This window comes from Paraburkholderia solisilvae (genome assembly GCF_902859875.1).
In the GTDB taxonomy this organism is placed as follows: domain Bacteria; phylum Pseudomonadota; class Gammaproteobacteria; order Burkholderiales; family Burkholderiaceae; genus Paraburkholderia; species Paraburkholderia solisilvae.
Genome location: NZ_CADIKF010000047.1, coordinates 1 through 55,080, shown reverse-complemented (window position 1 = coordinate 55,080; position 55,080 = coordinate 1). Strand labels below are relative to the sequence as shown.

Below are 55,080 nucleotides of genomic sequence, written 5' to 3'. Positions count from 1 at the left end.
GCCGTGCGCGAAGTTGATGATGCCCAGAATGCCGTACACCATCGTGTAGCCCAGTGCGATGATCGCGTAGACGCTACCAAGCACCAGTCCGTTGATGATCTGCTGGATGAATGTGTCCAATGTCTCCTGCTCCTTATGTCTTTCCGCGTGCGTCCCGGCTCCGGACGAGGCGTGCGCGAACGCATGCGGCGCGCCGCGGTCGATAACAATCTCGCCGCGGCAGTGACGCCATAAAAAAACGGCACAGGAGCACGCTCCTGTGCCGCTGCAACTACCGGAAATTGCTAAAAACCACGGAGAACGATTACCGGAAAACTACCGCAAAACGACGGCGCCGAAACCCGGTATGCATCGGGTTACGGGCCGCTGGTTGCCGTCACGCGGTCACTTCGAGACCACGCCAAGCAACGCCTGCTTGCCGTCGACGTACTTGTACAGCGAAATCACGCCGTGCTTCAGATCGCCCTTCGAATCGAACTGCGTTTCGCCGAGCACGCCGTGATAGTCGGTGGCGGGCATCGCGGCCAGAATCTTCGCCGGCTCGGTCGACTGCGCGCGCTTCATCGCATCGACGATGATGCCCACCGCGTCATACGCGAACGGCGAATTGAGCACCGGCGCGTACCCGAAACGCTTCTTGTAGCGATCGACGAACGACGGCCCCTCCGGCATTTTCAGCAACGGCGCGCCGGCTATCGAACAGATCACGTTATCGGCCGCATCGCCGGCGAGCTTCGCGAGATCCTCCGCGCACAAACCGTCGCCGGCCAGCGTCTTCACGGGAATGCCCAGTTGCCTCGCCTGCTTCACGAACGGGCCGCCGGTGCCGTCCAGGCCGCCGTACATGATCACGTCCGGCCTTTCGCCCTTGATCTTCGTCAGAATCGCGCGAAAGTCGACGGTCTTGTCGGTGCTGGCATCATGCGACAGCACCGTGATGCCGTCCGCCTTCGCCTGCTTCTCGAACTCGACGGCCAACCCCTGGCCATACGCGGTCGAGTCGTCGACGATCGCGACCGACTTCACCTTGAGCGTGTTCGCCGCAAAGTCGGCGAGTGTCGGGCCCTGCTGCGCGTCGGTCGCCACGACGCGATAGGCCGTCTTGAATCCCTGCTGCGTATACGCCGGATTGGTCGCGGAAGGCGACACCTGCACGATGCCCGCATCGCTGTAGATCTTCGATGCGGGAATGGTCGAGCCCGACTGCATATGACCGACGACCGCGGAGACCTTGTCGTCGACGAGCTTCTGCGCCACCTGGGTTGCCTGACGCGGGTCGCCGGCGTCATCCTGCGCGTCGAACATCAACGTGACCTTTTGGCCGCCGATCGTGAGCCCCGTCTGGTTGATCTCCTCGATCGCGAGCCGCGCGCCGTTTTCAGTGTCCTTGCCGAGGTATGAAGCCGGCCCCGTGACGGGCGCGACTTCGCCGATCTTGACGATCTGCTCGGCGCGTGCGGCGCCCGCCGCGGTCAACGCCAGTACGCCCACCATGCCGGCGGTCGTCATACCGCGCCCCAACGCTGTGTTTTTTCTCATACTGAACCCGAAGATAGATATGGTTGGCCGGAAAGACGGACTGCGCCGCCTGTCGAGGGAACACGCGCGCTTCTCTTGATGAAAGCGGCACGCATCCCTGCTTTCGCCGGGACCGTTCACACCTTGCGATACGGTGTCGTTCACCGGCGATAGGAATGTATGTAACCAGAATATGAAGGCATTGAACCGATCCGCCAGAAAAGTAGAAGAAATGCGGCAAGATTCGATCGGCCGGCGCGCCGCGCGAGCCGTATGGCTCATGCGATACGGTGCAGCGCCCGGTTGCGCGTGGACGCGTACCCGGCACACTCCCGCGCTGTCGCGATTCTTCTATTTCTGGGCTGATCGATGCAATGACGCCGCGCGTGCGCGTCTTACAGTTCTGCCGCGGGCTGATGACGTTCGACGCGGCGCACGCCCGAATAAAACACAACGAAGAGCGAGTGCAGCCGTATGCGGATCGTGATTGTCGGCGCAGGCGTCATCGGCCTGTCGAGCGCGTATTTCCTGAACAGATCCGGTCATGACGTGACCGTCGTGGACCGTCATCCGAATGTCGCGGCCGAGACCAGCGCCGGCAATGGCGGTCAGCTTTCGTACAGCTATGTCGCGCCGCTCGCGGGACCGGGCATCGTCTCGAAGCTGCCGCGCTGGCTCACGCGGCCGGATTCGCCGGTGCGACTGCGGCCGCGGCTCAGTATCGAACAATGGCGCTGGTGCATTGCGTTTCTGTCGGCCTGCACGCGCCGGCGCAGCGATCTGACGACCCGCCAGCTGATCGCGCTGTCGTTTCTGAGCCGCACGTTGATGCACGAACTGATTGCCGCGCAGCCCACACTCGATTTCGACTTCGTGCGCTCGGGCAAGCTCGTCGTGCATCGCGACGCGCAAGCGATGCACAGCGCGCGGCAACTGCTCGACTTCCAGCGCTCGCTCGGTTGCGAACAGCACGCGCTCAGCCCGGACCAGTGCGTCGAACTCGAGCCCGCGCTCGCGCACGTCAAGCCATTGCTCGCGGGCGGCATTCATACGCCCAGCGAAGACACCGCCGATTGCCGGCGCTTCTGCGAAAGCCTGTCCACCGTATTGCGCGCGCAGGGCGTGCAGTTTCTGATGGACACGCCGATCGATGCGCTCAGCACCAGGCGCACGGCAGGCGATGAAGTGGAAGTGTGGTCGCGCGGCGCGTCGATTGCCGCGGATCATATCGTCATCGCGTCCGGCGCATGCGCGGCGCCGCTGCTCAAACCGCTTGGCGTGCGCGTGCCGGTCTATCCGCTCAAGGGCTACAGCCTGACTTTCGATCTGCCGCCGCACAGTGCGACGCCGCAGATCAGTATCACCGACTTCAGCCGGAAAGTTGTCTACGCACGGCTTGGCGAGCGCTTGCGTGCCGCGGGCATTGCCGATATCGAGGGCTACTCGCTCGAAGCCGACGCCGCGCGCGTGGCCATGCTGCGTGCCGAAGCGGCCGCGCTGTTCCCGGACACCGCGCGAGCCGGCCACGCGCGTGCGTGGGTCGGCCTGCGGCCGGCGACGCCGCGCGGTACGCCGATCGTCGGTCCGACACGCTATCGCAATCTCTGGCTGAACGTCGGTCACGGCGCGCTCGGCTTCACGCTCGCGATGGGTTCGGCGGCGCTGCTGTCCGGCTGGCTCGGCTCGGGCGAACGCGCCGAACTGCGCGACCTGTTCGCGCCTTCGCATTGACGTCGTGACCTCAGCCGTTGCGCGCCCCCGACAGCCCCACGAAAACGGAACCTCATGACAGCAAAGCCCAATATCGCAGTGATCGGAACAGGCGGCACCATCGCGGGCAAAGGTGAAGCCGTCGTCAATACCGCGGCGTACCTGTGTTCGGTGCTCGGCATCGACGAAATTCTCGAGTCCATTCCGGACGCCGCCGCGCTTGCGAACCTGCGCGCCGAACAGTTGCTGCAGACGGGCTCCGAGAACTTCGGCAATGAACACCTGCTCGCGATCGGCAAGCGTGTCGCGCAATTGCTCGCGCAACCGGATATCGACGGCGTGGTCATCACGCACGGCACCGATACGATCGAGGAGACCGCCTACTTCCTGCATCTGACGCTCAAGAGCACGAAGCCGGTGGTCGTGGTCGGCGCAATGCGGCCGCCGTCGGCGATGAGTTCCGATGCATCGCTCAATCTCTACGATGCGCTGGCCGTTGCCGCGCATCCTTCGTCGCACGGCAACGGCACGCTGGTGGTGGCCAACAGCGAAATTCATACGGCGCGCGATGTGATGAAGGGCAACAGCTTCAAACTCGAAGCGTTTCGTTCGCCATATGGACCGCTCGGCTATGTGATCGAAGGCCGGCCGCACTTTTACCGCCGCCCGTCGCGGGCCCATACCGTCGAGACGCCGTGGTCGATCGACACGCTTGTCGCGTTGCCGAAGGTCGACATCGTGTACGGATACGGCGCGCTCGGCTCCAACGTCGTCGATTTTATCGGCTCCGGTGCGCACGGACTGATCTACGCGGGCACCGGCAACGGCAATGTCGCCGCCCATCTGCTGGAGCCGTTGCGCCGCCTCGCGGAACGCGGCGTTCTGATCGTGCGCGCGTCGCGCACCGGAAACGGCATCGTGCTGCGCAACGGCTCGCAGCCCGATGACGAATACGGCTGGCTGACCGTCGACGACCAGAATCCGCTGAAAGCACGTCTGCTGCTGACATTGGCGCTGACGCAGCACAGCGACGCGCGCGCACTGCAACAGGTTTTTGCGCGCTATTGAACCGCCTCGACCTCCACCGAAGACCGGGAACACCATGCATATCATTACCGACGAACAGGTTCATCGTCTCATCACGATGAGCGACGCGATTGCCACGCTGCGTCCCGCGCTCATGGAGCAAGGCGGCGGGCGTGCAAGCATCCAGACGCGGGTGCGCACGCTCGGCGAGAACATCTCGCTGAGCACGATGGGCGCGATCATTCCAGGCGCCGGCGTATGCGGCGCCAAAGTGTATTCGACCCACCGCGGCGTTTTCGATTTCGTCATCCCGCTGTTCTCGACGGAGGACGGCCGTTTGCTGTCGATCATTCACGGCGGCGCGCTGACCGAATACCGGACGGCGGCCGTCACGCGCATCGCGTTCGACGCATTCGGTCCGGCTCACGCGAAGGTGCTGACCGTGTTCGGCACGGGTGTGCAGGCCAGGGCGCATATCCGCGCGCTGGTCGAACACTCGGGAATCGAGCACGTGATGATTGTCGGTATCGAGGGCGTGCCGGAGACGATCGCCCGGATGCAGGCGGAATGGGCGAATGTGCGCTTCGAAGCGGCCGATGCGCAGACGGCCGTGAAAGCCGCCGACGTGATCGTCACCGCCACCCGCAGCGCCACTCCGCTCTTCGACGGCACGCAGATCAAACCCGGCACGTTTGTCGCGGCCATCGGCTCGAGCAAGCCGGGCGCGCGCGAGATCGACGACACGACGCTGCTGCGCGCGGGCCTCGTCATTGTCGAATCGATCGAACAGGCGAAGGCGGAGGCAGGCGACCTGCTGATGGCGTCGCCCGGCATCGTCGACTGGACGAGCGTGGCCGAACTCGGCAGCGCCCTTCACGCCGGCCGGGCCGAATGGCACTCGCAGGGCGAGATCGTCGTTTTCAAATCGCTCGGCATCGGTCTCGCCGACGTCGCGCTCGGCGAACTCGTCACACGCCGGCTTATCGCCGAGACGGCAACGAGCCGCTGAACAGCGCGCACCTCAATCTGCTTTCGCCAACGCGAGGAAAGTAACAAACCGTCAAAAACACGCGCCACGATCGTTATGTGATGAAAACATGCGTGCACTGCTTCACGAATCCGTTGCAGGTCACCACTGTACGTCACCGCTGTACGTCACATAACGCACGCTCTCATCGAGCCAGGAGCACGACATGTTTTCGACGATCTACTTTGCCGCCTCATCGGTTCTCACGACCGACAACATCCCGTCCGGGCTCGTATCGAAGGTGCTCGACGGCCGCTTCCTCGACGCGGTCCGGACCGCGGGCAACCTCGCCGATTTCAACGACGAGCATCACGAACATGGGCACGCGTACCTTCAGATTCACGGCGATCTGGAACTCGTGCTCGGCCGCTACGAAGAAGCGGAAGAAACGTACCGGCGCACGCAGCGGGCGATTCGTTCGTCGCGCGACACGCTGCGCATCGTCACGAGCCGCAACACCGGCTGGCAGGCATTCTTTCGCAATCAGTTCAACGTCGCATTGACGTGCTTCAAGCGCGTCGCCGCGGACAAGGCGGTGACGCCCGCGCAGCGCCTCGACAGCCTCGTGGGCGCGACGCTGGTGCTGTTCCATCTCGGCTGTATCCAGGCCGCGTGCGACCGCCTCGTCGAGCTGGCGTCGCTCGCCCGCGCGAGCGACGACACGCGCTGGGTCCATCTCGTCGACGCGCTGCGCCGCGACCTGCTCGCGCAGCACGAACTGCATTGTTCCGAGCATCTCGCGGATCACATCTACTGGCGCTCCGTGGTCGCCGGCTTCGCACACGACGAAGTATCTGCGCAGGAAGCCGACCCGGCACACGCGACGCTGCCGGTGCTCGCACAGCGTCTCACGCACCTCAAGCATCTGCTGCAGCTTGCGAGCGGCAACATGGCCGCCTGCGAGCCGTTGAACGAGTACGTGAACTGGAGCCGCCGGTCCGGTCTGATCGAGCATCACCGCAGCTTGTGCCTCGAAATGACGCTCGCCGCGATCGCCGGCCGGCTCACCGCGGTCGCGGACGCGATGCTCGAGGCGTCGGGCGCGGCCGCGTCGCAAGGCAGCCAGCATGCGCGCTGGTATCTCGACTACCTGTACTGCCGCGCGAAGATCATGCAGCAGCAGTCCCGCGCACAGGAATTCGCGCAACTGTACGGCCGCTACGCGCTTGCGTCGATCCAGCATGTGCGCGCGGACAATATATCGATGCCGGCCACCGTGTCGGACCTCGTGCTGCCTTCGCGCAACCAGCAGCGCACCGATGACGTCAGCGCGCGTCTGCCGGCGAAATACCGGCGCGCGTATCGATATCTGATGGACAACCTCGACCAGAAGGATCTGTCGGTGCGTGAAGTCGCCTCGCATGTCGGTGTGACGGAGCGCGCGATGCAGGCCGCGTTCAAGAACCATCTGGGCCTGTCGCCGAGCGAGCTGATCCGGCGCCAGCGCATGGAGCGCATCCGCGACGATCTGCTCGACGACTACGCGCCCGTCGCGCGCATGCTCGACGTCGCGAAGAAATGGGGCGTGCAGCATCGCTCCACGCTGATCAACGGCTATCGGCGCGTCTTCCAGGAAGCGCCGTCCGAGACGCTCGCGGCGCGCTGAAGTCCACATGGCGTCCGCCGTGCCCGCGCACGGCGGCGCTCCGCCCCGCTTCATACACGTTGCCGCGCATCGCGTCGCCGGCCGGGACATCCGTCTCGCGACCCCGCGCGGGCCTCGTCACGTCACGCACTTTTTTCAAATCAACCCAACACGGTTCTTCAGGAGAGCGACCATGTCCGGCCTGTCAGTTCAGAGCGGTTATTCAGTCTCACCCAATGATTATTCGACCAGCGGCACCGGCGCAGTGCCGCAGCAGCAACAGTTGATGCAGGAACTGCTTCAGGAAATCGAGGAAATCATCAGCGAGCTTCAGGATGCGTCGGACCCGGACGATAACCCAACGGCATCGCCGCAGGCCGGCGCCACGCCGCAGCAATTCAATGCGCAGCCTGGCGGCTCCGGGTCCGCTCCCGCGGGCGCTGCACCTGCCCCCGCACCCGCGCCCGCGCCTGGCGCCAATGCGGCCTCCGCGTCGAGCGGCGTGTCGGGCAGCGGCTCGACGCTCGGCCCTGGCTTTCCGAAGCAACTCGAACCGTTCCGTCAGGACATCGAGAACGCCTCGAAACAAACCGGCGTTCCCGCCAACATTCTCGCTGCGCAGATCTGGCAGGAATCGCGCGGCGTCGTCAGCGCGGGCAGCACGAACGTCAACGGCATGACCGACCAGGGGCTGATGCAGGTCGATCCCGCCACCTTTGCCTCGTTGCAGCAGGAACATCCGGAACTGCAAGGCAAGAGCCTGTCGGACCCGGCGACCAACATCATGGCGGGCGCCTGTTACATGGCCGATATGGGCAAGCAGTTCGGCGGCAACTGGAACGAGGCGCTGCGCGCCTACAACTCCGGCCCGGACCAGGTCAATCCGTCGAACCTGTCCAGCGTCACGGTCGGCGACCCCAACTATGTGAGCACCGTGTCGAACTTCGCTTCGATTATCCAGAACGGCGGCCAGTTGCCCGCGTAACACCGGCTGCTTCGATGCGGCCGGCGCTCGCCGCGCGCCGGCCTTTCTTTTTCCGATCCCGCCGCGGCCGCGCCCGCCAGCCTCGTGCATGGCCCGCGGGCGCGAGCGCTTATCCGCGTCACGCGTCTGGCGGCGATCCATTGCTCCGACCACCATGTCCATTCGCCTGAGCCTCCTGAAGCCCGCGTTCTCGCTGCCCCTCGTCGCCGCCTGCCTGGCGCCGGCGGATGCCCGCGCAGCCGCGGACTGCTTCGACACCGCCGCCGCGTATCAGCATGTCAGCCCGCTCATATTGCGCGCGATCGCGTGGCAGGAGTCGCACCAGAACGCAGCCGCGATCCACCGCAACCGCAACGGATCGATCGACTACGGCATGATGCAGATCAATTCCGTTCATCTGCCGGTGCTCGCGCACTATGGCATTTCCGCCGCCGATCTGATGAACCCGTGTGCGAACGTTTATATCGCCGCATGGCATCTGCGGCACATGATCGTCAAATACGGCTACACGTGGACTGCGATCGGCGCGTACCATTCCGAAGCGCCGGCCGAACGCGATCGATATGCGAGCGCAATCGAGGCGATCGTCGAACGCATGACCGCGGAACGCATGAATCTTGTGCCGATGGTGGACCGGCAGCGATAAGCGCGCCTCTTCACAGCGCTGCCGGTATGACGGCAGCATGGCGGCGCACAAAAACGAAGGGCCGCACGCATCGCCTGCGTGCGGCCCTTCTTGCCGGCATGGCCGATTTATTGACCCGATGCCGCTTTCGACGCGTTGCTCATGCCCTTGTTCATGATCGTCGCGATCATCGAAGCCCATTCCATCTCACGGCTTGCCTTGCTGGCTGCATGCGTCAGTGAAACCTGCTCCGCCGCATCCGCTTGCAGCATCGCCTTTTTCGCTTCGGTGCCCAGTATGTTCTTGCCCTCCGACAACACGCTCTGCGCCGTCAGGCCGACGTCTGTCGCCGTCGATGCGCCCTCTGCGAGTTTGTTGAGCGCACTGCGTCGCGGCGGCGGGGGCGGCGGCGGTGTCTTCATGGTTTGAACGCCGCCTTCCCCGCCCTCTGCCGCGCGCGACTTCGGCGGCGGAGGCGGCGGCCGTCTTCCGGACGACAGCCCCTCGAACTGCGCCGCGTTGCGCGTGGGGGATTGGGTCTTTGTGCCGGGCTTTTTCAGCGCGTGATCATCGCTAAACGGGTTCAGGTCTGGACCTGAAGATCTGCCAATTTTTAGATCGGGCATAGTGAGCACCTCAAAACATGACATTTTCTTGCCGCTTCGTGAGAGATGCCGGTATCGAGCATGGCGTACACGGGTCTCATCCGGGCGGGACGCTGACGACTGCAGTGAAACATTAGTTGAGCGAGGGTGTTACGTTCGATAGGTGCACGACAAATTGCACCATTTCGCGAAGCATGCCTTTCGCTGTGCCGATCATGCCTGCGGCGAGTGCGCGAGCGGTTTCTGCGGAATATCGCTGGACGTCAGCGCACTCGCGAGCCGACCGGCGCCGTTGTCGCCGGGTTGCGGAAGCGGGACGTCATCCGTGCCGAACTCGATCAGATCGTGCTCGTCGGCGGTATCGATGCCGTCCAGCAGTTCCAGACTTTCGCCGATGTGCGTCGCCTGTTTTTCGAATTCCGCGAACGCCGCGCCGGCGTGACGCAGCCCCCGCCAGCTTTCGAACGCGTTGTATCCCGCGACGACGGGCGCGCCGACGCCCTTGCCGAATTGCGACATGAAACCCATCGCCTCCTCGGGCTTCGCGTCGCGGCGCTCGTTCTTGATGTTGGTCACCATGCCCTGTGTCGCAGCGGCAAACACGCCGATCAACGCGCTGGCAAGCGCGAGCACGAACTGCACGGTCAACGAAATGTGACTGTTTCCGCCGAGCCCCGCGGTCGCGAAGCGCCCCCCTGCCGTCGCACCGGCGCTGCCCAACGGGCCGAGCGTGAAGGTCTGACCGAGCCGCTGCGATACCTGCGAGCTGAATTCGAGCGGCTTCGTCAGCTTCGCGTACGCCTCTCCCCATGCGAAACCCGGTGAACCCGTCAGCGCGCTTTCCAGCAATGCCTTCGTGTCCTCGTGCAGATCGTCCGGCACCGTCAACTTGCGCAGGTTTGCGACGTCTTTCTGGTATGCGGCGATTCGCTTCTTCAGTTCCGGGTCGCCGTCCGCCGCGCCCTGTTCCAGCGCGCCGGGGCTCGCCTGCATGCCGCGCTGCGCGACCAGTTCGGCGGTCATCCGCTTCAATTGCGCGTCGACTCGATCGGCCACGCGCTGCACGATCGTGGCTTCCGGCAGCACGACCATATTTCTGCACTTTGCCTCGTCAAGATCGGCCGATGTGATTTTTCCCCGGCGGATTGCCGTGTCCTTTCCTCCGTCGTTGAAGAAGTCCGCATGCAACATGTTCAGCTTGTGTTCGAGCCGAAGGCCGTTGACCTCGTCACGCGCTGCCGCCACATGCTGCATGACGATCGCGAAAAGCGCGATACCCGCCGACACGCCCGTCACGTTCAACGACGACAGCTTGGGGTGAATCAGGTCGCCGATGCGCGAATGAGGCGCCTGGGCGCCCGGCTGCTTGATGAACGGCGCGAACGCGCCGCTGCCGGAGCGCAGCGCGCGGGCGGGAATCTGCCAAAGCGTCGATTCGATCTGACGGGCATGCGCGCCATTGAGCGCCTGCATCTGGCCGGTATGCGCGCACAGCGTCACCAGCGCATCGAGATGCTTGTTGCACGCTTCGGTCAGCGCTTTCGCGTCCTCCGGCGAAAGCCGTTTCGTCGCGATCGTTTCGGCGAGCAGGCTCTCGTCGATCTGACCATCGGCATCGACGAAACCGTGCCGCTCGAACAGTTGCATCACGGCCGCTTCATCGGATCGCGCCGACGCGATCGCGTCATCGATCTTCTTCCTGATCCCGGATTGCGTGGCCTTCGAATTGATGCTGCCTTTGTCGAGCTTCACTTCGGGGCGCCCGAGGCGCCGGTAGTAATCGATCGCGCCGATGACAAGCGACTGCAGCGGCGAGGTGACCACAGGCTGAATGCCGACCACGCCAAGGCCGATGGCCGCGGTCACCCACGGGTTCTTGATGTTCCGGGTGGCGAACGGAACCACGAGGTAGCTGATCATATTGAAAATCGAACCGCTGGTCGGGACGAACATCCCCGCCCAGCGCGCGGCGCTTTCCATCTTGCCGATGTCGTCCTTCGTGACGCCTATCGCATCGTACCAGGCGTTGAGCTGCCTGTGCGAGATCTGACTGACGCGTTTGCTGTTGCTGTGCACCGTACCGTTCTGCGTCGGATGAAGCCAGTCCGGTCGAACTTCGTTCAGGACGCCGGCCAGGTCGTCCAGATGAATCGTTCTCGATTTCTGCTGCGCCAGCTTCGCCCGCAATGCGGCCAGGTCCAGCGGATGCGACGCTTGCGCCGCCTTGACCTGCGGGCTCGCGACTTCAATGGTCTCCCTGATCTCCCCTTTGGCGACAGCGCCCTTCGACACCTTCCCGGCTGCGTCGCCTGCTTCCAATGCCGCGCTTCGGTCTGCAACGACGGGCGCCTTTCGATCGATCATCTCGATGTCGTCCGACGCATGGGTGGCGCCTGTCGGCAACGGTGCGCGCATACGCATTGCGCTTCGCGATCCGGTGGTAGGCGTGGGTGACGGGGTTCGACGCGTCAAGTCCTTGAATTGTCCGGCGCCGGTTGAAGCCGCGCTCGAGCGCCGGGTCGGCGTCCGGCCCGGTTCGATTGCGGCAGTCGTTGGGAGGGGGTCCGCCGTTGCGGACGCATAGGCTGGCAGCGATGTGGTCGTTGGAATCGTTGACATGATTGATTAAGATCGGATCGATGACGTGCAAAGGAATCGGTTGAAGCGGGCCGATCGTATTGACCGTTCATGACACGAACGAAAATCGTCAACGAAGAAGCGTATTCAAAGGCGAACCTCGATCTATTCCTCGCGGCGCGCTGCGCACGACGCACGCGCGTGCCGGTTCATCGGCTGCACCGCGCATGCGCCGGCGGCGGCGTGCGTCCCGACATGCCGCTTACCCGACGGATGCCCGACAGGCGGGTTCACCATGCGCACGGCCCGGTTCGGAATCGCGCTACGCCGGTATCGGCTATTTGACCGATACCGGCCGCGCGCCGGCTCGGTCATCCTCTGGTCTGGCAGGTCATGCAGACGTCCGCATCCGGATGCCTGCTACCCGATTCTCATCTTTACCTGAAAGGAACGACGATGAAACGAATGAATATTGCGGTCGCGGCTCTTATGCTCTCCAGCGCAGCGGCTATCGCCGCGCCGCCCGCAGCCGCCCCGGCGCGGATCCGCGGGACGATCTCGTCGGTCGAGTCCGGCAAGATCGTGGTTCATACCACGGCGGGAGACGATCTCCCGATTACGCTGACCGCGGACACGAAATACCTCGGCGTCGTCAATTCGAGTCTCGACAGGATCGAACCGGGCAGCTACATCGGCACCGCAACCAAGAGCGTCGGCCCGACCCAGATCGCGCTAGAAGTCACCCTCTTTCCGCCGGCGATGAAAGGCATCGGCGAAGGCCATTACGCGTGGGACAAGCTGCCCGATACGACGCTCTCCGGACATTCGAATACATCGAGTGCGATGACGAACGGCAACGTCGTGTCGGTTTCGGCGCCGTCCGGGGCACCGGTAAACAGCGCAATGACGAACGGCAACGTTAGCGCGGCGTCGGCGCAAAACGGCGTGAAGAAACTGACGGTCTCCTACAACGGCGGCGAGCAGACCGTGCTGGTGCCGCCGACCGCGCCGGTCGTCACCTTTCGTCCGGGTTCTACGGCGGACCTGATGAAAGGCGCGTCGGTGTTCATTCAGGGCGCGACGAATGGCGGCGACACGACCGCCGGTCTGGTCGCGGTCGGAATCGGCGGCGTGAAGCCCCCGATGTAACTGTCGGCGTCAGGCGGGCCCGGTTTCCTGCCGGGTTGCCGCGCCAACCGTGTTCCGAGGAGATGCCCGATGCCCGACAGTCCCAAGCGGTCCCGCCCCGCCCATCCGGTTCCGGTCCGCGTGATGCACTGGATCGGCGTGTACGCGATGGGATGCATGATTTTCAGCGGATGGGAAATCTACAATGCTTCTCCGGACCTGCCGTTCGTCTTTCCCCGCTGGACGGGTCTCGGCGGCTGGTTGGGCGGCGCACTGGCGTGGCATCTCAGCGCGATGTGGGTGCTTTTCGTCGACGGGCTGGCTTATCTGGTCTATGGCTTTCTGTCCGGTCACTTTCGCGACGAACTGCGCCCGCCGTCCGTCGGCGCATTTGCACGTGATCTGCATGCGGCATTGCGCTTTCGGCTCGCGCATCGGCTCGGACACTACAACGCGGTGCAGCGCGGGCTCTATGTGGGCGTGATCGTCGCCGTCGCACTGCAGGTCGCAACCGGGCTCGCGATCTGGAAGCCGGTACAGTTCGGCTGGCTGACAGCTGCATTCGGCGGATATCCGCTCGCGCGGCTGATCCATCTGGCGATCATGCTCGGCATCGTCGCGTTCGCGATCGTCCATGTCACGCTCGTCGCGGTTCATCCGCGGACGCTGAAGTCGATGATCGTTGCCGCTGCGCGCGAGACGGAGGAACAGCCTTGACAGACACACGCAAACGGATTGCCGTCAGCCCCGACGAAATCAGCGCGGAGTTGGCGCGGGCAAGCCGCCGCGGTTTCCTGCGACGCACGCTCTCGCTCGGCGGCCTCGCCTTGCTAAGCGGTTGCGATCTCTCAAGCCATTCGGGCGTCGACGCGGCACTGGAAACGATGCTTCGCTTCGACGATCGGGTTCAGGCCGCGCTATTCGACCGTCGACGCCTCGCGCCAACCTACCCGGCAAGCGCTATTACGCGTCCGTTCCGCTTCAATGCGTACTACCCCGAGTGGCAGGTGCGCGAAGCGCCGGACGGTTGGGTACTCAATGTCACAGGACGCGTTGCGCAGAAGCGGCCCTGGACACTGGCGGCACTGATGGCGCTGCCGCAGGAGAGCCAGATCACCCGGCATATCTGCATCGAAGGCTGGAGTCAGATCGGTCAGTGGAGCGGAGTGCCGCTGCATGCGTTTCTGCGCCGGGTCGGAGCGGATCTCACGGCTCGCTACGTTGCGTTCACATGCTTCGACGGGTATTCGACCAGTATCGACATGGCGAGCGCACTCCATCCGCAGACCTTGCTGGCGCTCGATTTCGACTCGCGGCCGCTCGAGCCTCAATGGGGCGCTCCGCTGCGGCTCCGGATTCCGACCAAGCTCGGTTTCAAGAGCGCGAAACATATCGAGGCCATCGAGGTCACCAATTCGTTTTCTGGCGGGTACTGGGAAAAGCAGGGATATGACTGGTTTGCCGGGGTTTGACACGGGAGTTTTGCTCACCGTATGAATCTTCATCGGCTGCGCGACCATACGTTGATTTCATCCTGTTCCGAGGCTTTCCAAGGACCGCATTGCGCGCCTTGACGACCCGTTCGGCTACTTCGCTGCGGAACCGATAATAGATTCGCATGTGTCCGCCGAGCCTTCTGGACCGTTGTGCATGCCGGCGCGGCGCGCGATCGACGCGCGCCTTTTTTCTCATCCTGCCGCTATCGCGCCGTCAATTCTTCGACCGGTCGACGAGTGCATTCTTTGCGATCCACGGCATCATCGCGCGCAACTGCTTGCCGACGACCTCGATCGGGTGTTCGGCCATCAGGCGACGACGGGACTGAAGCGTCGGCGCACCCGCCCGATTCTCCAGGATGAAGTTTTTCGCGTACTGGCCAGTCTGGATATCCTTCAATACGTCCCGCATTGCGCGCTTCGTCGCATCGTTGACGATGCGCGGCCCCGATGCATATTCCCCGAACTCGGCATTGTTCGAAATGCCGTAGTTCATGTTCGCAATACCGCCTTCGTAAATCAGATCGACAATCAGCTTCACCTCGTGAAGGCACTCGAAATACGCCATTTCGGGCGCATAGCCAGCTTCGACGAGCACTTCGAAACCTGCCTTGATCAGATCGACGAGGCCGCCGCACAGCACCGTCTGCTCACCGAACAGGTCAGTTTCCGTTTCCTCCTGGAAATTCGTCTCGATGATGCCCGCACGTCCTCCGCCAATTGCCGCCGCATACGCGAGCGCGAGCGAACGCGCATATCCGGAGGCATCGCGGGCGACTGCGATCAGATGCGGAACGCCGCCGCCGTCCACATACGTGCTGCGCACCGTATGGCCTGGCGCCTTCGGCGCGATCATGATGACGTCGAGATCATCGCGCGGCTCGACCTGTCCATAATGGATGTTGAAGCCATGTGCAAAACCGAGCGCCGCGCCTTTTTTCGCATGCGGCTCGACCTCTTCCCGATAGACCTCCGCAATACGCTCGTCGGGAATCAGCATCATGACGAGATCCGCCTGCCTGACCGCGTCCGCAATCGACGCGACCGGCAGCCCGGCTTTTTCAGCCTTGGCTCGCGACGCACCCGCCCGCAATCCAACCGTCACATTCACGCCGCTGTCCTTCAGGTTCAGTGCATGAGCATGGCCTTGAGAGCCATAGCCGATAATCGCAACCTTCCTGCTTTTCAGAAGGGTGGGATCGGCGTCCTTGTCATAGAAAACTTTCATCATGGTCCAGTCTGGTTAGGGAGTCCGGTGCTCCCGACAAGATTCCGCCCGCGATACGTCGTGCCCATTCCGATCGGCCAGACGCATTGCGCGGCGGGTGGGTGTCACCTCCCTCTTCTCCCGGTTTCATCGGATGGCGACCTTGTCTGCACGTCGTACGTTGCGGACGCTTTTCCGGTGAACAGGCGATATGGATGGATTCTTCGCCGGGAATCTAAAGATCGAGCACGAGCCGGGCGCTCTTCGCGCGCGATACGCAGACCGTCAGATGGTCCGCTCGCTCGTCGTCGCTGAGAATGAAGTCGCGGTGATCGACCTCGCCGTCGAGATAGCGAACCTTGCATGTCGCGCACAAGCCCGCGCAGCACGATGTCGGCACCGGGGCGCCCGCTTCGTTGAGCGCGTCGGCGATGCTTTGCCCCTGGTCGACGGGAACGATGCGGCCGCTTTTTGCAAGTACGACCTCGAACGAATCGGGCGCCGCGCCCGGCAGTCGTCCATCGCGAAGCGGCTGCGAGACTGGCGGCTTTTCGGGCGCCTTGAAGTGCTCGAAGTGCACGCTGCCCTTCGGCCAGTGACGGGTTGCCTCGGCACACGCCTGCATGAATCCGGCCGGCCCGCAGTAGTAGACATGTTCGCCATGCGACGGTCTGGTCAACAGCCGGCCGATGTCAAGACGACCCTGTGCGCTCCCGCCGTCGAAGTGATAGTGCACATGGCCGCTTGCGGCGAGCGCCGCCAGTTCGTTGCCGAACGCCGTGCAATCGGCATCACGTGCGCAATAGTGAAGCGCGTAGTCGACGCCCTGCGCTTCAAGCGCGTGCGCCATCGACTTGAGCGGCGTGACGCCGATTCCGCCTGCGAGCAGGATCACTTTCCCGGCATCCGTCGCGAGCGGGAAATGATTGCGTGGCCGGCTGACGCGCACGATGTCCTGGACGCGCAGTTTTTCGTGAACGGCTTTTGATCCGCCGCGCCCTTTCTCATCCTTGAGCACGGCAATCACATAACGCTTCGTGTCGGCCGGTGAATTGCAAAGCGAGTACTGGCGGATCAGGCCGTCGCCGAGATGAATGTCGATATGAGAGCCTGCGTCGAATGGCGGTAGATTGGCGCCCGATGGGTCGACGAGTTCGTATGAGTTGATGCCTTTGCCTTCGAACCGGATCTGCCGGACCCGCAGATGCAGGGCCTCGTCATCCGGTTTGGGCGATCTCTCTGTATTTTCCATGGTGATGTTCCTCAGCGTCAGCGGCAGGCAACCGGTGGGAGACCGATTGCCCGCACGCACGGAGCTCAGCGCTTCATCGATTGCTCGAGTTCCTCGAAGCTGTTGCGCACGAACGTCGAACGCTCGGCGCCCTTCATGCTTTCCCCGTTGTTCAGGATGTCGATGATCCGCCTCGTCACCATGCGCCGACGCTGCACCTCTTCCTCGACGGTTTCGCCTTCGGCGATCTCGAAGACGTTTCCTGAACAGTAGCTATTGGGCGCGCCGCCCTGTTCACGGAACCATTCGGCGAAGGCACGTGCGGACGCCGCCGCGTTCGTGCCGCGCACCGCATCGCGCAACATCTTGCGAAACTGGAAGAGACCCGCATCGAAGCGTGTCGGATGCTCGAGCGCATGCACGGCGATCGGCCGCTGGCTGATGATCGCCTCGTAATCGCCCGGCGCGTATTGCGCGTCCTTGTAGTGCTCGCGCTCGCGGTGATCCGGTGGAATCGGCGGAAGGTCTTCGAGCGCGTATTGGCCGAAGCGCTCGGGGCGGCGCATCGCGACCTGGCCTTCGAGAAAGTCGATCGACTCGTAGCCGACGAGCGACTTGTCGCCGACGCCGCGCGTATCGATGCCGGGACCCATCACGCGCCAGCCGATCATCTTGCTGTTCTCGTCGTCGACAGGCACGGTCCAGCGGATGATGTGAAAGCGGCTAAACAGCTTCTTTTTCGAGCCGTCTTCGGATGTGTACGCGTGCAGGCTCAGGTTCGGCAACACCTGATGCTGTACCCGTACAAACAACCGGTCCTTGTCGACCCGGCGCGCGCCCGCGCAGGCAAGGCTGCGGCCCTGCTGCACCGGCACGAAGTGCATGTCCGGGGCGACTTCCATCGACGCGGCGCCGACTTCGTCGAAGGTCGTGCCCTGGTAACGCTCATTGACGACGTTCTTGCCCGCATGCAATGCGGTGGGGTGGTAGTTGTCCGCGGCATTGTCCTGCACCTGGAGCCAGTTGCAATGCTGGAAGTTGCTGTACGGCACGAGTTCGTCACCGGGCAGGACCGTGAAATCGCCTTCCCATTCGGGAAACGGCGGCTCCGCTTCAGGCGGTCCCATGTACGCGAACACGAGGCCGTTGCGCTCGACCGCCTTGTACGCGCCCTGACGGATCGAACAGGCATACTTCTGCGCTTCTTTTTCTTCGCCCTTCGGGAACGGCACGTGAAGGCAGGCGCCGTCCACGTCGAACACCATGCCGTGATAGCAGCAACGAATGCCGTGCTCCATGATGGCGCCGTACTCGAGCGATGCGCCGCGGTGCACGCAATGCGCATGCAGCACGCCTACCCGGCCGCTTCCATCGCGGAACGCCACGAGTTCTTCGCCAAGAATCTTCAGAAAGCGCGGTGTGTCGGTCAGTTCGATCGACATACAAACCGGATGCCAGAACGCGCGCATAAACTCGCCCATCGGCGTGCCCGGGCCGGTCCCGGTGAGTTCCGGGTCGTGACCGGGCACCTTGTTCGTGTAGTAACCGCCATACGGGACCAGTTTTTTCGCAACTGACGCGCCGCCGCTGCTTCTCTGATCTTCCAGCTTGTCCGATTTCACGCTCATGACTTCCATCTCCTGCGATTGGTGGGGACGTTTCGACATCCGGTTCGTTTTCGATTGTGCTCTGAACTCTGTATACAAAGATTAGTATCCTGGGTTCGGTATGTCCAGTACGGGTTAACGCGGACCCGATGGATGGGCGGAACGTATGGAGATTGCAGGGGCCGGAAGGAACAACGAAAAGTGTGCCGTCACGGCATCGTTGCCGGATACCGGCAACGTGCATGCGCAGCTCACCAGGGCAGCGGCTGCAACCTGCCCTGTCCTTCGGCAGTCAGATCCGCTTTGCGCCTGCTGTCCTGCTGCCATGACGCGCGTGCCGCGCGGTTGGCTCCGGCGATGACGGATAGCCGCTATCGCAAGCGCTGATCTGGCCGGGCATACCGGCTTTGCCGGATGCGATCAGCCGCACGCCAGCCGTCGCCCTTTCCAATGACGCAAGAATGCTCATGGCGTCGGCGCACAGTTGCCTGCCTGCGGGGGTCAGTTCGGTGCCGCGCGGACTGCGTTCGAGCAGTGCAACGCCCACGGCGCGCTCGAGCGACGCCATTTGCCGGCTCAGCGCCGCCTGCGACAGATCCAGCCGCGCCGCCGCCCGTCTGAAGTTGCGCACTTCGGCCAGCACGACGAACGAGCGCAGCAGTCTGATCTTCATATTTGCCTCCGATCCCGCCGGTTGTGTAAGCTACGGAAACTCTGTATTCAGTATCTTGTGACCATGACCGCCAAACTCGTCAAACTTCAAACGCGTCCTGACTATGTCGACGAGGTTTACCGTGTCCTGCTCGACGCGATCAGCAACGGGTCGCTCGCGCCTGGCGCTCGGCTGACGCAGGAAGACATCGCCGGGCAGCTCGCCGTCTCGCGCTCGCCGGTTCTTCAGGCGCTGCGCATGCTCAAGAAAGATGGCCTCGTGCTCGATGCGCCGGGGCGTGGCGTGCTCGTCGCGCCGCTCGACGCCGACTGGATCGCGAACCTCTATCAGATTCGCGGTTCGCTCGATTCGCTCGCCGCGCGGCTCGCTGCCGGCAAGCAAGTCAAGCTCGACAGGAGCCTCATCACGAACGGCCGCCGAGCATCCAAAGGCACCGACGTAACCGCGATGATCGAGGCGGACGTCGCTTTCCATTCGGCAATCTACATTGCGTCGGGCAATCCGCTGATCGCCGAAACGGCGCATATGCACTGGGTTCATTTGCGCCGCGTGATGGGTGCGGTTCTGCAAGCCTCCGGACAGCGCAAATCGATCTGGGACGAGCACGCGGCAATCGCGGCCGCGATTGCGGAAGGCGACAGCGAACGGGCGGGCGAACTGAGCGAACACCACACGCGAATGGCGAGCGAGAATCTTGTGCTTCGGATCGCCGAGGTGCTTGGCGAGAACCCCGGCGAAGCGCGCCCGTCCTGACACACTGGGCGCGCGCTCGCACGTCGCCGGGTTACGCGAGATCGCCGAAGCGTCGTTGTCCGGCTGGGCCAGCTGCTTGTCCGCCCGCTCGTCCACTTGCCTGTCCACTGTCGCATCCGCTGCCGCGCCGCGCGCTGTTCACGAGCCGCGCCGGCACCGCCAGCACGAGTGCGCCGCCTATCACGAGGCTTGCCGCGAGGCCGAGCACGCCTGCGCCGGTCGAACCGGTCGACACCTGAATGAAGCCGATCACCGACGGGCTGACGACGCCCGACAGGCTGCCGACCGAATTGGCGAGCGCGAGCCCCGCTGCGGCCGCGCCCCCGCTGAGCATCGCCGGCGGCATCACCCAGAACTGTGAAATAGTCGTCATCACGCCCATCGTGCCGAGCGTCAACGCGGCCAGTGCAATGGTGGTCGAGTGAGCGAACACCACGCTGAGGTAGAGCCCCGCCGCGCCAGCGAGACCAGGCAAGATCAGATGCCAGCGCCGCTCGCCGCTGCGGTCCGAGCTATGGCTGACCATCACCATCGCCAGCGCTGCCGCCGCGTAGGGAATTGCCGTCAGCAGACCGATGTGAAGCGGATTCGCGACACCGCTCGCCTTGATCAAGGTCGGCAGCCAGAAACTGACACCGTACAGCCCCATCGTGTAGAAGAAATAGATCACGCTGAGCAGTAGCACCTTCGGGTTGATCAGGCCGTCCTTGACCGAATGCATCGCGTGCGCCGGCAACTCCTGCCTGAGGTTATCCTCGATCATGGCTTTTTGCGTGTGGCTGAGCCAGCGTGCATCGGCCACCTTGTCATCGAGAAAGAAGAAGGCCGCCACGCCGAGCAATGCGGTCGGGATGCCTTCCAGCAGGAATAGCCACTGCCAGCCGGCGAGGTGGTATACGCCACCCAGGTGCATCATCAGCCAGCCCGACAACGGACCGCCGACCACGCCGGACATCGGAATGCCGGTCAGGAAGAGCGCGGTCACCTTGCTACGCCGCGACGCGGGGAACCAGTAAGTCAGATAGAGAAGGATGGCCGGGATAAAGCCTGCTTCCGCGACACCTAGCAGAAAGCGCATCACATAGAAGCTCGCCGGCGTCGTGACAAACAGCATGCCCGCGGAAATCAGGCCCCACGTGACCATGATGCGCGCGATCCAGCGCCGCGCGCCGACGCGCAGCAGAATCAGATTGCTCGGTACTTCGAAGATCAGGTATCCGACGAAAAACATGCTCGCGCCCACTCCATATACCGCGTCGCTCAGGCGCAGGTCCTGCAACATCTGCAATTTCGCAAACGCGACGTTGATGCGGTCGAGATAGGCGCACAGGTAGCAGAGAAAGAGAAACGGCAATAGTCGCCATGTCGCTTTAGCGTATGTCGACGACTCGTCGCTGTCGCGACTGGCGAGTGAACGGGGGGCACTCATGTTGTTTGTCTCCTGGTATGCGTTGTCAAACAGCGAGCCTGGCGCTTCGCGCTCTTCGTCTCGCTGTCCCATGCAAATTTCCGGCGCCGCGAAGGCGCGTCTTGCCGGCAATCGGGCGAGGTGTCCGCTTGCCGGCGAGCGACGCGCTAGTCGAACATGTCGTGCTGTGTCGCGACCAGATCGTTCCAGACAGTCTGGAAATGCAACCATCCGATATATTCGCTACCGACGTGTTCGCGGCTGTAGCGCGCGCGCTCAGGCGCGACGAGTCTCGGCGTCGCGCCGGTCGCTTCGATCATCAGTTGCTGCTGGCAACAGCGTTCGAGTGCGATAAACCAGAACGCTGCCGAGTCGATGCTGTGCCGGCTGGCGGTCAGCAGCCCGTGGTTCTGGTGAATCGCCGCCTTGACGCCTGAGAAGGCGTGAGCAACACGGTTGCCGCCTTTCACTTCGACTGCGACCTTGCCGGCCTCGTCGCCAATCACGACGTGATCTTCATAGAATGCCGCGGCATCCTGGCTGATCGGTGCAAGCGGCTTGCCAAGCGATGCGAACGCGGTGCCGTAAACCGTATGCGCGTGGCACATCGCGACAATGTCCGGGTGCATTTCGTGCACCGCGGCATGCAGCACGAAACCGGCGCGGTTGATCGCATGATTGCCTTCGACGACGTGGCCCTGATGGTCCGCGCAGATCAGGTTCGACACCTTGACCTGCGAGAAGTGAACCGCCATCGGGTTGGTCCAGTACAGCGACGGATTCTCCGGGTCGCGCACCGTCAGGTGACCGGCAAAGCCATAGTCGAAGCCTTGCAGCGCAAAGGCGCGGCAGGCGCCGACCAGATGCTCCTTGAGATGCTGCCGGTGCTCCGCAGCCGTTCTGAAAGTGGGTAGCTCCGGATAGATCAGACCTTCCTGATCGGGTTGATAGATGGAAACTTTCCCCGGCTTGACGATCGACTGCGGTTTCTCGTCAATGATGGCAGTGGACATGAGATGCTCCTTCGAGTTGAAAGATGGAAGGCCGCGCAGACCGGCCCGCGGCGCCTCGACGTTGAATCGCTTACCGATGCGCAAATGGTCGCGGCATACGCGTCGATTGACAAACGATGGCTGTTCATAGAAAGATGAACCTGATTCATACATAGGACGCGGCATGAGACGGATCCCCAACTTCGTTCTGCTGCGTGCGTTCGAAGCAACCGCACGGCTTCAAAGCTTCACGCTCGCCGCTGAAGAACTGCATCTCACGCAGTCCGCGATCAGCCATCAGGTGAAGGAGCTCGAGGAGTATTTCGGCCGTCCGCTGCTGATGCGCCGCAATCGCCGGGTTGAAGCCACGCCGGAAGGTGCGCGGCTGCAGGAGAGCCTTGGCCGCGTGTTCGACGTGATCGAAGCCGCGTGCAACGAGGTCGCGCTGTCGCCGGCCGCGCAGGTGCTGGTCTTGCACAGTGCCCCCAGCTTTGCGGCCAAATGGCTCGGCCCACGCCTGCCCCAGTTCATGAGTGCGCACCCTGACATCACAATCCGTCTTTCGTCGGCTGCGGAGCCGATCGATATGACCCGTGCACGCGAGGTCGATGTAGCGATCTCTTACGGATTTGCGCAGGAGCGTCCTGGTGTCGTCACGATTGCTCTAGGCGCCGAACGCATCGTGCCGCTATGCGCGCCGTCGCTGTTGCGCGACGGCGTCGGAGCGGACCGGCTGATCGGAGAGCTGACGCTGATCGACTCGCAATTGAGCCGCATCACCTGGCCGGACTGGTTTGCGCACAACGATATTCCGTTGCCCGCCAAGCCGCGGCCATCGTTCGATCGCGCCGCATTGGTGCTATCCGCGGCGGTCGATGGCATGGGCGTCGCGCTGGAAACCACGCGGCTCGCGGAACGCGAGTTGTTGCGAGGCGACCTGGTCGAGCTTGGCGTCGACGTGTTCAAGCCGCTCGCGCGTGAAACGCATTTCTTTTCTTATCGGGCGGAGCAGCGCAATGTCGACAAGGTCAGGCGATTTCGTGAATGGCTATTCAGCGAGGCCGGCATCGACCGCGAATTCGATGACACTCCTCGAAGACGCTCAAGCACGGCTTATAAAAGCAGCGAAGCGTGATCGACTACTGCGGACGCAACACATACGTCCATCGTAGCAACGCGATGAAAAGAATGGCCGCCACGCCTACGCGTGGAGCTGATTCGCTACGCAACAACACCGGGATTGTCGAGGCCATCCCCGCGCCGCAGTGCGGGTGCCGATTGCCAGAAACCGGTCGCGGCGTATAACAACGGGAAGGAATTTGACCGGGTTTTCGACGAGTAAACGGCATACGGTTCCGACACGACGAGTTGGCCTTCACCGCCATTCATCCCCCGCCCTCGCCTAACGATGTGCCGTACGCGAAACCCTGCGCGGCAAGCCAGCGCCGGTACGCAACCGACATGCGATCACATCGCTGATGCAATTCAGCCGCCGGATCGAGTGGAAGATACTTCGGCTGCTGCGACTCGACGATGGGCGTGTCCTGCATGAGAATTTCCATATTGAAGTCGTAGAGCTGCTTGTCGGTGTGGGTTGTCTCGTCCTCATGTGCGGATACGAGCCACGCGCGACTCTGCGTCGGCGAAACAGGCGACACGACGATCATGATGTGCAGCGCGCCGAAATTGTCTTGGGCCTTTTTGCTGAGCGTCGCGATCAGCGCACGCTTGACGCAATACGCGTACTCCATGTTGGCGCCGGCCTGTCCGGGTATGCCGTTGGGCTGCCAGAATTTGCAGCCGCGTGCCTCGAGGCCGAGTTCACTTTCGTCGACTTCGTAGTCGGCCACTTCCGTGTGAGTGGGCTCGCCGAGGATACCGGTGTGCACAAACGGGAAATGAGCGAGGTCGAGAAAATTTTCGATGACGCGCGGTCCCGATGAATGAATGGTCTGCGGCGCCAGGTTGATGCAGCGCGCGCCCGCCAGATGGTATTGCGGAAAATAGTCTATCGGCCGCGCAGGTTCGCCGAAGCACATCCACACCACGCCGTATTTTTCTTCACTCAGAAAGCGGGTCGCGCACGCACGCGCGGGCGGTGTTTGCGATGGATGTGCCGGGATATGAACGCACCGCCCGTTCGCATCGTAACGCCAGCCGTGGTACGGACACTCCAGTTCGGCCGCTTTGACGGTTCCGAGTGACAACCGCGCGCCGCGATGCGCACAGTAATCGCGCCACACATGCATGCGGCCGGCCGCATCGCGCCATGCGACGATAGACTCTCCGGCAATCACAAAGCCCTGCGCGCACGACCGGCCAATCTCGGCGCTATTGCAGACAGGCAGCCATTCGGAGCCAAGCGAAGTGGGGGGCATGCCTGGGGATCCTTCGGCTTGGGCTAAGCCAGTTCTTCGGTTACCACCGGAATCTTGACGCTCGAGAGCCTGATGCGCTTGGCCAGCCGATGCGATGGCGCTTCGATCAACAGGTAGAACACGTACGCGAAGGCAAGCATCGATGCCAACGTGAACAACCATCCGGATCGCGTCAATATGTCGATCCCGGGCAGAAAATGCTTCACGGCATCGCGCACGCCTACGTGGACCAGATACAACGAGTAACTGAACGCCCCTGCCGCCATGAGCAATCGTGAAACCTCACGGTTCATGTAATATGCAATTTCCGCGCGAACCCAGAAATACGCAACGCCGCCGACGTACAGCATGCACACGACCTTCGAGACGCCCATGTGGAATATCAGGAACTCGCTGACCCACATCGTGAACCAGGCGCCGATGCGCCAAAGCCATATTATCCGGCTGCTTTCCAGCGCTTTTAACCCTTCCACCTGTTCGGCGAGGATGCATCCACTGATCCAGACCGGGAACAGGATCAACGCGGTCGGGATCGCGCCGATGTCGGACCATTCAGGCGCCCGGCGCAAGAGAACGGAAAGCGCAATGCTCGTCGCAACAGTGGCGCCCATGATGGGCCACCAGCCCGCCTTGAACCGGATCGCGCGAAGGAACGGATAGACCGCGTAGTAAATCTCCTCGCAGACCAGGCTCCAGAGCGTGCTTTTCCACAAGATCGAATCATTGCCGAAGATATGCAACTCGGGAAACAGTTCGGTCATCAGCAGCACCGTTACCGCGACTGGCGCGAGCACCCGGAAATACCGGCGCAAGTAAAACCGCAGAATCGGGATCTTGCCGGGCTGCCTGAATGGCATGTGGATACAAAAACCCGATATCACAAAAAAAGCCATCACAGCCGGCAAACCATATACCAGCGAATGCACGAACCGGTCCATCGAGTAAATGGCGCCGGCCCCTCCAAAAGTCTGTTTGCCGAAGATGGGGAAATGACCCAGGTGCCCGATCGCGACCCACAACGCCAGGATAAAACGCAATGCGTCGATGACGTCATATCGCTGCTTCTTCATTTCAGTTCCTTGGTATTTCAATTTCCCGGTACTGAGGACTCAATCATCATATGAAGCATTGGCTGTGACGCTGCGCGAGGATTACGGGTGATTACAACAGTTCGATATTCCAAAAAAAACAAAAAAAATGATCAAAGCGATATTACTTGCGCCGGCTTTCCGAAGCCGCGCGTGTTGGCGCGAAAAGACATAAACCGTGTTTTCATTATCCGCATACATCGCAGGTGCGTGCGGCAATCCGATATGCGTTTTCGAATACACGCATTCACAACGCTCAGCGAGGCAACGGCCGATGGCAGCGAAAAGCTGCTGTCGGCATTCAGAAAACTGCTGCAGCCGCGGCGAGCATCGACGCATCGACGCATCGAGGTCGACGCGCCGCCGTGCGATGCCCGAACCCAGCGCCTGCGCGGCGCCTGCACGTCAACGCACGCCCGGCCGCCGTGACGCTTATGATCAGTCCATGCGTATTACGCCGATGCGCATCGATTCGCACCAGGCCGCCCGATGCGTGCCGTGCTGCCGGCTTTCGTTCACCACGTTGTCAGGAATGAATATATCTATGTGGAACAGGTTCGCCGCGCTGACAGCCGCATTGATCGCGCTGAACTACGCGCCATTTTCGTCCGCTAAAGGAAATGACATGACGCCCACGAGCGACGCGCAGGTCCACTACCGCACCATCGACATCGACGGCGTATCGGTGTTCTACCGTGAGGCCGGTCCGAAGAATGCGCCGACGCTGTTGCTGTTGCACGGCTTTCCTTCTTCGTCGCGCATGTTCAATCCGCTCTTTCAGCGCCTCGCGAACCGCTACCACCTGATCGCGCCGGACTACCCCGGCTTTGGCAATAGCGCCGCGCCGCCGCCCGCGCAATTCACGTACACGTTCGATCACATCGCGCAGGTAGTCGATGCATTCACGGTCAAGCTGGGTCTCACGCACTACATCATGTATATGCAGGACTACGGCGGTCCGGTCGGATTCCGGCTGGCGCTCGAACACCCCGAGCGGGTCGATGCGCTGATCATTCAGAACGCCGTCTCGCATGAGGACGGGCTGGGGCCGCTGTGGAACAAACGGCGCGAATACTGGGCAGACCGCGAAGCGAATGAGGCTGCGCTACGCGAGAACCTGATCTCGTTCAATGCGACGAAGCTGCGCCACCTCGGCTCGAGCCCGAACGTCGATCTGTACGACCCGGACCTGTGGACGGACGAATTCGCTTTTCTGAGCCGACCCGGTGAAGTCGACATCCAGAGCGACCTGTTCTACGACTATCGCACCAATGTCGCGTCGTATCCGAAATGGCAGGCGTGGATGAAAAAAACGCAGCCGCGCACGCTGGTGCTGTGGGGCAAATACGATCCGTCATTCCAGGTCGCCGAAACGGACGCGTATCGGCGCGACCTGCCGAACGCGGACATTCATATCCTGGAGGCCGGGCATTTCGCGCTCGACGAACAGCCCGATCAGGCCGCCGGACTGATCGACCAGTTCGTGCGCAAGATTGCGACGCGTCCGCATGCATGACAGGCCTTGTACTGCCGCACGGACCGTATAACGCCGGTTCGTGCGGCAGCACAAGCCCGCCCGTCGCACCTGAGCGCGTCAAATCGCATCAGATGGAGAAGTCGATCGTGTTCTGTTTCCCCGAAGACGACGTCCCGCTTTGCGTACCCGTTTGCGTGCCTGCCTGCTGAATCTGCGCCATTTGCGGGGCCTGGCTCGCCTGCTGCTGCGCCTGCATCTCCTTCTTCATCAGATCCTGGACCTTCTGTTCGATCTTCTCGCGTTCTTGCGGCGTCATCTGCGCGAGTTGCTGCGGCGTGATGCCCAGTTGGCCGAGAATTGAGTTAAACATGGCTTGCCCGGGGTTGCTGCCGGTATAGCCCTGCAACTCGGACAGCAACTCCTTGAACGACGACCCATTGCTGCTGCCGGTGGCGCCGGACGGCGCAAAGCTGCCAGCCGACGACGAGCCGGCGCTATCGCGAATCTGCATGACGGTAATTCTCCTTGAGGGCTGCGTGTATTCGGGTAGTTCGGGTAGACGAGGCATCTGGAGCATACGGCTCCAGCATCAAGAATACGATTGCCGGCCGCTTGCGAATTGATCGATCAGCGCGCCTATTTGCCCGCATCTTTATGGATTGCCTGATCCGCGCGCAGCCGAAACGCTTCGTATGCGAAGCGTTCATGAGCAATCCACTCTCACAGATTCTCAGCTTCGCTTGCCGGTTCTGGGTTGCCGGTTCCCGCAGATTCCGCGTGCCGGGCTGTTAGTCCCCTTCGCTCACTGCGTTGCGCAATTCGCGAACGCACACGCCAGCTTCACGCTCACGCCCGCAATCGCAATGCCAAACGATCGCTTGATGTCCGATAAAAGACCGAATAGATGCGTGTGTCCAGGCGTTCAGACAAAGAAGCCCCTTAACTCCGGCCGCATTCAAAGCGAAGTGACCTATGAACGCCCTGACATCGACTGCCGAACCAACCGCAACCGTCGCGTGGCCCGACCTCGTCGCTGCGCTGCTGATGCACGCGACCGATAACCCTGAAGCGCCCGCCGTCGTCCACGGCAGCAGCACGACGACATACGAAAAATTCGCCGGCGACGCGCAAAGGCTGGCGGCAAGTCTGTCCGACCTCGGCGTCACAGCGGGCGACCGTATCGTGCTGCATCTTGGCAATTGCGTGGAGGCCGCGATCGGCTGTTACGCGGCGATGATGCTCGGCGCTATCGCCGTACCGATGAACGTCCACCTGAAACCGCACGAAGTCGGCAGGCTGATGCAGAGGCTGCAACCTGCCGCCTATTTTGGGCACCCGGCACAGCGCGGCGTGATGGATGAAATCGCAACGAACCTGCTGCCCGTCACGCGCCGTTTCTACGTCGACGATCGTCCAGCCGCTCAGTTCGCCAAACGCGATGACGGCCACGCCGGCAATACCTGGCACGCGCTCGTTGCGAATGCACGCGAGGGGCGATCCTTTCCCGCAGGAGATCCTGATGCTGTGGCCGTGCTGCTCTGCACATCGGGCAGCACCGGCGAACCGAAGCTCGTCGCGCATACGCGGCGCGCGCTCGGGCACATGGTCCACTATATGCACGAGAGCGGCTTTGGCCGCAATACGAAACCGCTCGTGCCGACGCCGCTCTTTCATTTGCCCGGCTATGCCGTGCTGTGCGCAGTCATTTCGACGGGCGCCTGCGTCGCACTGCCGCTGTGTGTCGATTTCGACGGCGACGCATTTCTCGATGCTATCGAGCAGCATCGTTGCACCAACACGGCCGTCACGCCGTACGGCGCCGCGGAAATGATCCGCGCGCAACAGGCCCGCCGCCGCGTAACCGATTCACTGCATTTATGCGTGGTTGCCGGCGATGCCTGTTCGATCGATCTTCAGCAGCGTTTCGAGCAGACCTTCGGCGTCGAGCTGGTATGTCGATACGGCATGACTGAGGCGCCGTTGGGCGTTCTGTCCGGACGTACCTCGCGCACGATGCGCGCGCGTGCGGGCATGGCCCGCGTGATCGACCGCGACGGCAATGACGTGAGCGCCGGCACGCCGGGCGAGTTGTGCCTGAACGTCCCCACGCTGCTCAAGGGCTACTGGATCGCGCCGGACAAGTTCGACTCCGCGCGCGACGCGGATGGCTGGTATCACACCGGCGACCTCGTACGCGAAGACGAGGACGGCGATCTGCACTACCTCGCGCGTATCAAGGAGATCATCGTGCGCGATGGTGAAAACATTGCGCCTGCGGAGATCGAGCAGACGCTGCTGTCACATCCGGCGGCGGCGGACGCCGCGATAGTCGGTGTGCCCGACGAAGTGCTCGGCGAGCGCATCGTCGGTTTTGTCAAACTGGCCGACCATGCGCGCGGCATGCGTGAGCAGGCGATCATCGCGTGGCTCGCGGCCCGGCTTGCCGATCACAAGCTGCCTGAGACGATATTCCTCGTCGACAGCATTCCGCGCACGCCGTTCGGCAAAGCCGATCGCCGTGCGCTGCGCGCACTGGCAAGCACGGAATTCGCACGGCAACGCGGCATGCTCGCCGACACACCCGCGGCGCCATCGCGGACGTAGCCTACGCGCGACGCAAGCGCATCAGAAACCGTGATCGGCCGCCAGCATCTGCGCGGCCCGTTCGCCGATCACGACGCAGGGCGCCATCGTGTTGCCGGTCACGATGCGCGGCAGAATCGACGCGTCCGCGATCCGCAGCCGGTCGACGCCGTACACCCGCATACGCGTATCGACGACGGACCACGCGTCGTGGCCCATCTTCGCGGTACAACTCTGATGCGAATGACTGACGGTGCCGTTGCGCATGAACTGCTCGAGCGCCGCGTTGCCGACCGGTCCCGGCAGAAACTCGCGCTTCGCAAATGGCCGCAGCGGCGCCGAATTGCCGACGTCGCGGCAAAACTCGATACACAGCTTAAGCGTGCGCAAATCGGCGGGATCGTCGAGGAAGTTCGCATCGATCGCGACCGGATCGAGCGGATGCGGCCCGGTCAGGCGCACGCGGCCGCGGCTCTCGGGCCGCAATACCGCGGTCGTCAGCGACCAGCCGTGCATCGGCAAATTGCCGCCGGCCGCTTCCGGGCTCGCGTACGGCAACTCGGTCAGGAATGATTGCAGGTCCGGCCGGTCCAGCCGGCTATCGCTCTTCCACATCGCGGTGATTTCGCCGAGATTGTTGCGGCCGTCGATCGGCCCGGCCGCCTCCCACACGCACGGCGCCATGAAATGGTCCTGAAAATTGCGGCCGACGCCGGGCAGATGCTGTTTGACATCAATGCCAAAACGCCGCAGATCCGCATCGTCGCCGACACCCGATTGCATCAGCAGCTTGGGCGTATGGATCGCGCCGAGCGACAGCACCACTTCGCGCGTCGCGCGCACTCGCACCAACTCGCCATACCGCAGATATTCGACGCCGGTCACCGCGGCGCCATCGAATATCAAACGCGTGACGAGCGCATCCGGCAGCACGGTCAGATTCGCACGATCGCGATACGGATGCACATACGCGCGATAGACCGACTGCCGCCGGCCGTCGCGAACGCAGACATTGGTCAGTGCGGCGCCGCCGTCGCCCTCCATCATCGCGCCATTGTGATCGGCGAAGGTCGGCACGCCCGCGCGCGCAAAAGCGTCGAGTCCGGCCGCCGCGATCGGATGCGCGTGGGGCGCCGGCTGCACGAACAGCAAACCGCCCTGCCCGCGGCGGCGCGGGTCCGGCTCGCCGTGCCAGTCCTCGACGCGGCGGTAAATCTGCAGCACCGAGTCGTAACTCCAGCCGTCGTCCTCGGTCATGCGGGCGAGATCGTCCCAGTCCGCCTGGTGGCCGCGCGCCCATGCCATCACGTTGATGCTCGCGCCGCCGCCCAGCACCTTGCCCATCGCCATCGGGATCGTGCGGCCGTTCAGATTCGGGTTCGGCGCCGCGCGAAACAGCCAGTTCTGCTCGCTGCGCCTCAGAATCGGCCAGGCGGTGCTGTCGATAATCGCGGGAACCTCGTCGGTGCCGCCGGCTTCAAGCAGCAGCACACGCAGGTCCGGATGCTCGGCAAGCCTGCGCGCGACCACGGACCCTGACGTCCCCGAGCCGCACACAATAAAGTCGTAGTCCGTATCGTCCACGCCGGCATGCGCGGATGGATGATCTGCAGAAGCATTCGGGTTCGTCATGGCGACCTCGCATGAACGCGGCACGCAACGTCGGCGCAAGATCAGGCGTGCTGAGAAGCGAGGACGACGCGCGATTGCCGCGCGATAAAGGCGCACACCTGCTGTGCCATCGCTACGATGGCGATTGAGGCGGCGCGCCGGATGGAGGTCGAGCGTACGCGCGCGGCGTCGCGCGATGATGCGTCATGCGAAGTGCCGCGCCGCGCACCGAACGCGGCGCAGGACGATCACGCGTTACTTCGCGAACAGCGACGCCATATTGGCAAACGACTTGATCTCGACCGCATTGCCCGACGGATCGAGAAAGAACATGGTTGCCTGTTCGCCGACTTCACCCTTGAAACGGATATGCGGCTCGATGATGAACTTCGTGCCGGCTGCTTTCAGTTTGTCGGCAAGCGCATGCCACTGCTGCATTGAAAGCACGACGCCGAAGTGACGCACCGGCACCGCGTCGCCGTCGACCGCATTGGTCGCACGATGACCCGCTTCATCCGGCGACAGATGCGCGACGATCTGGTGACCGTAGAAATTGAAATCGACCCACTCGGGGGAACTGCGGCCTTCCGGACAGCCCAGCAATTCGCCGTAGAACGCGCGCGCGGCAGCAAGGCTATGAACAGGGAAAGCGAGATGAAAAGGCGGCATCGCGCCTTGCGTCGTATCGGTCATGGGACTCTCGTTGGAGAAAGCTCGTTGGAACGGAAAAGCGAATCGCACAATCCGCTTTTGCACGGTAGTTTACTTATAAACAAAATGGCCTGAAAGCAATATGATTTCGCGCTCAGCCCCAAAAATATTGATCGATCGAAAGGGGCTACGCCTTGCGCAATGGGCCGGTGGTGCCGCGCACGATCAGGTCGGTCGGTACGATGTTCTGCGAACTGACTGGCCGCCCTTCGATACGCGCGAGCAGATATTCGGCGCTGCGCGTGCCGATCTCGTCGGCGGCGAGCCGCATCGTCGTGAGCGGCGGCGTCGTGAAGCTCGATACCTCGATATCGTTGATGCCCGCAATCGACAGTTCGCCCGGCACGTCGATGCCCGCTTCGCGCGCTTCCGCCAGCGCGCCGATTGCGAGCAGATCGGTGCCGCAGATCACCGCGGTCGGCGGCTCGGGTCCCTGCATGAGCGCCTTCATCGCCATCTGCCCTTCGATGATCTTATGCGGCATCTCGATCAGATGCTCGTGACGCAACTGCAGCCCGCGCGACTGCAGCGCCGCGCGCACGCCGACGATGCGGTCCGCCGCGCGGTCGCTGTGCTGTGTCATCTGCGTGATCATGCCGAAGCGCACATGTCCGAGATCGAGCAGATACTCGGCCAGACGCCGGCCGACCGCGACATTGTCGAAACCCACATACGGGTGATCGTGATCGACGGTCCAGCCGTTGACGAGCGGAATCTGTTCCTTGTCGATCAGTTCATAAAGCGCCGGCGTGTGACTGCGGCCGACCAGCATCAGCCCGGCGATGCCGTCCGCGATCAGCGCGCGCACCTGTTTGAGCTCGTCCTGCTGGTCGTAGTAGGAACAGCCGAGCAGCAACGTATAGCCGGCCTCGCCGATCCGCTTTTGCAGCGCAAACACGCCGAGCGCGAAGTTCTGGTTTTCGAGCGACGGGATCACCGCGCCGATCGTCTTCGAGCGCTGCGACGCGAGCGCACGCGCCGCCGCGTGCGGCGTATAGCCGAGCTGCTCGGCGATCTTGCGCACGCGCTGCTGCAATTCAGGTGCAACCGCCGCGTTGCCGTTCAGCACGCGCGATACGGTCGCCGTCGACACACCCGCTGCGCGGGCGACGTCCATCACGGAGATCGCATTCGATTTGCGGCGCGGCGCCCTCTTTTTTATTTCGACACTCAACGTTGCACCCGGCCGGTCCTGGTCCTGGTTGGGTCCGTGGTTGTGGACCTTGTCTCGGCGGCGCGCGAAACCGCGCCTGCCACGAGCGGCATTTTATAGCGCACGTGCGTACACGTCGAAATTCGCCGGGTGCGGGACTGCTTTTGCGCCCGGACACTGGCCGCGCCGGCAGCGCGTATCAGGCCTCGCGCGGCGCGCGGCGTGAATCGATACGCCGCGGGTCGCCGTCGAACTCGACGAGGCGGCTGAAGCCGCCATGAAACAGCGCCTCATGCGCGTCTTCATGTCCGTTTCACGCACGTCTTCACGTGCGTCCGCGGCCGCGATGCGCGCTTTGCTCCGCGTCGTCGTCAATACCGACCGACCCGCGCTCAGCGCTTGTCGCCCGGCACCGTCGCGACCACCTTCGGCGCGCGCAGGAAGTCGAAATCGCAGCCGTCGTCGGCTTGCATGATCGTCTCGAGGAACAATTTGCGGTAGCCGCGCGCATCGGGATCCGCGACGCGCGGCGGCAACGCGGCAAGCCGCGCGGCGATGTCGTCGTCGGACAGCAGCAGTTCGATCGAACGCGTCTGCACCGAGAGCCGGATCCGGTCGCCATTGCGCACGATGGCAAGCGGTCCGCCGATCGCCGCTTCCGGCGTCACGTGCAGCACGATCGTGCCGGCCGCGGTGCCGCTCATGCGGCCGTCCGAGATGCGCACCATGTCCTTCACGCCTTCACGCGCAAGCTTGCGCGGAATCGGAATATAGCCGGCCTCGGGCATCCCCGGCGCGCCGACCGGTCCGATCCGCTTCAATACGAGCACGTCCTGCGCGGTTACATCGAGCGCCGGATCGTCGATGCGGCTTGCAAGGTCTTCCGCATCTTCGAACACCACCGCGCGCCCCTCGTGCTCCATCAGCTGCGCGTTCGCCGCCGACTGCTTGATGATCGCGCCGCCCGGCGCGAGATTGCCGCGCAGCACCGCAATGCCGCCTTGCGGATAGACCGGTTTGGCGAGCGGCCGCACGACCTCCTGTTTGAAAGCCGGCGGCGCGGCGTCGAGCTCTTCGCCGAGCGTGCGGCCGGTGACCGTCAACGCATCGAGGTGCAGCAAGTCTTTCAGCTCGCGCATCACGGTGACGAGGCCGCCTGCGCGATGCAGATCTTCCATGTAGTGCTGCCCGGACGGTTTCAGATCGACCAGCACCGGCGTCTCGCGCGCCATCCGGTCGAGCAAGTCGAGATCGATACGGATGCCGAGGCGCCCGGCGATCGCGGTCAGATGAATGATGCCGTTGGTCGATCCGCCGATCGCCAGCAGCACGCGCAACGCGTTTTCGACCGCCTTCGGCGTCAGGATTCGGGCGGGCGTAAGGCCCGCGCCGATCATCGCGACGGCCTGCGTGCCGGTGCGCTCCGCAATGCGGATGCGATCGGCACTGACGGCCGGCGGCGACGCGCCGCCGGGCAGCATGATGCCCATCGCCTCGGCAATGCAGGCCATCGTGCTGGCCGTGCCCATCACCGAACACGTGCCGACGGTGGCGACCAGTTGCGTATTGACCGCGTCGATTTCCTCCTGGTCGATCTGGTCGCCGCGAAAGCTCGCCCAGAAACGCCGGCAGTCGGTACACGCGCCGACCCGCTCGCCGCGATGCGAGCCCGTCAGCATCGCGCCGGTCACGAGCTGGATGGCCGGCACGCCGGCCGATGCCGCGCCCATCAACTGCGCGGGCACGGTCTTGTCGCAACCGCCGATCAGCACCACCGCGTCCATCGGCTGCGCGCGAATCATCTCCTCCGTGTCCATCGACATCAGATTGCGCAGATACATGCTGGTCGGGTGCGAGAAGCTTTCGGCAATCGAGATGGTCGGAAATTCGACCGGCAGGCCGCCCGCGAGCTGCACGCCGCGCTTGATCGCTTCGATCAGTTGCGGCGCGTTGCCGTGACAGGGGTTGTAGGCGCTGCCGGTATTCGCGATCGCGACGATCGGCCGCGACAGCGCGTCGTCCGTATAGCCGGCGCCCTTGATGAACGCGCGGCGCAGGAACAGCGAGAAACCGTCGTCGCCGTAATTCGTCAAGCCTTTGCGCAGACCGGTTTTTGCCTTGCCGTTCGCGTCGCCGTTTGCGTTGTCAGCCATGGGGGAATGTCCTTGGTCGAGTGATGGGCAGCAGAGTGTCCAGGGTGTCGACGACGATTCTATCGGGGCCGGTGACGAACTTCAAGTAAGCGCTTTCTTGACGATTTCCTGATATTCGGGGCGCCTCGTGGTGCTTCGTCCGCCATCGGATCGCGGCGCTCCGCCTGCGCGTCAGTGCCGCGCGATCGCCGGCGAACCCATTCGGCAAATGCTTCGTCCTCGATACGATAGTCTCCGACCGCGAGTCGCGTGACGGCGTTTTGTGCCTGCAGGCGGCGTAACGCCTGGGCAGCGGTATTCTTCGTCGCGACTCTGCCGAGCTGCGACGACAGCCGCTTGAGGCCGGCGGCGCTATGCATGTCGGTCTCGCCGCGCGCGAGCAGCGCGATGACGACCTGGTCGGCCGGTTTCATACCGTTCCACTGCTTCAGGAAGTCTTCGTCCGAAAACACGGACGCTTTGGTGTGAGCAAGTGCATCCTCCTCGCCCTGAAGCTGGTAAAGCATGTAGCGCTCGATGAATCTTTTGAAGAACTCCGGAGTTCGATGCAGTTCCTCGAATGCCTGCTTGCCTTGTTCGAGCGTGAGCCTGTTGCGCGCCATCCGGTTCATCAGCCTGATGGTGAACGCAACGAATTCGTCGCCGAGCAGCGGGAAAGGTTCGAGCGCGGCCCAGTTGTAGAACGGCTCGGACGTACGCGCAAACATATTGCGCAACGTGGTTTCCGAACTGCCCGCGAAAATCACCTTGATGCGCTCCTTGCGAATATCGAGCGCGGCGCGCACCGCGTGCGAGAAGTCGGCGTGCTCGACGCGCGCGAGCACCTGCGCTTCGTCGATGACGAGCAGCAACGGCTTTTTCTGCCGATCGAGTTGCCTGAGCACTTCACGCAGCGCCAGCGCGGTATCCATTTCGGGCGCCGACAATTCGGCCTCGAGCGTGCCTTCCGCACCCGGAATTTTCGCGCTGGCCTTGACCTTGCGGACCGGTCTGCCCAGCTTCGCGAGCACCGCCTTCAACCCCTGCGGCTCGAGCGCATCGGCAAGCGCCGATACGAGCGCCGAAGCGGGTGACGACCGGCTGTCCCAGAAGTTCGTATAGGCCGCGAGATAACCCCGCTCCTGCGCCGCCGGCAACAGGTCCCGCCGCAGGAATTCGGTTTTGCCCATGCGCCGGCGAGCGAACAGCCCTCTCGCGGCAGACAGCTTCAGATCGAAGGCATCAAGATAGGCCGCGGCCAGTTCCGGTCTGGCGAAATGCCACGGATCCGGCGGTAGAGTTTCATGGAGTTTCATCAAGAATGAGAAGTTTCAAAATCGATGATACCGCATGATACCGGCGCCGCAATTCCACGTAAATGAACCGTCCGTGCGAGCGCCGCGGTCCGGCCTCGCGGTACAGGAACACCGCGCGCCGCGTGCGCGCAGGCCTGAGCGGCAAGCGGAAAATTACGCAAAAAGGTCGAGTTGGCGGATCGCCGGCGCCGGGTCCTGGCTGCCGGTCTGCTGCGCGGCGTGTTTCGCTTCGATGCGGAAAAAGTCCGGGTCGACGCCGGCGTTTTTCGCTGCCTGCAGCCAGTCGGGAATCTGGCCCAGGCCGTTCCATTCGTTGCCGCGAGCATCACGGTAGAGCGGCGGGTGGCGCCGGTCGTGCTCGATCGACGCGGCGAGCGCGTCGATCGTAATGCCGAATTCATCCATTCGACGACGGATCCAGATGATCAGGCGATCGCGGGCCTCGCCGTCGGCAATTCTTGTCTTCATGGGTGCCAATTCGTGGTTGTTTCGCCCGAGTATAACGGGCGAAACGCAACCGCGGCCCGAAGCAGCGCCCATCGCTTGCAAAGTCTGGCTGTTTCGCCACACGCTTGCGGCAGCGGCGCCAACGCGAGAAAACCTCGACGGCGAGCGGCTGCGGCTGCCGCGCGTCACCCCCACGCATCGACTGCATAGCGCTCCAGCGCGGCCTCGTCGAAGCCGAACCCCAGTCCCGCGCCGGTCGGCACCGTCAACATGCCGTCGGCGAACTCGAGCTGACGGTCCACGAGACGCCGGAAGTTCAGCACCTGGTCGTCCGGAAAGAACTCGACATAGCGCGCATTCTCCGTCGACGCGACCAGATGCACATGCAGATCGTGAAACCAGTGCGGGCACATCGTCGCCCCGGCGCCGGCCGCCGCCGCCGCGATACGCCGCCATTCGGTGATGCCGCCGCAAACCGCCGCATCCGATTGCAGGATCATCGCGGCGCGCTTGTCCAGCAGTTCCTGATGCCGCCAGCGCCCCGCCTCGATCTCGCCGGTCGCTACCGTCACCGGCGTGCGCCTCGCGAGCTGCGCATGGCTTTCGATGTCGTCGGGGCTGAACGGCTCCTCGATCCAGTACGGGTCGTAGCGTTCATAGCGGCGCATATACTCGAGCGCGGTCGGCACATCGGACCATGCGTTGTTGGCATCGAGCATCAACTGCACGTCGGCGCCGATTGCCGAGCGGGCCGCGGCGATGCGCTCCTCTTCCTCGCGGGGCGAGAGCCGGCCGACTTTCATCTTCACCGCGCGAAAGCCCATTTCGACGTAGCCTGCCAGTTCGTCGCCGAGATGCTGCGCGGTCTTGCCGTCGACGTAGTAGCCGCCGCTCGCATACGCGGGCACCCGGTCAGCGGACATCCCGCCGAGATAGCGCGCGAGCGGCAGCCCCGCCGCGCGCGCATTGCGGTCCCACAGCGCGACGTCGACGATCGACAGCGCGCGCATCACGCTGCCCGCACGTCCCTGCAGCAGCGATTCCTGATAAAGCTCGCGCCATAACCCTTCGACATTGATCGCGCACTGGCCGGCGAGCAGCGGTGCGAACAGTTCGCGTACCGCATGCGTGACGAGCGACCCCGCGCGATGCCCGCCGTAACAGAAGCCGATGCCCTGCTGACCATCGGCGGTGGTGATGCGCACGAGTGTGTAGTCGCGCGCGGCAACCACTCGTGTGGCAAACGACATGACGCGATCGAGCGGCACGCGCACGGTGCGCGCGTCGACCGATACGATTTTCGCGGCCTGCTGCCACGCAGCCTGCGAATGTTCAGCGACAGGTTGATTCATGATGTCCATCCATGATGGAAGAAAAGAAAAATCAGTTCGACGACGCCGCCACCCGGGCCCCGACCGCCTGCCGGCCACGCACGAACAGCAGCATCGCGAGCACGCCGGCGAAATCGATCAGTGCGCCGAACAGAAACGCGCTGTGGTAGCCGCCGAAGTACTGGATCAGCACGCCGGTCAGCAGCGGCCCGATGATTCCGGACAGATTGCTCAGAAAATGGATAAAGCCGCCGACGCCGCCTTGCCGGTGCAGCGGCAGGATTTCGTGCTGCACCGCCCAGATCGACTGACAGGACCCCGTCAGAAACAGCAGCGCGGCGGCAATCAGACCGACCGCGGCGGCGAGCGAGGTGGCCGACGTGATACTCAGCACCGCGACGCCCGATAACGCGAGCGGAATCGTCGCGACCAGCTTGCGCGCTTTCACCGGGTCATCCATCCGCTTGTAGATGAAGTCGCCGACCAGTCCGCCGCCGAAATACCCGATCGCCCCGCAAATCCATGGAATCGACGTGATCACGCTCATCTGCTTCAGGTCCAGATGCAGCACGTTGGTCAGATAGCTCGGCAGCCACGAGATGAATACGTATTGCGTGTAGTTCACCGCGAACAGCCCCGCGCCGAGCGCGAGCGTGCTCGGCCGGCGCAGATACGCGCCGAGCGTCATCCCGTCGTCCTCGGCGTTGACCACCTCCGCGGCCGCGCGGCTCGCGTCGATCAGCTGCGTCTCCGCAGCGCCGACACGGCGGCTCTGCGCCGGCCGGTCGGTGACGAAAATGCGCCAGCAGACGAGCCACACGAAGCCCAGCACCGCGATCACGACAAACGACACGCGCCAGCCGAATGCGACCGCGATCAGGCCGACCACCGGCCCGGCGATCGCGTTGCCGAGCGTTTGCCCGGAAAACGTGAAGCCGATCATCGTCGCGGTTTCATGGCGCGGAAACCAGTTCGAAATCGTGCGATTCGTATTCGAGCTCATCGGCCCCTCGCCGATGCCGAAAAACACGCGCGTGAGCAGCAGCGACACGAAGCCGGTCGCCGCCGCCGTCAGCCCGCAGAACAGCGACCACATGCCCATCGCCCATGTGAATACGCGCCGCGTCCCCCACCGGTCCGCAAAGTAGCCGCCGAGGAACGAAAAAATCGCGTAGCTGACAAAGAAGCTGCTGAAAATCACGCCGAGTTGCGAAGGCGACAGGTCGAGCGTCTTGCCGACAATCGGCGCGACAATGCCGAGCGCCGCGCGATCCATGTAGTTGATTGCACCGGCCGTAAACAGCAGGCCCGCGACCACATAGCGATATTTGCCGGTTTTCATGGGTCTCCCGATGCGCTCGGCTCGCTCACTGGTTGACAAGTTTCGCGGGCATGCGCGTGAGAATCAGCAGCGCCGACAGGCACAGGCACGCCGCGATCAGGAACAGGCTCGGGGTCAGCGAATGCGTGAGCGTCTTCAGCCAGCCGACCACCGCGGGACTGACGAAGCCGGCAAGATTGCCGGTCGAGTTGATCAGCGCGATGCCGGCGGCGGCGCCGGCGCCGCCGAGAAACGACGTCGGCAGCGCCCAGAACATCGGCAGCGCGGTGATCACGCCGGTGGCCGCCATCGTCAGCCCGGCAAGCGCGAGCCACGGATGGGTCCCGGCAAACCCGCACAGCACGAAGCCGCACGCCGCGACCAGTTGGGGAATCACGACGTGCCAGCGGCGCTCGCGCGTGCGGTCCGCATGCCGGCCGACGACGATCATCGACACCAGCGCGCTCAGATACGGAACAATGGTCAGGAGACCGATCGTCAGCGGATCGGTGATGCCCGATGCCTTGATGATGGTCGGCTGCCAGAAGCCGACCGCGTACGAGCCCATCACAATGCCGAACAGGATCGCGCACAGCAGCCAGACCTTCAGCGACGAAAGCGTCTGCCCGACCGATGCATGACTTTTCGCGCGCGCTTCCGCATCGATCTCGCGCTGGATATGCGCGCGATCGTCCTCGGTGAGCCACTGCGCATCCTTGACGCGATCGTCAAGAAAGAAGTAGATGATGACGCCGAGCAGCAGCGCGGGCAGCGCTTCGATAATGAACAGCCACTGCCAGCCCGCCATGCCGCCGTAACCGGCCAGCCGCTGCAGGATCAGTCCCGACACCGGCCCGCCGACGATGCCCGAGACCGGATTGCCCGCCATCAGGAACGCGACCATCTTGCCGCGGCGGTGCGCCGGAAACCAGTACGTCAGATAGAGCACGAGGCCCGGGAAAAAGCCCGCCTCCGCGATGCCGAGCACGAAGCGCAGCGCGTAGAACATCGCCGGCGACGTGACCCATGCGGTCAACGCCGCGATCACCGCCCACGTGACCATGATCCGCGCGATCCAGCGCCGCGCGCCGACACGATGCAACAGAAGATTGCTCGGCACTTCGAAAAAGAAATAGCCGACGAAGAAGATGCCGGCGCCGAAACCGTACATCGCTTCGCTGAAATGCAGATCGTTGAGCATCTGCAGCTTCGCGAAACCGACGTTGACGCGGTCGAGGTACGCGACCACGTAGCACACGAACAGCAACGGCATAAACCGCCACATCACCCTTGCATAGATTGAATTGCCCGATGCCGCGCCGCCAGGCGACGCTACCGCCATGCCGTTCGTGCTCAAGCCTGTCTCCGTTTGTCATGGTGGTCCTCGTCCGGGACACGCTGCGCGCCTCGTGTCGGGCGACCTTGTGCAGCGTTCGTACCGCTTTCGCGCAGCCTCGCGTACTGGCATCAGGGGGAATGACAGCCAGGCCGGCCGTGCGCGAATGTAATCGCTTGCTCAAAATGCATCGTCATTCTGCATCCGCCTCACGGATCAGACGCAGAACGCTGACAGTTCGGCCACTGTAGGAGATATCGAGGTCGATTTCAAGAGAAAGCGCTTACTCAATTTCGCGTATACTGGTCCGGTCGCCCTTCCCCGACCGTCCGACCAAGGAGACACTCCATGTGGCAGCAGGCCGAGCGCTACCCGGACCCACGCGTGATTTCCCTCGACCCTGCGTTCGACACGTACCGCGTCGCGTTCTCCGCCGTCGAAAGGCTCGCGACCGGCTGCCGCTGGACCGAAGGGCCGGTCTGGTTCGGCGATGGCCGCTATCTGCTGTGGAGCGACATTCCGAACAACCGGATGCTGCGCTGGGACGAGGAAACCGGCGCCGTCAGCGTGTACCGGCAGCCATCGAACTTCGCGAACGGCAACACACGCGACCGCCAGGGGCGGCTTGTCACCTGCGAACATGGCCGGCGCGTGACGCGCACCGAATACGACGGCAGCATCACGGTGCTGCTCGAATCGTTCGAAGGCAAACGCCTCAATTCGCCGAACGACGTGGTCGTCAAATCGGACGGCTCGATCTGGTTCACCGATCCGCCGATGGGCATCGCCGGACATTACGAGGGCATCAAGGCCGAACCGGAACTGCCGCACTCGGTGTACCGGATCGACGGCGCGAGCGGCGAAGCGAGCGTGGTCACACGCGATCTGAAAGGACCGAACGGCCTGTGCTTTTCGCCGGATGAAAAACAGCTCTACATCATCGAATCGCGCGGCGTGCCGGGCAAGCGGATTCACGTCTACGAGATGTCGGCCGATGGGCGCCGCATCGGCGCGGGACGCGTGTTCTTCGATGCAGGCGCCGCGACCATCGACGGGATGCGCGCGGACATCGACGGCAACCTGTGGTGCGGCTGGGGCATGGGCAGCGACGAACTCGACGGCGTGATGGTCATCACGCCGGCCGGCCGTGTGATCGGCCGCATCGCGCTGCCGGAGCGCTGCGCGAATCTGTGCTTCGGCGGCCGCGCACGCAATCGGCTCTTTATGGTCGCATCGCAATCGATCTACTCGGTGTTCGTCAATACGCAGGGCGCAGTGGGCGGCTAACCGCGCAATCGAACGCACGCGCGAGCGCTCAGGATGCGCACTATCGTCTGATCATGCACGCCGGCAAGTACAGCTAGCCAAAGCCGCGGCAACTACTGATACTGCCGCAGCTTCATGCTGATCACCGGGTCGCTGATATTGTCCGCGGTCAGCGACAGCACGTCGATGCTGATTTCCTGCGGCACGCGCTCGCCGGCTGCGACCTTCAGCAGCGTCTGCATTGCGACATAGCCCATCTGATACGCGTCCTGCGCAATCACCGCGTACAGCACACCCGTTTTCAGGTACTCCTTGAAGACCGGCCGGTAGTCGAAGCCGACGAGTTTCGGGCGCTGCTTCGGCGCAAGTTCGTCGATCGCGCGCACTGCGGCGACCGTGGTTAAATCAGTCGGTGTGAAAATTGCATCGAGCGGACGGCCATACGACTTGATCGCGTCGACGGCGGCAAGCGTCGGCTCGTGCACGCCGTGTCCGATATACGCGTCGACGACAAGCTCGAAGCCCATCTCTCTGGCCGCATCGATAAAGCCCCGTTCGCGTGCGCTCGTCGATACGACGTCGGGCGCGAGCCTCAGCACGCCGACTTTCGCCCCGCGCGGCAAGCTCCGTTGCAAGGTGCGCGCGGCAACACGCCCGGCGGCATAATTGTCTGTAGAGATGGTGGCAAGCGCGCGATAGTCGTCACTCGGGCGATCGACGAACACCACCGGCACCGGCAACGGAATCGGTGTCTTCACACCATTGACCGGAATCGGCGCGAGAATGATCGACTTGACGCCGGTGTCGATCATCCATTTCACCATCTTCAGTTGCAAGTTCTGCGACGTGGTTTGCGGATCGTCGTCCAGCGGACTGCGCACCACGATCTGCACGCGACGCTCCGTGGCAGCCTGTGCAATGCCCTGCTCCATCGCCTTCCAGAATTCGCTTTGCGCGCCCGCCAGCACCGCTCCGTAATCCGCGGCGTGCGCGGCCGGGCTCGCGCCGGCGAGACACGCGAGGCCGGCGACGCCTGCGAGGCCGGTTACGCCGAGCACGCCCGCAACGCAAGCGACCACCTGAAACCCTCTGCGCAGCAACCGTTCGCCGTTCATCGCCTCACCTTTCCGTGTGCGCTCATCACCCCCGCAAGCGTCGCTTGCTTCATACCTTAATCGCACAAGCCGCACTGCTTCCCGCAGACGTACTTACTATACTAGTAGGCTGGATTTGAACCGGGGGGTGCCAGACTTGCCACGGCGAGCGAAAGCCACGTTTGCGCCCGACACGCCCGAGCCTGACCGCGCGTCCGCGGCGGGTACGGAGCGCACCGACGGATGGCTGCCGCCGGCCTCCGCCAGCGAGACTGGCGAGCCGTGGCGAACCGTGGCCGGCATGCGCCGCGGTATCGGCATGCGACTTCTGATCAGCGTGCTGATCTTCAGCTCGGTGATCACGCTGATCATGACCGCGGTGCAGCTGTATCTGGACTACCGCTATGACGTCGAGCTGATCGAGCGGCGTCTGAACGAAATCGGCGAAGGCTATCCGGATATCATCGGCGAAAGCCTGTGGCATCTGGACCATGAGCAGTTGCGTATCGAAGTCGAAAGCATCCTCAAGCTGCCCGACATCCAGGCGGTGTCCGTGCGCGAAACCGGCACCGTCAATCCGCTCGTGATTGCCGACCGGCGCCGCCAAAGCACGCCGGTACTCACGCGCGAGCTGCCGATCAACCGTGTCGTCGAAGGCACCGTCAAGCAGATCGGCACGCTCTATATCGAAGCGGCATTGACCGACGTGTACCGGCGCCTGATGGGCGAAGCGCTCATCATCCTGGTGAGCCAGGGTGCGAAGACCTTCCTCGTGTCGCTGTTCATCCTGTTCGTCTTCTCGCGGCTCGTCACGCGCCATCTCACGGCGATCGCGCAGTTCATGCGCCGCTACGATTTTCATCGGCCGGCGGGCGCGCTCGTCTTGAAGCGCCGGCCGCCCGCGGCGCCCGACGAACTCGATCAGGTCGTGATGTCGTTCAACGATCTGTGCACCAGCCTGCAGCTCGCCTATCGCAACCTGCAAGCCGCCAACGATGCGCTCGCCCAGGACGTCGCGATGCGTATCCGCAAGGAAGAAGCGCTGCGCGAGGCCGAGCAGCGCTACCGGCATCTGTTTCACAACATGCCGATCGCGCTGATGCAGATGCGCGGCAACTTCGATCTCTTTCCCGCGCTGCACGATGCAGGCGTGATCGATCTGAATGCGTATTTCGATGCGCATCCGGACGTGCTGCGCCGGCTGATGAGCGCAATCACGATCGACGAAGTCAACGCGCGCGCGGTCGAGCTCTTCCACGCGCGCGACGCCGCGCAACTGACCGGCCCCGCCGGACGGCTATGGACCGAAAGCCCCAGCACGCTGCGCCGCGCGTTCGAGAGCCGCTATCACGGCGACACACGCTTTGAAGAAGAGATGAAAGTCGCGACGCTGGACGGCCGCGTGATCGATGTGCTGTGCATGCTGTCGCGGGCGAGGCCGCTCGGCTTCCATACGCCGACCCTGTGCGCGCTGATCGACATCAGCGAGCGGGTGCGCACGCGCGACAAGCTGCAGCAACTGGAAACCGACCTCGCCCATGCCGGCCGGATCTCGCTGCTCGGCGAACTGATGGCGTCGATTGCGCACGAGATCAATCAGCCGCTCGGCGCGGTCGCGGCAAGCGCGCAGGCCGTGCAAAACTGGCTGAACCGGCCCGAGCCGCGGCTCGATGAAGTGCGCGAGCTGACCGCGCTCACGCTCGCGTCGGCGCGCCGCGCCAGCGACATCATCGTGCGCACCCGCGCGATGGCCGGCAAAGGCGCGCCGCGGCGCGATCTGCTCTATCTCGACGAAGTGATCGACGAATCGCTGATGCTGCTCGGCCACGAAATCCAGACGAGAGGCGCCGAAGTCTGGCATCGGCCCGCGCCTCGCGCGCCGCGCATCATGGCGGACCGCACGCAACTGCAGCAGGTCATCGTGAATCTCGCCGTCAACGCGATGCAGGCGCTCGCCCCACTTGGTTCCGGCAACGGCAAAATTGCGCTGACCGTCACCGTGCCGGCGTCCGGCACGGTCGGCTGCATGGTCGAAGACAACGGCCCGGGCATCCCCGCGGAGAATCTCGCGCAGCTCTTCAACCGCTTCTTCACGACAAGCGAAGGCGGCATGGGGCTGGGCCTCGCGATCTGCCGGACCATCATCGAGGCACATGGCGGACGCATCACGGCCGATAACGAATCGACGCTCGGCGGCGCACGCTTCATGTTCACGCTTCCGGCCGGCGAGTAAACCGACGCGCACCGGCGGGCGCGATACTGTTTTCGCCAGGGTTGTATCGGCAAGCATGTTCAGCTTGCATACGCACTTTTTTGTGAAACCGAACATGCTGTCGGCTTTGCACGAACGCGTGATCCATCCAGGCCGTCCAGTCACGCGCAACGTCCGATGCAGCGAAACCGTCCGTGCGCCAGCCGGTCTATACGCGTCGTACCTGCCTTGCAAACGCGGCGGCCATCGTCTACAACGCCAGGATGCGTTGCCGTCCACCGCGGGTTGATCGACCGCTGGCGAGGCGCGCAGCCTTGCAGTTTTCTTGCATCACGCATGGCATCGCATCCTTCGATGATTTGATGGGTTCAACAGGAGAACAGCAATGACGATCGTAGCCGACCAGTTCGTGGACGTCCTGCTCGCAGCGGGCGTGAAGCGTGTGTATGGCATCGTCGGTGACAGTCTGAACGGCCTGACGGACGTGATCCGGAAAAACGGCCGCATAGAGTGGATTCACGTGCGCCATGAGGAAGTGGCCGCATTCGCGGCCGGCGCCGAAGCGCACCTGACCGGCAGCCTCGCCGTCTGCGCGGGCAGTTGCGGGCCGGGCAATCTGCATCTGATCAACGGCCTGTTCGATTGTCATCGCAACCGGGTGCCGGTGCTCGCGATCGCCGCGCAGATTCCATCGCGCGAAATCGGCAGCAACTATTTTCAGGAGACGCATCCGCAAACGCTCTTCAAGGAATGCAGCCATTACTGCGAGCTGGTGTCGATCCCGGGCCAGATGCCGCGCATGGTTGAAATCGCGATTCGCGAGGCGATCGGCAAACGCGGCGTATCGGTCATCGTGATGCCGGGCGACGTCGCGCTGCAGGAAGCCGTCGAGGCGCCGACCCTTGCGCCGGCCGGACTCGTGCCGCCGCGCGCCGTGCTCACGCCGGCCGAACAGGACATCGATGCGCTCGCCGATCTGCTCAACGCGAACGAGCGCGTCACGCTGTTGTGCGGCTCCGGTTGCGCGGGCGCGCACGCTGAAGTGATGGCGCTCGCCGACACGCTCAAGTCGCCGATCGTCCATTCGCTGCGCGGCAAGGAACACGTCGAGGCGAACAATCCGTACGACGTCGGCATGACCGGGCTGATCGGCTTCTCGTCGGGCTACTACGCGATGCGCGATTGCGACATGCTGCTGATGGTCGGCACCGACTTCCCGTATATGCAGTTCTATCCGTCGAAATACGAAGCGAAGATCGCGCAGATCGATCACGAGCCCGGCAATCTCGGACGGCGGGCCGCGCTCGATCTCGGCATTGTCGGCGATGTGAAGACGACGCTGGCCGCGCTGCTGCCGAAGCTCGTCAAGCGGACCACCCGCGCGCATCTGGACAAGGCGCAGGAACACTATCGGAAGGCCCGCAAGGAACTCGACGCGCTCGCACTCGAAACGTCGCGCGCAGCGCTGATTCACCCGCAGCAGATCGCAAAGGCATTGAGCGACCAGGCGAGCGACGATGCGATCTTCACCTGCGATGTCGGCCTGCCGACCGTGTGGGGCGCACGCTATGTCGCGATGACCGGCAAACGGCGTCTGCTCGGTTCGTTCTGGCATGGCTCGATGGCCAATGCGATGGCGCAGGCGATCGGCGCGCAGTCGGCGTTTCCTGGCCGCCAGGTGATTTCGATGTCCGGTGACGGCGGCTTCACGATGCTGATGGGCGACTTCCTGAGCCTCGCGCAGCTCGGCCTGCCGGTCAAGGTTTGCGTGTTCAACAATGGTGCGCTCGGCTTTATCGAGCTCGAGCAGAAATCGACATCGTTCATTCCGTTCGGTACCGGCCTCGACAATCCGAACTTCGCGGCAATGGCGGAAGCGGTCGGCATCAAGGGTATCCGACTCGAGAAACCGTCCGAGGTCGAAGCGGGTATCGCGGCCGCGCTCAAGCATGACGGACCGGTGCTGATCGACGCGGTGGTCAACCGGATGGAGCTTGCGATTCCGCCCGCGATCAATCTGGAAATGGCGAAGGGCTTTTCGCTCTACATGCTGAGAGCCATTCTGAACGGCAAGACCGACGAAGTGATCAACCTCGCGCAGACCAATCTCTGGCGATAGCGCGGCGGCGAATGCGACGCGACATCATGCCGGTGCGCTGACGCGCGCGCCGGCACGCCGCCCGCGCGCTGCCGCTCAGTCGAGCCGCGCCTTGATACGCCAGCGGTTCGGCGTATCGCCGACGAGCCGCCTGAAGACCGTCGTGAAGTGGGCCTGACTGCGAAAGCCGCAATCCAGCGCGACGTCGAGCAGCGTTTTCTCCGAGTGCTGCAACAAACCCTGTGCATGTTCGACGCGCCGCCGCAGCAGATACGTGTGCGGCGTACAGCCGGTCGAGCAGCGGAACTGCGCGGCGAAATGCATGCGTGTGAGACCGACGCTCGCCGCAATGTCGCCGAGCCGCACCGGCTCCGCGAGGTGCGCCTCGATAAAGTCGAACGCACGGCGCAAGCGCCATGGCGGCAACGGCGTCGCGCGCGTCACCGTCGGCGGCGTGCGCAGCGTGAAATGCCGCTCGAGCAATCGTGCGACGATCGCAATACAGATGCTGTCGACGTACAGCGAAGCGAACGTCGCATCGGTGCACTGGATTTCGGCGAGCGCCCTGCTCAAGCGCTCGAGCGACGTGTCACGCGTGATCTGCGACACGCCGATCGCAAGCTCCCCCGCATGCGGATGACCGAACGCTTCTTCGTATTGCCGGGCGAGCACGCATTGTGGAATGAACAGATGAATCACGTCGCACGCGGCGCGAAACACCGCTTGCGCGCTTTCACCCGGATCGGTCACATGCATCGAGCCCGGCGCCAGTTGCCCGTCATACAGCAGCGAACCGCAACGAAAACGCGCAATGGTCGGCTTCAGCACGATGCCGACCGTGTGCTGGTCGGCGCTGCTCGTGCTCGTGTGTTCGACGCCGTCGACGCTTTGCCGCGTCCAGCGCGACGCGATCACATAGTCGCTGCGCGCTTCGAGTGCATCAGGTAGTGCAGTGCTCGCCCGCATAGCTTGCATCTCGTGCAAATGCAGCGCGGGCTGACCCGGCGGCACGCGCCAGCTTTCCTCCGGTGCAACCAGGACGCGCCGCGGCGCCGCCGCAGGTGCGTCGTCGTGAGCGCATGCGTGCGTCCCGCCGGTGCCGATACGTTTCTTGTCTGTGTTCATGATGGGCTCCGTGACCACGCATCGAAGCGACGCACAACCGGCGACGCGGCCGCCTGACGGCACGACGGCGGGCACTGCGTCGACTCGCACCAGACGAGGCGCGAACGCGTCGCTTCGAGCATGGTTTCGATGCTAGTCGACATGGCACGATGCGCCAATCATGTCTATCCGTTAGACACGTGTGACACCCATGCCACATCACCGCAAGCGACCCGTCCGCAAGGCGCGGCGGCCGCATCGTCATTGTGGCGCGCAACGCGGCGCGCCGTGCGGTTCTTCAACGAATACCGGATAACAGGCGCCTTTCGCAGCGCAATCGATAAACGCGGGTTCGTCGATCATCTTTGAAAAGCCGATGGTCGTTGCGGCGGACAGCCACGTCAACGTTCAGATGGAATCCGGACTGAATTCGATCTGATACGGCCAGCGAACTTCAGCGAAAGTGTGCAGCTTATGCAAGCTCATCAGCGATGATCGCCGCTCGGATGCGCTGCGACCATTTGCCCGGTGGACGGCTGCGCAAGATGGAAACCGGGCAATCGATCGAGCCTCGAACGCAACGCGCGGCTCGCGCATGCGAGCAGATAGCCACCCTTCGTGCGATCTCCAGGACCGGCCGCACTGCCGGCCAGCGTGCCTTCGACAAATGCGGCCGGCTCTTCGCGAGACACGAAAATTTCGATGCAGCACGAAACGGCGGAACCTGCTCGGCGCTTTCAAAAGTTACGCTCCGCCACGCCGGCTCGACGTCCGCGCGCACAGGCCCGCAACAATAGCGAGCTCGCGCACGCGAGGTCGACGTGTCCGATTGCGAAGCAATCCAACACAATTCAATACAAAACTCTTCGCGCGTGCGTGTATCGGACGGGAATAAGCGTTGGTGCCGCTGCGTTTCACTGAACGGCATCGCAGCGCCGTTTCAGGAACCATCCGATTTTTCTTTCGCTTCGCGAGGACACTTACACCCATGTCGCAAACTGTTTCTCCTGTTGCCCGTGTCTCCTCCTCCTGGTCGCGGCTTGCGATCTTCTTTCATTGGGCCACAGCGCTCGCCATCGCCGTCGGCCTCTTTGCAATCGAAATACGCGGACCTAAAGGTTCGGATAGCCGCCTGATGTGGAATGCGGTGCACATGTGGGCCGGCACGGTTGTGCTTTGCCTTTCAGTGCTGCGCGTGTTGTGGATGCTGTGGCACGGCACGCCGCGCGAACTGCCGCACAGCCGCATGCAGTTGTTCCTCGCCCGGCTCGTGCACCTCGCGCTGTATCTGCTGGTCTTCGTTCAGCCGCTGTTGGGCATTGCGATGGTCAACACCGGCGGCAGCGCGGTGCAGTTAGCCGGCACCGGCGTGCAACTGCGCCTCTTCGCAAAAGACCCGGCCGCGCATCAGTTCCTGCACGACGCACACTTTCTGATCGGCAATGCGGCGTTCTGGCTGATCGGCTTGCATGCGCTCGCCGCGATCGTGCATCACCTGGTGTTCAAGGACGCGACGCTCGTGCGGATGCTGAGGGTGTCTAACGAAGAATGACAAAGACGAACCCGCGTGATGCGCGCAACGCGTATCACGCGTCGTCCTGTTCCCAGATTTCATAGCCGGTCGCGCGACGGATCAGCCCGTCGGCGATATGGAAGGTGCAAAGGCGCCGCACGCTCGCGTGCGCACCGACCGGCAACGGACAATGGTCAAGCGCGTCGCCGGTGAGCGTGAATCTCAGGCGCGAGTCGACAAACACGCGCTCCGCGGTCGCGAACTGTTCGAGCGGCTCGAAGCGCAAATCGCGTACGTTGCGAAAGAACCGCAGATAGTTCGCGCGAATCGCCGTCAGCCCGCTGTAGCTGACATGGCGTAACGGCGCGTCCCACACCGCATCGAATGCACAGAGGCGCAGGCACTCGTCGAGCCATTGCGCATTTTCCTGCTGCAGATACAGGCCCACGAGGTCGAGCGCGTACTGACATCTCTCTTCGTCGCTCGCCGTTATCGGGCGGCGCGACAGAATCGCGTCCACGCTGTCCGTGCGGGTCGCGCGGGTTGCGTATTCCGCCTGCAGGTCGTTCATGGTTGCCCTCTTCCGGTTCGCCCAATACGCCGGCTTCGCGTGCGCGGGACCGGTATGCCGCGCTTGCGTGCTCCCTCAGGGGTGGGGAGGCGCGAGCGGGCCCTTGCCGCGCAGCGAGACCGCCCGCTCGTACCGCATGCCTCCGCTTTTCAAAACACGCGAAGCCGGAACCCTATTCCCGAATGCCCACCGGTATCGATGCGCGACGCACGCCAGCGCGAGCGCGATGGATAGTCATGACCCGCGGCGCACGCCAGTCCCTAGCATGTATCCGCGACGCACATCGAGCACAACGCGTCGCGGCGTGCCCCGGGGCGCGCGCCGATCCGGCTTGACGGCTCATCCGACCTGACAAAGGCAATTCGAAAAAAATATGGCCCAACACCACCAGAACGATTCCGCACGGCCGCGCCGCACATTCGTGGCACGGATCGCGACGCTCGCCGCGGCGGGCGTCGCGAGCGGATGGACGCCCCTTTATCAGATCGCCGCGCACGCGCAAGACGCGGGGCCGACGCCGCCGGGCTTCCCGTCCGGCATCGCGCTATATCGCGAAGCGTTCCAGAACTGGAGCGGCGAGATCGCGGTCGCGAATGTCTGGACCGCCGCGCCCGCGACCTGCGAAGACGTTGTCGCGATCGTTAACTGGGCGCGTGCGAACGGGTATCGGGTGCGCGCACGCGGCCACATGCACAACTGGTCGCCGCTCACGCTCGAAGCAGGGGGCGCCGCGCAACAGGTCGTACTGCTCGACATGACGAAGTCGCTGACGAAGGTCACGGTCGAGCTTGCAGCGCGGCCCGCGCGCGTGACCGCACAGACCGGCGTATCGCTCGACACGCTGCTCGGGACGCTCGAAAGCTATGGTCTGGGGGTCACCGCCTGCCCCGCGCCCGGCGACGTTACGCTCGGCGGCGCGCTCGCGATCGGCGCACACGGCACTGGGCTTGCCGCCGCACGCGAAACGCCGTTGCCGGGACATACGTATGGCTCGCTCAGCAACCTGATCCTGTCGCTGACGGCCGTCGTATTCGATAGCGGCCGGCAGCAATACGGGCTGCGCACCTTCACGCGCAGCGACCCGGAAAGCGGCGCGTTCCTCGTGCATCTCGGCCGCGCGCTGATCGTCGAGGTGACGCTCGCGGCCGGCGCGAACCAGCGTCTTCGCTGCCAGAGTTTCACCGACATCCCGGCCGCCGAACTGTTCGCGCCGAGCGGTTCGCGCGGCCGCACGGTCGCGTCGTTTCTCGACCAGTCGGGCCGCATGGAAGCGATCTGGTTTCCGTTCACGAGCTGCCCCTGGCTCAAGGTGTGGACCGTGCAACCGGTGAAGCCGCTCCTGTCGCGCGCGGTGACAAGACCGTTCAACTACCCGTTCTGCGATTCGATCCCGCAGCCGCTATCGGATCTCGTCAAGCGCATCGTCACACGCGGCGAATGCGCTGTGACGCCGCTCTTCGGGCAGACACAGATGTCGATTGTCAGCGCCGGCCTCGCGTTCACGCAGTCGTCGGACCTGTGGGGCTGGTCGCGAAACCTGCTGCAGTACATCCGCCCGTCGACCTTGCGTGTCACCGCGAACGGCTATGCGGTGCTGACGCGGCGCGACCACGTGCAGCGCGCGATCGCGGAGTTCGCGCAGTGCTATCAGAACCGCGTCGACGTCTATCGCGCGCGCGGCGAATATCCGATGAACGGGCCCGTCGAAATTCGCGTGACCGGCCTCGACCAGCCCGCCGACGCAGGCGCAGGCGCAGGCGCCGGCGCGGCGGCGCCGCTGCTTTCGCCGCTGCGGCCGCGCGTCGACCGGCCCGACTGGGACACCGCGATCTACTTCGACATCCTGACGATGCCGGGTACGCCGGCGGCGAATCGCTTCTACCGCGAAATCGAGCAATGGATGCTGTCGAATTACGCGGGCTCGTACGCAAGCGTGCGGCCCGAGTGGTCCAAGGGATGGGGCTACACCGAGGCCGCCGCGTGGCAGGACGCCACGCTGATCGGCTCGACCCTGCCCGCGCTCTTCAACGAAGGGCAGCCGGCCGCCGCCACATGGCACGCCGCGTGTGCGGTGCTCAACCGGTACGACCCGCAGCGGATTTTCTCGTCCCCGTTGCTCGACCGGCTGCTGCCCTGAGCGCGGCGCACGGCGACCGGCACCCGGCCAGACGGGCACTCTGGCATCACCCACGACAAGGAAGCGACTGTGGTTTCTTCAATCTCCAATCAAGGCGGCAACCCGCTCGGCAACGGCATCATCAACGGCGTCGACGGCTTCAACCGCTTGCTGAATACGCGTGCGATCTCGTCCGTCGGCGCGGCATTCAACGCGACCGGCATCCTCACGCCGGTGCACTTTCTCGCGGACTCGCTCGGCTACGGCGCGATGAAAGCGATGGAAGGTCTCGGCCGCGCGCTCGGCGGCAAGGGCGATATCGACTACCACATGAAGGATGAATGGGGAATCGGCGGGTCGTCATGCTGCACCACGCGCGGAGACAACGATCCGGCGCAGCGCAAACAGGACTGGGACGGGTCGATGTCGGCCTGTCGCGCCCGACACGGCATGCGCTGCGATCGCACACAGCCGCACGAAGGCTTCGACGGCAGCCATGCGCGCGCCGCCAGCATCCGTATGGATATCGAGTTTTGAGCGCACGCGCAACGCTGCGCGTCGCACAGCAGAGATTGCCCGGCCACCGCGCCGACGGGGCCGGTCGATACCCGGCCAGATGGGTCATCTGGCATCCTCACTCACAAGGAACAACAGTCATGTGTATTCAAGCGATAGCGAAAGCGATGTGTGGCGACTTCGGAGGCGCATTGCATGCCGAGGCGAATGCCTGGGGTGTCGGCGGCTCAGGCGCCCATGCCGGCGGCTGCGCGCCGCGCTCCGGCAACGGCAGCTTCCACGCGAGCGCGGCGTGCGGCGAGAGCCGCGGTGCGCATGCATGCGCGTCCGGTTCGGCATCGCACCACGGCAACCGCGGCGGCGCGTTCGAACAGACCACCACGCGCACGAGCCGCGGCGTCGACGGCAGCATCACGCAATCGACTACGACCACGCGTGCCCATTCCGGCGGCGAAAATCGTTATGGCGACGGGCGTTGCTTCGGCCATCACGCGGGCCATGAGCATTCAATCGGCCGCGGCGATGCGCGAGGCTACAGCGACCATCAAAGCGTGTCGATGCACTGGAGTTCGGACGCATCCGGCGGCGGCATCGGCAGGTCGAATGGATTCGCCGGCGGCGGCTCGTTCGCGGCCGCCAGCATGTCGATCGCGCCGGCCGGACCGCTTGCCGGTCTGATGAACATGTTCGGCGGCCTCCTCGGCAGCACCGGCGGCCAGGTGGCGTGAGCGTCGCGCGCCGCCGGCGCCGGCCTCAGCGGCCGGCTGGCCGACGGCGCGCGTGCCGCATGACCTCGGCGAGGCGCGTGCGCCTGTTCAACCGCGTGCCGCGCGGCCGTCCGACAGACTGACACGCATGCCGCGCGGACCACCGGCACGTGCGCCCAATCCTGACGCCGCGTGTATGCTGGCCCACGCGCGACGCAACGCGTCCATGCTACGATGCGCCCAACCGTATCGAGCGTCGATCCGACATGGCAACCCTTTACTCAAAGCTCGGCGTAGCGGAAGATGCGAGCGCCGCTGAAATCAAGCGGGCCTACCGCAAAGCCGCGATGAAGTGGCATCCCGACCGCAATGCCGGCAACGAGGAAGCCGTGCGTACGATCTTCCTCGAGATCAAGGACGCGTACGAGATCCTGTCCGATCCCGAGAAACGCAAAGTCTACGACTTGGTCTACGCGACCGAAATGCATCGCTGGGAAACCCAGCAGAAACGCCAGCGCCAGCGCCAGCATCAACAGCACCAGCAGCAGCATCAACAGCAGCAGCGCGATCACGAGCGCTCCGAGCGGGCGCGGCGCGAGCGCGCCGAACAGGCCGCGGCCGAAGCAAGGTACGCGGAGCGCGTCACGTTTGCGATGCGCTTTGCCGAACAAGGCCATAACCGCGACGTGATTTTCGGCGTGCTGCTCGGCCGCGATTGCCCGCCGCTGCTCGCGGCGCGCATCGCGGACAGCGTCTGGGCGCTGCATCAGTCGCGTGCCGGCGCGCCGCATGCCAACGCGGCGCGCCGCAAAACGGCGGCGCGCCCGCACAGCCCGGGCGCGAGCC

At 63.7% G+C, this 55,080-nt stretch carries 48 protein-coding genes; 22 read left to right on the top strand and 26 right to left on the bottom strand.

From position 1 onward, the window contains the following. A partial coding sequence (locus HV675_RS24575) for an ABC transporter permease subunit (RefSeq protein WP_425496144.1) occupies nt 1-120 on the bottom strand: 120 nt, incomplete at its 3' end. 264 nt (nt 121-384) lie between these two features. After that, nucleotides 385-1,509, bottom strand: a complete 1,125-nt coding sequence (locus HV675_RS24570; protein WP_175114054.1) for a branched-chain amino acid ABC transporter substrate-binding protein — start codon at nt 1,507-1,509, stop codon at nt 385-387. A gap of 483 nt (nt 1,510-1,992) precedes the next feature. Between HV675_RS24570 and HV675_RS24565 the strand changes: the two genes are divergently transcribed. The 6 genes from HV675_RS24565 to HV675_RS24540 all read left to right on the top strand — a co-directional run bounded on the left by HV675_RS24565 (nt 1,993) and on the right by HV675_RS24540 (nt 8,497). Beyond that, nucleotides 1,993-3,249 (top strand): D-amino acid dehydrogenase, encoded by a 1,257-nt coding sequence (locus HV675_RS24565; RefSeq protein WP_175114053.1) that lies wholly within the window; start codon nt 1,993-1,995, stop codon nt 3,247-3,249. Between the two features lie 54 nt (nt 3,250-3,303). Next, nucleotides 3,304-4,296 (top strand): asparaginase, encoded by a 993-nt coding sequence (locus tag HV675_RS24560; protein WP_175114052.1) that lies wholly within the window; start codon nt 3,304-3,306, stop codon nt 4,294-4,296. Nucleotides 4,297-4,330: 34 nt separating this feature from the next. Further along, nucleotides 4,331-5,263, top strand: a complete 933-nt coding sequence (locus HV675_RS24555) for an ornithine cyclodeaminase family protein (RefSeq protein WP_175114051.1) — start codon at nt 4,331-4,333, stop codon at nt 5,261-5,263. Nucleotides 5,264-5,447: 184 nt separating this feature from the next. Continuing rightward, complete coding sequence (locus HV675_RS24550) at nt 5,448-6,887, top strand: helix-turn-helix transcriptional regulator (RefSeq protein ID WP_175114050.1); 1,440 nt, start codon at nt 5,448-5,450, stop codon at nt 6,885-6,887. Between the two features lie 172 nt (nt 6,888-7,059). After that, nucleotides 7,060-7,851, top strand: coding sequence for a lytic transglycosylase domain-containing protein (locus HV675_RS24545; protein WP_175114049.1), 792 nt, complete (start codon nt 7,060-7,062; stop codon nt 7,849-7,851). A gap of 154 nt (nt 7,852-8,005) precedes the next feature. After that, entirely contained in the window at nt 8,006-8,497 is a 492-nt protein-coding gene (locus HV675_RS24540) for a lytic transglycosylase domain-containing protein (RefSeq protein ID WP_175114048.1), read from the top strand. Nucleotides 8,498-8,604: 107 nt separating this feature from the next. On the opposite strand, the gene HV675_RS24535 is transcribed toward HV675_RS24540, so the two are convergent. Together HV675_RS24535 and HV675_RS24530 are read right to left on the bottom strand one after the other, a co-directional pair. Further along, nucleotides 8,605-8,898 (bottom strand): hypothetical protein, encoded by a 294-nt coding sequence (locus HV675_RS24535; protein WP_175114047.1) that lies wholly within the window; start codon nt 8,896-8,898, stop codon nt 8,605-8,607. A gap of 396 nt (nt 8,899-9,294) precedes the next feature. Continuing rightward, a complete protein-coding gene (locus HV675_RS24530) occupies nt 9,295-11,445 on the bottom strand; it encodes a hypothetical protein (RefSeq protein ID WP_175114046.1) in 2,151 nt (716 codons plus the stop codon). A 669-nt stretch (nt 11,446-12,114) separates the two neighbouring features. Here HV675_RS24530 and HV675_RS24525 point away from each other — a divergent pair. From HV675_RS24525 to HV675_RS24515, 3 genes are all read left to right on the top strand, one after another. Further along, entirely contained in the window at nt 12,115-12,807 is a 693-nt protein-coding gene (locus tag HV675_RS24525; RefSeq protein ID WP_175114045.1) for a hypothetical protein, read from the top strand. Between the two features lie 69 nt (nt 12,808-12,876). Continuing rightward, entirely contained in the window at nt 12,877-13,503 is a 627-nt protein-coding gene (locus tag HV675_RS24520) for a cytochrome b/b6 domain-containing protein (protein ID WP_175114044.1), read from the top strand. Further along, nucleotides 13,500-14,258: a molybdopterin-dependent oxidoreductase gene (locus HV675_RS24515; protein ID WP_175114043.1), complete on the top strand. Its 759-nt coding sequence runs from the start codon at nt 13,500-13,502 to the stop codon at nt 14,256-14,258. Before HV675_RS24520 ends, HV675_RS24515 begins: the two co-directional genes overlap by 4 nt. A gap of 238 nt (nt 14,259-14,496) precedes the next feature. Here the strand turns inward: HV675_RS24515 and ilvC are convergent, their stop codons facing one another. The 4 genes from ilvC to HV675_RS24495 form a co-directional block, all read right to left on the bottom strand. Next, nucleotides 14,497-15,510: a ketol-acid reductoisomerase gene (ilvC, locus tag HV675_RS24510; protein WP_175114057.1), complete on the bottom strand. Its 1,014-nt coding sequence runs from the start codon at nt 15,508-15,510 to the stop codon at nt 14,497-14,499. Nucleotides 15,511-15,724: 214 nt separating this feature from the next. Further along, nucleotides 15,725-16,741: a PDR/VanB family oxidoreductase gene (locus HV675_RS24505; protein WP_175114041.1), complete on the bottom strand. Its 1,017-nt coding sequence runs from the start codon at nt 16,739-16,741 to the stop codon at nt 15,725-15,727. Between the two features lie 65 nt (nt 16,742-16,806). Next, on the bottom strand, nt 16,807-18,348 hold the full coding sequence (locus HV675_RS24500) for a Rieske 2Fe-2S domain-containing protein (protein ID WP_175114039.1): 1,542 nt from the start codon (nt 18,346-18,348) through the stop codon (nt 16,807-16,809). Between the two features lie 271 nt (nt 18,349-18,619). Beyond that, nucleotides 18,620-19,000: a LysR family transcriptional regulator gene (locus HV675_RS24495; RefSeq protein ID WP_175114037.1), complete on the bottom strand. Its 381-nt coding sequence runs from the start codon at nt 18,998-19,000 to the stop codon at nt 18,620-18,622. Between the two features lie 63 nt (nt 19,001-19,063). Here HV675_RS24495 and HV675_RS24490 point away from each other — a divergent pair, with 63 nt between their 5' ends. Beyond that, nucleotides 19,064-19,753: a GntR family transcriptional regulator gene (locus HV675_RS24490; protein ID WP_175114035.1), complete on the top strand. Its 690-nt coding sequence runs from the start codon at nt 19,064-19,066 to the stop codon at nt 19,751-19,753. A 31-nt stretch (nt 19,754-19,784) separates the two neighbouring features. Here HV675_RS24490 and HV675_RS24485 read toward each other — a convergent pair whose 3' ends face one another. After that, nucleotides 19,785-21,182 carry an MFS transporter gene (locus HV675_RS24485; RefSeq protein ID WP_175114033.1) on the bottom strand — a complete coding sequence of 466 codons (1,398 nt, stop codon included), beginning with the start codon at nt 21,180-21,182 and terminating at the stop codon, nt 19,785-19,787. A gap of 146 nt (nt 21,183-21,328) precedes the next feature. Next, entirely contained in the window at nt 21,329-22,174 is an 846-nt protein-coding gene (locus tag HV675_RS24480) for a class II aldolase/adducin family protein (RefSeq protein ID WP_175114031.1), read from the bottom strand. A 163-nt stretch (nt 22,175-22,337) separates the two neighbouring features. Here HV675_RS24480 and HV675_RS24475 point away from each other — a divergent pair, with 163 nt between their 5' ends. Then, the gene (locus tag HV675_RS24475) at nt 22,338-23,288 is read left to right on the top strand and encodes a LysR substrate-binding domain-containing protein (RefSeq protein ID WP_175114029.1); all 951 of its coding nucleotides are present in this window, start codon (nt 22,338-22,340) and stop codon (nt 23,286-23,288) included. A gap of 250 nt (nt 23,289-23,538) precedes the next feature. Here the strand turns inward: HV675_RS24475 and HV675_RS24470 are convergent, their stop codons facing one another. Further along, nucleotides 23,539-24,531 (bottom strand): aromatic ring-hydroxylating oxygenase subunit alpha, encoded by a 993-nt coding sequence (locus HV675_RS24470; protein WP_175114027.1) that lies wholly within the window; start codon nt 24,529-24,531, stop codon nt 23,539-23,541. A gap of 23 nt (nt 24,532-24,554) precedes the next feature. Continuing rightward, entirely contained in the window at nt 24,555-25,601 is a 1,047-nt protein-coding gene (locus HV675_RS24465) for an acyltransferase family protein (protein ID WP_175114025.1), read from the bottom strand. A gap of 87 nt (nt 25,602-25,688) precedes the next feature. Here HV675_RS24465 and HV675_RS24460 point away from each other — a divergent pair, with 87 nt between their 5' ends. After that, complete coding sequence (locus tag HV675_RS24460) at nt 25,689-26,048, top strand: hypothetical protein (RefSeq protein ID WP_175114022.1); 360 nt, start codon at nt 25,689-25,691, stop codon at nt 26,046-26,048. Between the two features lie 196 nt (nt 26,049-26,244). Further along, nucleotides 26,245-27,135: an alpha/beta fold hydrolase gene (locus HV675_RS24455; protein WP_175114020.1), complete on the top strand. Its 891-nt coding sequence runs from the start codon at nt 26,245-26,247 to the stop codon at nt 27,133-27,135. A gap of 88 nt (nt 27,136-27,223) precedes the next feature. On the opposite strand, the gene HV675_RS24450 is transcribed toward HV675_RS24455, so the two are convergent. Continuing rightward, nucleotides 27,224-27,607, bottom strand: a complete 384-nt coding sequence (locus HV675_RS24450; protein ID WP_175114018.1) for a hypothetical protein — start codon at nt 27,605-27,607, stop codon at nt 27,224-27,226. A 461-nt stretch (nt 27,608-28,068) separates the two neighbouring features. Between HV675_RS24450 and HV675_RS24445 the strand changes: the two genes are divergently transcribed. After that, nucleotides 28,069-29,700, top strand: a complete 1,632-nt coding sequence (locus tag HV675_RS24445) for a class I adenylate-forming enzyme family protein (protein ID WP_175114016.1) — start codon at nt 28,069-28,071, stop codon at nt 29,698-29,700. Nucleotides 29,701-29,721: 21 nt separating this feature from the next. Here the strand turns inward: HV675_RS24445 and HV675_RS24440 are convergent, their stop codons facing one another. From HV675_RS24440 to HV675_RS24400, 9 genes are all read right to left on the bottom strand, one after another. Further along, the gene (locus HV675_RS24440) at nt 29,722-31,311 is read right to left on the bottom strand and encodes a GMC family oxidoreductase (RefSeq protein WP_175114014.1); all 1,590 of its coding nucleotides are present in this window, start codon (nt 31,309-31,311) and stop codon (nt 29,722-29,724) included. Nucleotides 31,312-31,545: 234 nt separating this feature from the next. After that, entirely contained in the window at nt 31,546-31,983 is a 438-nt protein-coding gene (locus tag HV675_RS24435; RefSeq protein WP_175114012.1) for a VOC family protein, read from the bottom strand. Nucleotides 31,984-32,128: 145 nt separating this feature from the next. Then, entirely contained in the window at nt 32,129-33,118 is a 990-nt protein-coding gene (locus HV675_RS24430) for a LacI family DNA-binding transcriptional regulator (RefSeq protein ID WP_175114009.1), read from the bottom strand. Between the two features lie 428 nt (nt 33,119-33,546). Further along, nucleotides 33,547-35,307: an IlvD/Edd family dehydratase gene (locus HV675_RS24425; protein ID WP_175114007.1), complete on the bottom strand. Its 1,761-nt coding sequence runs from the start codon at nt 35,305-35,307 to the stop codon at nt 33,547-33,549. A gap of 59 nt (nt 35,308-35,366) precedes the next feature. Continuing rightward, nucleotides 35,367-36,602, bottom strand: coding sequence for an ATP-binding protein (locus HV675_RS24420; protein WP_246270519.1), 1,236 nt, complete (start codon nt 36,600-36,602; stop codon nt 35,367-35,369). A gap of 153 nt (nt 36,603-36,755) precedes the next feature. Next, nucleotides 36,756-37,244, bottom strand: a complete 489-nt coding sequence (locus tag HV675_RS32625) for an H-NS family nucleoid-associated regulatory protein (RefSeq protein ID WP_246270517.1) — start codon at nt 37,242-37,244, stop codon at nt 36,756-36,758. Beyond that, nucleotides 37,235-38,401 carry a mandelate racemase/muconate lactonizing enzyme family protein gene (locus HV675_RS24410; protein WP_175114005.1) on the bottom strand — a complete coding sequence of 389 codons (1,167 nt, stop codon included), beginning with the start codon at nt 38,399-38,401 and terminating at the stop codon, nt 37,235-37,237. The genes HV675_RS32625 and HV675_RS24410 overlap by 10 nt, the downstream gene beginning before the upstream one ends. 31 nt (nt 38,402-38,432) lie before the next feature. After that, the gene (locus HV675_RS24405; RefSeq protein WP_175114003.1) at nt 38,433-39,722 is read right to left on the bottom strand and encodes an MFS transporter; all 1,290 of its coding nucleotides are present in this window, start codon (nt 39,720-39,722) and stop codon (nt 38,433-38,435) included. A 25-nt stretch (nt 39,723-39,747) separates the two neighbouring features. Next, a complete protein-coding gene (locus tag HV675_RS24400) occupies nt 39,748-41,043 on the bottom strand; it encodes an MFS transporter (protein ID WP_175114055.1) in 1,296 nt (431 codons plus the stop codon). Nucleotides 41,044-41,385: 342 nt separating this feature from the next. Here HV675_RS24400 and HV675_RS24395 point away from each other — a divergent pair, with 342 nt between their 5' ends. After that, a complete protein-coding gene (locus tag HV675_RS24395) occupies nt 41,386-42,324 on the top strand; it encodes an SMP-30/gluconolactonase/LRE family protein (protein WP_175114001.1) in 939 nt (312 codons plus the stop codon). Nucleotides 42,325-42,416: 92 nt separating this feature from the next. On the opposite strand, the gene HV675_RS24390 is transcribed toward HV675_RS24395, so the two are convergent. Then, the gene (locus tag HV675_RS24390; protein ID WP_175113999.1) at nt 42,417-43,418 is read right to left on the bottom strand and encodes a substrate-binding domain-containing protein; all 1,002 of its coding nucleotides are present in this window, start codon (nt 43,416-43,418) and stop codon (nt 42,417-42,419) included. A 298-nt stretch (nt 43,419-43,716) separates the two neighbouring features. Between HV675_RS24390 and HV675_RS24385 the strand changes: the two genes are divergently transcribed. Further along, entirely contained in the window at nt 43,717-45,630 is a 1,914-nt protein-coding gene (locus HV675_RS24385) for a sensor histidine kinase (RefSeq protein WP_175113996.1), read from the top strand. Between the two features lie 364 nt (nt 45,631-45,994). Continuing rightward, nucleotides 45,995-47,728, top strand: coding sequence for a ubiquinone-dependent pyruvate dehydrogenase (gene poxB, locus HV675_RS24380; RefSeq protein WP_175113994.1), 1,734 nt, complete (start codon nt 45,995-45,997; stop codon nt 47,726-47,728). Between the two features lie 75 nt (nt 47,729-47,803). Here the strand turns inward: poxB and HV675_RS24375 are convergent, their stop codons facing one another. After that, nucleotides 47,804-48,832 (bottom strand): AraC family transcriptional regulator, encoded by a 1,029-nt coding sequence (locus tag HV675_RS24375; RefSeq protein WP_175113992.1) that lies wholly within the window; start codon nt 48,830-48,832, stop codon nt 47,804-47,806. Nucleotides 48,833-49,296: 464 nt separating this feature from the next. Next, nucleotides 49,297-49,503 (bottom strand): hypothetical protein, encoded by a 207-nt coding sequence (locus HV675_RS24370; RefSeq protein WP_175113990.1) that lies wholly within the window; start codon nt 49,501-49,503, stop codon nt 49,297-49,299. A gap of 296 nt (nt 49,504-49,799) precedes the next feature. On the opposite strand from HV675_RS24370, the gene HV675_RS24365 reads away from it, so the two are divergent. Beyond that, nucleotides 49,800-50,363 carry a cytochrome b gene (locus HV675_RS24365; RefSeq protein WP_175113988.1) on the top strand — a complete coding sequence of 188 codons (564 nt, stop codon included), beginning with the start codon at nt 49,800-49,802 and terminating at the stop codon, nt 50,361-50,363. Between the two features lie 34 nt (nt 50,364-50,397). Here HV675_RS24365 and HV675_RS24360 read toward each other — a convergent pair whose 3' ends face one another. Beyond that, nucleotides 50,398-50,895: a nuclear transport factor 2 family protein gene (locus tag HV675_RS24360; protein WP_175113986.1), complete on the bottom strand. Its 498-nt coding sequence runs from the start codon at nt 50,893-50,895 to the stop codon at nt 50,398-50,400. Between the two features lie 373 nt (nt 50,896-51,268). On the opposite strand from HV675_RS24360, the gene HV675_RS24355 reads away from it, so the two are divergent. The 4 genes from HV675_RS24355 to HV675_RS24340 form a co-directional block, all read left to right on the top strand. After that, on the top strand, nt 51,269-53,032 hold the full coding sequence (locus HV675_RS24355; protein ID WP_175113984.1) for a cholesterol oxidase substrate-binding domain-containing protein: 1,764 nt from the start codon (nt 51,269-51,271) through the stop codon (nt 53,030-53,032). A 69-nt stretch (nt 53,033-53,101) separates the two neighbouring features. Beyond that, a complete protein-coding gene (locus HV675_RS24350) occupies nt 53,102-53,548 on the top strand; it encodes a hypothetical protein (protein WP_175113982.1) in 447 nt (148 codons plus the stop codon). A 119-nt stretch (nt 53,549-53,667) separates the two neighbouring features. Further along, entirely contained in the window at nt 53,668-54,255 is a 588-nt protein-coding gene (locus HV675_RS24345) for a hypothetical protein (RefSeq protein ID WP_175113980.1), read from the top strand. Nucleotides 54,256-54,500: 245 nt separating this feature from the next. Further along, nucleotides 54,501-55,080 (top strand): J domain-containing protein (locus HV675_RS24340; protein WP_175113977.1); only part of this gene is annotated, 580 nt, incomplete at its 3' end.

Coding starts and splice junctions, on each gene's coding strand:
- HV675_RS24570 (WP_175114054.1), bottom strand. CDS start 1,509: ATGACGACCGCCGGCATGGTGGGCGTACTGGCGTTGACCGCGGCGGGC.
- HV675_RS24565 (WP_175114053.1), top strand. CDS start 1,993: ATGCGGATCGTGATTGTCGGCGCAGGCGTCATCGGCCTGTCGAGCGCG.
- HV675_RS24560 (WP_175114052.1), top strand. CDS start 3,304: ATGACAGCAAAGCCCAATATCGCAGTGATCGGAACAGGCGGCACCATC.
- HV675_RS24555 (WP_175114051.1), top strand. CDS start 4,331: ATGCATATCATTACCGACGAACAGGTTCATCGTCTCATCACGATGAGC.
- HV675_RS24550 (WP_175114050.1), top strand. CDS start 5,448: ATGTTTTCGACGATCTACTTTGCCGCCTCATCGGTTCTCACGACCGAC.
- HV675_RS24545 (WP_175114049.1), top strand. CDS start 7,060: ATGTCCGGCCTGTCAGTTCAGAGCGGTTATTCAGTCTCACCCAATGAT.
- HV675_RS24540 (WP_175114048.1), top strand. CDS start 8,006: ATGTCCATTCGCCTGAGCCTCCTGAAGCCCGCGTTCTCGCTGCCCCTC.
- HV675_RS24535 (WP_175114047.1), bottom strand. CDS start 8,898: ATGAAGACACCGCCGCCGCCCCCGCCGCCGCGACGCAGTGCGCTCAAC.
- HV675_RS24530 (WP_175114046.1), bottom strand. CDS start 11,445: ATGATCGATCGAAAGGCGCCCGTCGTTGCAGACCGAAGCGCGGCATTG.
- HV675_RS24525 (WP_175114045.1), top strand. CDS start 12,115: ATGAAACGAATGAATATTGCGGTCGCGGCTCTTATGCTCTCCAGCGCA.
- HV675_RS24520 (WP_175114044.1), top strand. CDS start 12,877: ATGCCCGACAGTCCCAAGCGGTCCCGCCCCGCCCATCCGGTTCCGGTC.
- ilvC (WP_175114057.1), bottom strand. CDS start 15,510: ATGAAAGTTTTCTATGACAAGGACGCCGATCCCACCCTTCTGAAAAGC.
- HV675_RS24505 (WP_175114041.1), bottom strand. CDS start 16,741: ATGGAAAATACAGAGAGATCGCCCAAACCGGATGACGAGGCCCTGCAT.
- HV675_RS24500 (WP_175114039.1), bottom strand. CDS start 18,348: ATGAGCGTGAAATCGGACAAGCTGGAAGATCAGAGAAGCAGCGGCGGC.
- HV675_RS24495 (WP_175114037.1), bottom strand. CDS start 19,000: ATGAAGATCAGACTGCTGCGCTCGTTCGTCGTGCTGGCCGAAGTGCGC.
- HV675_RS24490 (WP_175114035.1), top strand. CDS start 19,064: ATGACCGCCAAACTCGTCAAACTTCAAACGCGTCCTGACTATGTCGAC.
- HV675_RS24485 (WP_175114033.1), bottom strand. CDS start 21,182: ATGAGTGCCCCCCGTTCACTCGCCAGTCGCGACAGCGACGAGTCGTCG.
- HV675_RS24480 (WP_175114031.1), bottom strand. CDS start 22,174: ATGTCCACTGCCATCATTGACGAGAAACCGCAGTCGATCGTCAAGCCG.
- HV675_RS24475 (WP_175114029.1), top strand. CDS start 22,338: ATGAGACGGATCCCCAACTTCGTTCTGCTGCGTGCGTTCGAAGCAACC.
- HV675_RS24470 (WP_175114027.1), bottom strand. CDS start 24,531: ATGCCCCCCACTTCGCTTGGCTCCGAATGGCTGCCTGTCTGCAATAGC.
- HV675_RS24465 (WP_175114025.1), bottom strand. CDS start 25,601: ATGAAGAAGCAGCGATATGACGTCATCGACGCATTGCGTTTTATCCTG.
- HV675_RS24455 (WP_175114020.1), top strand. CDS start 26,245: ATGACGCCCACGAGCGACGCGCAGGTCCACTACCGCACCATCGACATC.
- HV675_RS24450 (WP_175114018.1), bottom strand. CDS start 27,607: ATGCAGATTCGCGATAGCGCCGGCTCGTCGTCGGCTGGCAGCTTTGCG.
- HV675_RS24445 (WP_175114016.1), top strand. CDS start 28,069: ATGAACGCCCTGACATCGACTGCCGAACCAACCGCAACCGTCGCGTGG.
- HV675_RS24440 (WP_175114014.1), bottom strand. CDS start 31,311: ATGACGAACCCGAATGCTTCTGCAGATCATCCATCCGCGCATGCCGGC.
- HV675_RS24435 (WP_175114012.1), bottom strand. CDS start 31,983: ATGACCGATACGACGCAAGGCGCGATGCCGCCTTTTCATCTCGCTTTC.
- HV675_RS24430 (WP_175114009.1), bottom strand. CDS start 33,118: ATGGACGTCGCCCGCGCAGCGGGTGTGTCGACGGCGACCGTATCGCGC.
- HV675_RS24425 (WP_175114007.1), bottom strand. CDS start 35,307: ATGGCTGACAACGCAAACGGCGACGCGAACGGCAAGGCAAAAACCGGT.
- HV675_RS24420 (WP_246270519.1), bottom strand. CDS start 36,602: ATGAAACTCCATGAAACTCTACCGCCGGATCCGTGGCATTTCGCCAGA.
- HV675_RS24410 (WP_175114005.1), bottom strand. CDS start 38,401: ATGAATCAACCTGTCGCTGAACATTCGCAGGCTGCGTGGCAGCAGGCC.
- HV675_RS24405 (WP_175114003.1), bottom strand. CDS start 39,722: ATGAAAACCGGCAAATATCGCTATGTGGTCGCGGGCCTGCTGTTTACG.
- HV675_RS24400 (WP_175114055.1), bottom strand. CDS start 41,043: ATGGCGGTAGCGTCGCCTGGCGGCGCGGCATCGGGCAATTCAATCTAT.
- HV675_RS24395 (WP_175114001.1), top strand. CDS start 41,386: ATGTGGCAGCAGGCCGAGCGCTACCCGGACCCACGCGTGATTTCCCTC.
- HV675_RS24390 (WP_175113999.1), bottom strand. CDS start 43,418: ATGAACGGCGAACGGTTGCTGCGCAGAGGGTTTCAGGTGGTCGCTTGC.
- HV675_RS24385 (WP_175113996.1), top strand. CDS start 43,717: ATGCGACTTCTGATCAGCGTGCTGATCTTCAGCTCGGTGATCACGCTG.
- poxB (WP_175113994.1), top strand. CDS start 45,995: ATGACGATCGTAGCCGACCAGTTCGTGGACGTCCTGCTCGCAGCGGGC.
- HV675_RS24375 (WP_175113992.1), bottom strand. CDS start 48,832: ATGAACACAGACAAGAAACGTATCGGCACCGGCGGGACGCACGCATGC.
- HV675_RS24365 (WP_175113988.1), top strand. CDS start 49,800: ATGTCGCAAACTGTTTCTCCTGTTGCCCGTGTCTCCTCCTCCTGGTCG.
- HV675_RS24360 (WP_175113986.1), bottom strand. CDS start 50,895: ATGAACGACCTGCAGGCGGAATACGCAACCCGCGCGACCCGCACGGAC.
- HV675_RS24355 (WP_175113984.1), top strand. CDS start 51,269: ATGGCCCAACACCACCAGAACGATTCCGCACGGCCGCGCCGCACATTC.
- HV675_RS24345 (WP_175113980.1), top strand. CDS start 53,668: ATGTGTATTCAAGCGATAGCGAAAGCGATGTGTGGCGACTTCGGAGGC.